Here is a 57,671-nt window from a genome sequence, read left to right on the forward strand (position 1 = left end):
GCGGCCAGTGCGGCGCTTTCCGCGCGCCGTGCCGCATATTCGGCCTTTTCCGCGGGTGAAAGGCTGATGCCAAAGCTCGACAAGGAGAGGTCCCTGCCGCTTGTCGCGCCGCGGTCCTCGGCGAACACCTTTGCGACGACGGTTTCGAAGTGTTTGTGGGCGCAGAGAATCGGCTTGATGCGCAGGTCGGGGCAGTGTGCCTGGACCACTTCGAGGGCCTTTGTGTTCAGCGGGTTCACCATGGCGATGGTGAGGTTCTTGCCGAGCTTGTCGATGGGGATCAGGCGATACTCGAGACAGACTTCCTTGGGCACCAGGGCGGCCACCTCGGCATCGATGAGGTAGTCCAGCAGGCTCAGGTGAGGAATTTTGCAGAACTTCGCGAGGAAGGAGAGGAGGGATTTCTCATCCAGAATACCTTCCTCCACCAGAATCTCGCCGAGGAAAGCGCCGGTTTCCTTCTGGATGGCCAGGGCGCGTTCGAGTTGCTCGCGGGACGCTTTGCCCTGTTCCAGCAGGATGGCGGGCAGGGACTTGGCACTCACTTGCGCCTGGGCATGACTCGAGGTCTCCGCGGGGCGCGGGGCGGGGGTCTGGGTCGGGCGGGGCGCCGGAGCGGCGGTGGGCAGGGGTGCGACCGCCGCGGGGGTATCGGGCTTCTTTGATTTCATCCAGCCAAGCATAAGGCACAACCCTTCGAAACCGGTTGGTGGCACTTGAACAACGTGCGCAATGGCGATGGAGCGCGTATCGACGCCCGACGTAACACAGGAATCTCACATCAAGCCGCCCGTCCACCACGCCACCAACCTACTCCAGTCCGGGGCTGTTGTGCAAGTTTGAGGCGTGATCGGGTGTCACAAAGCGGTCCGCCGCCTCGTCATGGCTATGGAAAACAACCTCAGGAGACCTTCCATGCGAATTGAACCCATCGAAACACCCCGCAGCCTGAAGATGAAACTGGCCTATGCCTTTTGTAAACGTCGCTTTGGCAAAGTGGTCACGCCCTTCAAGGTCGTAAGCGCCCGTGTGCCCGCGATTATCCCCGTGTATCAGGCGATCACGAAGTACATGACCCGGGAATCCCGGCTTGCGCCGAGCCTTCTCCTGCTGATCCAGTCGTACACGGCCAATCGGAATGCGTGCGGATTCTGTGTGGACATAACGGCCTCCTTTGCCGCCGGCGATCCTGCCCTGCTGGAGAAGGTGTGGCGCGTAACGGATTTCGCCAACGATCCCATCTTTACCGATGGTGAGCGGGCGGCGTTGGCCTATGTGGCGGAGGTGACGGAGCGCCACGAAGCCACCGACGCCACGTTTGCGGAATTGAAGAAGCATTACACCGACGAGCAGATTGTGGAGATTACGCTGGCGAATGCCGTCGAGCACTTCTATAATCTGGTGAACAAGCCGCTGGGCATTGAGTCCGACGGGCTATGCGCGGTGCGGCCGCGTGCCGTGCGGACCGCAACGCCGGCGTGACGGACCCAACCACGAGAAAACAAACCTTGGATCCACTCACTACCTTCAACAGCCGCCGGAAACTGCTCTTCGGCATTGCCTATCGCATGCTGGGCAGCGTCCACGATGCGGAAGACATCGTACAGGAGGCCTACATCCGCTGGGAGCGCGTGGATCACGCGACGGTGGACAACCCCCAGGCCTTTTTATGCACCATGGTCACGCGCATGAGCATCGACCTGCTGCGCTCCGCGCGAAAGCAGCGGGAGACCTATGTGGGCGAGTGGCTGCCGGAGCCCCTGGCTACGGAGGAGGTATCCGCGCCGGAGAATATTGCCCTGGCGGAGTCGCTCTCCACGGCCTTTCTTCTGATGCTGGAGCGGCTCAATCCCGTGGAGCGGGCGGCCTTCCTGTTGCGGGAAGTCTTCGACTATGACTACCCCGAGGTGGCCGATGTCATCGGCAAGAGCGAGGACAACTGTCGGCAGATCGTGCGCCGCGCGAAGGAGCGGGTGCAGGCCCCGGCGCTGCGCTTCGAGGCGCGGGAAGACGCGCGGGATAAGTTGCTGAATACCTTCATGTCGGCCGTGCGCGATGGCGAGGTGAAGGTGCTGGTGAACCTGCTGGCGGACGATGCGGCGCTCTACAGCGACCATGGCGGAAAGGCCAGCGCGGCGCGGCGCACGATTCGGGGCGCGGACAAGATCGCGCGTTTTTTCATCGGCGTGGACACGCGCTTTCGGCCGGCGGAGTTTTCGTATCGCGCGATCTGGCTCAACGGCGCGCCGGGCATCATCGTGTATTCGGGGTTGCGTCCCGAGACCGCTTTTTCGGTGGAAATTGAGGACGGAAAGATCCGGGCCTTCTACGTCACGCGCAATCCGGATAAGCTGGAACGCTTGCCGGGGCCGGTGGGGACAGCGTCGCCCGGGGACTGAGGCGTGTGGGAGAATCTGAGTGTCCATTAGTCCAATTATCCGAGTGAAAGTCACTACACCCGGCGGGGCTGTCCTGTTGCCAGCGAGAGTAACCTATACTTTCAACGCCATGCCCGTGGTGCAAGTGTAACGGACACAGAGGTTGTGCCGCGACGGCGAGGTTCACGGTGATGTCGGCGGGCACGGCGTCAGACAACAGGACAGCCTCGCCAGTTACGGATGTCTTCCCTCGTCTTGGACGGTCCATCGCACACGGAGGAGCTTCCGCCCGTCCTAATCGCAGGGCGACGCTGTCCCTGCGAGGCTGAATCCCGCTTCGCTCACCTCCACGGTGATGTCGGCGGGCACGGGTATGCCCACGAGTTGCGCGGGGCGTGTTGAGGCCATGGTCCAGGCTTCTTCGAAGTTGGCGTCGGTGTGGAGCGCGGTGTTGATGACGCCGAGATCCATGGTCAATGCCGAGCCGGCGAGTCCCGCGTGGCCCACTTTGGTGCAGCGCAAGGTCTCGGATACTTCCACCTCGAAATCCCCAAGCTGGTAGCGGCCCGGCCCGCAGTCCGCCGCCATGATCGCGTCGGATACGAGCACGGTTTTTTCGAAGCGTTTGGCGCGGATGAAATTCTTCAGCGTGAAAAAGGGCACGTGGTGGCCGTCGGCGATAAAGCTGGCGAAGAGGCCGTCTTCCGCGAGCTGGGCTTGGATATAGTTGTCCATGCGCGGCAGCATCTGGTGGGAGCCGTTGCCCAGGTGGGTGGACATGACCAGGCCCGCCTCCGCGCCCGCACGGATTTCGGCCGACGTGGCGTTGGTGTGGCCTGCGGCGGATACGATGCCGTTGTCGCGGCACCATGCGATGAGATCGAGCGCGCCGGGCAATTCCGGTGCGAGGGTGATGATGCCCAGGCGTCCGCCCGAGGCCTCCTGCAGGCGCGCCATGAGGTCCGGCGCGTCGGCGGGGTTGATGGCGTGCTCCAGCGGGTGCGCACCGCGCGGGCCTTCCACGGAGGAGATGAAGGGGCCCTCGATGTGGAGCTTTGGGAAGGCGGCCGCGAGTTCGGCATCGGCTTCCACCAGTTTCGCGTAGGCGCGGCAGTTGGATTCGAGGCGCGCGGGGGACGCGGTGATGTAGGTCGGCAGGGAAACAAGCACGCCGCGCGAATTCATCTTCTCGCGGATCATGTGAAAGGTCTCAGGGGTGAAGACGTCGTCGGCACCATTGAAGTCGATGCCGGCGTAGCCGTTCACCTGCAGATCGACGAGGCCGGGGCCGGTGTGGCGGGTGGGGAGGGGGGAAGTGATCATGGGTGTGCGTTAATCCTTTGAAGAATATGATTGACCACGGAAAGGCACGGAATTTCACGGAAAAGAGAGTACTGACCGTGCTGGAATGCCTGTGCCTCAGGCGATATTGAAATAAAGAAAGGTTCTCCCACAGATCTACACAGATCCGCACAGATAAGCGTATGAATTCCTGAACTACCCGTTTAAGTAGGCGCAAGTCGGCAAGGGGTAGCCTATTCCGTAAATCCCGTGGTCAATCAAATAACCATGGATCAGGGCGTGCACTGAGAAAACAGAATGCGGGAGAGAGATTTGAGAAGTCACCTCGAAGGTAAAAGGGTGTCGTAACTCAGCACCGGTACTTCTGAAACTCTTGTTTCTCCGTGCCTCCGTGTCTCCGTGTCTAAAACTACTGATTGCGGCCGACGGCTGGTATCCGCCTTCGGTGGTCACTTTCTCTGGGCTCACGCCGGCGTCACCACTTCCTTTTCCTTGTCCCAGGCCATCATCTTCTTGTTGAACCAGGAGAGATTGCCCATGCGCACCGCGACGACGCCGTAGAGGCCGAGCTCCGCCGGGCAGTTCAAGGCTGCGCCGTCGCGGATGGCGGCGTGGTGGTTGCGGTGGTGGGGATCGACGTCTTCGCCGCCGGTCTTCTTGTGGGTCGCGATGATCGCGTCCTTGTCGGCGGTCACGTCGCTCTTGATCTCCCAGCCGTCTTTGGTGAAGGTCAGGGTGGCGTCCGTGCCGCGGATGCAGTGGGGGTTGCCATCGTCGTTGGCCATGGTGCCGAGGACGTGGACCGTCATGCCGTTGGTGATGCCTTCCATCGCGGGGTATTCGGCCAGCAGCTCCAGGCTGTCGGGGAGGTCGCGGCCGTCGTTCCAGGTGTAGATGCCGCCCATGCCCACGACGCGCTCGGGGAACTGGAGGCCGCAGGCCTTGATCAGGCGGGTAAGGCGGTGGACAAACAAATCCGTCGCCACGCCGCCGGAATAGTCGGAATAGCAGCGCCACTCGTAGTAGCGGTGGGGATCCCATTCATGGACCGGCGCGGGCTTTTGCCAGGCGTCCCAATCGAGATCGGCGGGTTTGGCCGCATCGCTGTCGCCGCCCTCACGCCGCCAGGGGCCGGGGCCTTCATAGTTGCGCACGTAGTCGATCTGGGCCTGGACCAGCATGCCGAGTTTGCCCGCCTTGATAGCTTCAAAGGCGCTGGAATAGCTGTCGTCGGCCATGCCCTGGACGCCCACCTGGAGCTTGAGGCCCGTCTCGTTCACTTTGCGCACGACTTCCTGGGATTCCTTGATGTCGTGGGTCATGGGCTTCTCGACGTAAACGTGCTTGCCCGCGTCGAGGGCGTCGAGGGTGATGTAGGAATGGGAGTGCTCCGGGGTGGCGATGAGGACGTAGTCGATGTCCTTGCGCTCCAGAATTTTCCGGTAGTCGTTGTAGACCTTGGCTTTGCCCCCGGCTTCCTGGATTTTGCCCTGAAAGTCCAGTGCGCGCTTGTTGTATACATCGCACACCGCGACCAGCTCCAGGTTTTCCTCTTCCCGGATGGGGATAAGCTTTTCCAGGTGGTGGGTGGCGATGGTGCCGCAGCCGATGAAGGCCATACGCAGGCGGTTGTTTGCGCCCGGCGTTTTCGCGTAGCTATTCGCCGTCATGGCGAGGGCGCTCGCCGCGGCTCCGGAGCGGAAGAAATCGCGTCGGGTCAGTTGGAGGAGGGGGGACATGGGGTTGTGGTCCTTTCCAAATCAATGGGTCGGCATTCTGGATAGAAGGGAAGGATAGGGGGAAGGGCGGGCCGGTTACAAGTTCGAGGTGATTTTCCGGCTCGTGATCGGGGCTATGTCGCGGCGAGCACTTGACTTGAAAGTTTTGGAACTCCATACTATGCGCCCAAGCCGTTGCGAACAGGGGTATGGCGCACGTACTCCAGGCCCCGAGTGAGACGGTCGGCCACCGCTCACTTACGCCGCCTCGCGCGGGGCAGCACCGATTCGAATGTACCCAACCTCAGGTAACCATCCATGCCAAGACCCTCGGCGCCGGAACTGGCCGGAACTGCTTCTCCAAGCGCCGGTTGCATTCCGCACAGCGCAATTCGGTCCGTGAACTTGCTTCAGGGGCTGTCGACGAGGAAGCTGGGCGTCGTTGCGGTGGTTCTGGGGCTTCTCTTGACCCTGCCGGCGGTGTGGATCGGCTTTGCGCAGGACGATCATTTTTTCCTCATGGTGTTCAAGGGCAGTCCGGGTTTCGATACCCAGGAACTTGGCCCGCTTGAGACCTTTTCCTTCTCCAAAGGGGATCCGGCGGATCGTCATGAACTCATGGAGCGGGGTCTCCTGCCCTGGTGGACGGTGGAAGGCTGGAAGCTCAATTTCTGGCGTCCCATTTCCTCATTGAGCAGTTGGGTGGACTACCGCCTCTTCGGCGCAAACGCATGGGCCATGCATCTCCACAGCCTTGCGCTCTACGGGATATTGATTGCCATCGCCACGGTGCTCTACCGGCGGCTGATCGAACCGCGCTGGGCGGCGGGCCTGGCCGCGATCGCCTTCGCCGTCGACTCGGGCCACGCCATACCCGTTACCTGGCTCGCCATGCGCAACGCGATCCTGACGCTGCTCTTTGGCCTGCTGCTGCTGGCCGCCCATGACCGCTGGCGCAAGGCGCGGGCGGGGGGGCGCCCCGGCTGGTTTTTCGGCGCGCTTTCGACGCTGTGGCTGGCGCTTGCCTTGCTCAGCGGCGAGTCGGGGGTGTCCGTGGGGGGCTATCTGCTGGCCTATGCGCTTTTTCTCGATCCAACGCATCAGGGGCCCGAGCGCGGCCCGGCAGGCTATGTCCGCGCCATCGCCGCCCTGCTGCCCTACCTGGCCGTGGTGATACTGTGGCGTATCGCCTATTCCAGCCTGGGCTACGGCACGGAAGGATCGGGGCTGTACATCGATCCGGTGGCGGATCCGGCTGAATTTCTCTGGCGTCTGCCCGTACGGCTGGCGGTTCTCCTTCTGGGGCTTCTGGCCATGCCCGACGCCATGCTCTGGAGCCTGACCCCCGCGCCGTGGAGTCATGTCCAGCTCGCGCTGTCCATCGGATTTCTGTTTGTGTTCGGCTGGGCGGTGCTGCCGTTGTTGCGGCGGAGTCCCGAGGCGCGCTTCATGTTTGTGGGATCGGTGCTGGCGGCGGTGCCCGGCTGCGCGACGCTGCCGATGGACCGGCTCATGATGTTTTCTTCCTTTGGGGCGCTGGGGCTTTCGGCGATGCTGCTGGCCGACCTGTCCGCGTGCCGGGCGGGGGGATTCCGCGGGCGGATTCGTTCACCGCTGGCAATCTTTCTTATCGTTTCGCACTTTGTGGTGGCTCCGCTGGGCCTGATTGCGGGCACGCAGCATATCCGCATCATGAACCGGGTGCTGAACGGCTCCAACCCCTCGATCCCGGTCGATCTACCGGCATCGACGCGGGTGGTGGCCATCAACACGCCCAACGATCTTCTGGGGGCGAGTCTGCCGATTCACCGATCCTCGCGGGGCGAGCCCCTGGTACAGCACTGGTGGTGGCTATACTCCGGCATGGAAGATCTGACCGTCGAACGGGAAGACGCCCGCACGATCATCCTGCGACCGGAGGGTGGCTATTTCACGACGCCCTGGGCCGACATTTTCCGGCTGCCGGCCACCGATCCCATTGAGGCGGGCGACCGCTTTTCCCTGGACGGACTCGAGATCGAAGTGATCGCCGCCACCCGCGAAGGCGTGCCATCGGAGGTGCGCTTTCGATTCGACACGCCCCTTGAAGACCCGTCGCTGCGTTTTGTTTCCTGGCGGGACGGCGCCTATGTGCCTTTTTTCCCGCCCGCCCCGGGCGCGTCGGTTGCGGTGCCCGGCGGCCGGCTCCGCCAGTTAATCGACCTTGCGCTGGGCTGGAAATAGGTCGGGATTTCCGACTCGGGTTTGAAGCGCTCGCGCCCCCCGTGGCATAATTCCGCCTTACTTCGCCGCTGCTGGCCCGAATTACAAGTATAGGATTCTGCCCCCGGCGGTACTTGTAATCTCCCGGTGGCGCCGGCTGAGTTCCTTTCTCGCCCACGGTCGGCGGACGGAGCCGATGGATAGCTTTCCGTTCCGCGATGGCGACGCCGCCGCAAATGTGCGCGGTACCCGTGCAATTGTCTACCACTTTCTGGAACTGGCCGCGGCTTTCTTATTGGAGCGCACAAGGGATGGGATTCTCAGGGAAGGCCCCCAAGGCCGCTCCGTCGCGGGACTATGGCGGGATGATGGAGGGCGGCGTGGTCGGTTTTCTCGCCGGGCGTCTTGTCATTGCGCTCCTCGTTTTCGCCCGCTGGATGCCCATTGGCGTGGTCTACGGGTTTGGCGCCAGTGCCGTCATGGGGGCCATGCTCTTCGCGCCCCAAATCCGGCGCCATGTCCGCCGGAATCTCACGATGCTGGTGGGCGACGGCGTTCCGCCCGGAGCGTTGAGGCGGCTGGTGAATGAGAACATCCGGAATACCTTCTCCCGTAAGTGGGTGGACATTTTCACGCTGCCCCGTCTGTCGCGGGCATTCTTCGAGAGCAATGTGGAGGTCGTCGGTCTGGAGCATTACCAGCGCGCCATCGCCGAGGGCCGGGGCGTCCTGCTGATCACGCACCACGTGGGTTCCTATGGGATACTGGCAGGGCTCGCTCTTCCCTGTCTGGGCAATCCCTCGATTGGGGGGGCCCGGCGCATCTTCGACGAGACGACCGAGGCGGCGCTCCAGAAGGCGTATCACGCCCAGGGAGGAGAGTCGGCGAATCCGGGCGATTCGCTGCGCCGATTTCTGGCCCTCCTGAAGTCGGGTGGCACCGTGATTGTGGCGGGAGATCACCTCACCTCGCCGAAGGGAATTCGGGTGAAATATTTCGGCCGGGAAACGTTAGTTCCAGGTGGACCGGCAACGCTGGCGTGCCGCTACAACCCCGTTGCCCTGCCGGGCATTTGCGTCTGGACGGGGCCCCGACGATTTCGGATGGAGTTTGGCGCGCCCTTTTCGGCGCCCGAGGCCGGGACGATGCCTGAAGACGAGCGGCTCCAGGCCTTTGCCCAGCAGTACATGAGTTACTTTGAAGAAGTTGTCCGGCGTTATCCCGAGCAGTGGGAGTGCTTTTTCCGGATCTGGCCGGATTCCTTTGAGAAGGGGGACATCGAGGCCTTCTGCAAGGACTACGGCGTCAACCTTTGAGATGGCGCCTTGCCCGACCTTTCCCCAACTTGAATTCTGGAATTGATCGCATGCTTGAAGATACACGCGAAGAGACACGGATGACGCTCCGTGATATTGCCCTGCTGGTGGGGCTTGCGATCCTGGCGTTCGGCCCGTCTCTGGCCTCCAATGTACTCACGGACGATCTGATCCTGATCCGAAACGCGCGGCACATCTCGTGGTCCTTTCCGGAGCTTGCCACGTCCTTCCGCCTGGAACACCCCGACTACACCGCGGGCTGGCTTCCGGGTCCCTTCAATCATTTCAGTCTCCAGTATTTTCGACCGGTGATTATGGCGTCGCTCAAACTCGACAGCGCTCTCTGGAACGACTGGCCCCCCGGATTTCACGTCACCAATATCCTTGTCTTTATCGCCATGGTGCTGCTTGTCGTGCGGTGGGCGCGGGACTTCGGCCTGAATCGAAGCGACCGCATGCTGCTCGGGATGCTCTTCATTCTTTACACGCCGAACCAGATGGCGGTGAACGTGATCGCGAGCCGCACGGAGTTGATCGCGGATGTTTTCCTTCTCGCGTCTGTGATTTGGCTGGGGTGCTTTTACGCCAACCGGAAGCTATTGTTTTTTGTGGGCGCGTTTATCGCCGGGCTGCTCGCGCTCGGTTCCAAAGAGAACGCCGTCATGCTGCCCCTGCTCCACGGGGTTGCGGCCCTGTTTCTGTACCGTCCCTCGGGGGACGAATCTGGCGGCCTCAAGGTCCGCCTGCTTGCCCTGTTACCCTTCGTGCTCATGGTCCCGGCCTATTTCGCATTGCGATCGGCCATGCTCGGGGGGTTTCCACCGCCGCTCAAGGGCTTCTACTTTCACCACCCGCTGGATCCCGGTTTCACACAGTTTCTCATCAGCAAGCTGATCCACGCGGCCCTCACCCTCGTGTATCAGTTCCCCATACTACTGCCGCCGGTGCTGATCCAGTATTCCGTGCCCACGGCGATTGCCACGGGATTAATCGCAATCGTCACGCTGGTCGCGGTGTACCGCGAGACGCGCCCGCCTTTTCGCTTCTTCATGCTCTTCTGGATCGGGGTGTGCATCGCGCCTACCCTGCCCATGGGACTGAACCCGATCTATTATTTCCTGTGCTCGCCGGTCATGGCGGTGTTTTACGTCTTCATGTATCGCAAGTACCGCGCGGCCACCGTCTCGTGGCAGCCGAAGCTGGCGAAGGTGCTGCTCGTGTCCGCCCTGAGCTTCGGGCTCTTGAATGCCATCGGCGGGGCGGTGAATGCCCACGTGATCGGGGAGCCTTCGCGCGTAACCGCACGGGAGACCGCCGAGATTCTCGCGTCGAAGCCCGAGGTGAGGTCCGTGTTTTTTGTGGACCTTCCCCCGGCGGGCTTCGACCTCGTTCCCGCAATACGCTTCAAGTACGAGGAGCACGCCGACAAGGACTTCTACCTGCTGTCGATTCGGGAGAATCTCTTCGACCCGGCGGCCTGCGACATCACGCAGGTGGACGCGTATGCCTTCGAGCTCCGGCCCAAGGGCGGCGCGCTGCTGAAGATCGGCGTGGAGGAGGGATTCATCGGTTATCCCCTTGAACGCTTCGCGCCGGGCATGAAGGCCATTCACCCGGATTACGAAATGGAAGTGATCGAGGCCGAAGCGGAAGCCGATGGCGCGCCCGATTTCCTCACGCGAATCAAACATCACTACCGAATCCCCCCGGCGAGTCAGAACGGCATCGCGGTGCTGCGTTACCGATTCAAGACGCCGCTGGCCGCGAATGACCGATTGTTTCTCCAGCTCACCCGGGACGGGGTGAAGGAAATACCCTTTCTGAATGAGGCCGATTTTTCAACGCAGGGCGGAAGCCCGATTCAAGTGAGTAACCCATCATGAGTTGGATTCGCACCCGTTTTTCCGGCGAAGGCACGGCCAGGGGCGATCTGCTGCTTCTGGCGTCGGTCATTCTGGTTTCCTATTCACCCACCCTGTTCAGCGGACTGGTCAGCGATGATCTGATGCTGCTTCGGCGCGCACGGGAAACGCCCTGGTCTCTCGCGGAACTGGCGAACTCCTTTCGCTTTGGCGCGGCGGACATGACCGACGGCTACACGCCCTACAACTTTCCCCAGTTTGAGCTTCATTTCTTCCGTCCCCTCTATATGGCCATCATGAAGCTGGAATATCTGGTTTTCGGCGCCTGGGGCGGGGGCTATCACGTCACCAATCTCATCCTGCATTTCGCGGTGACGACCCTGCTCTATTTCTGGACGGCGGACTTCGGGTTTGATCGTCGGAAACGTTTGCTGGCCGCCTTGCTGTTTGCCGTGTTCGTGCCGAACTCTTTCACCGTGGCCTGGGTTTCCGGTCGGACGGAACTGCTTGCGGCGACGCTGGTGATCCTGTCGATCATGTTCATGGGCAGGTTTTACGCCCAGGGCAAACCCTGGCAATACGGCGTTTCGTTTGGCGCATATCTGCTTGCCCTCTGCTCCAAGGAATCGGCGGTTATCCTGCCCTTCTGGCACGCCCTGGCGCTGCTTTTCCTCTATCCGCCGCAGCAGAAGAGCCTGGCGGCCTTTGCGCGGCGGTTTGCCGTGATCTCGCCCCTCTTTCTCATGCTGGCGCCCTACTTTGTCATCCGAAACTACGCGCTCGGCGGTTTCCCGCTGCCGCCGGAGGGGATGTTCTACTATCACCAGCCCTCCGATCCGGATTTCCTGCCTTTCCTGATTTCGCGAATCTACCACGCGCCCCTGGCGCTGTTTCTTCAGTGGCCCACCTTCATCGTCCCAAGTCTGTTCGAGCGGTGCGCGCCACTGCTGTGGATCATGCCGGTGATTGCCGTTGTGTTTGCCGTCGCCATACTGCGCTGGCTTCCATCGCCCTTTCGCTATTTCTTCGCGTGCTGGATAGCCTTCGCGCTGGCGCCCACGCTCAATATCGGTTTCAATCCCGTTTATTTCTATATGTGTTCGCTCGTTGTTCCCATCGCCTATCTGTACCTGCGGGATTCGCTTGACGCGTCGCCTCGCCCCTGGGCCCGCAAGGTGTCGAATCATGGCGTCAAGGTGCTTGTGGGCTACGGCGTGCTCTACGGCTTCGTTTCCTCGCTTCTTTTTGGACTTGGCTCCCTCGAAGCGCGGACGGCGGCCACGGATCTCGCCCGAATCCTCCGGGAGAAGCCGGCGGCCACCAACGTCTACATTTTTGACGTGCCCTGGTCACAGAATACCAACATCGTGCCGGGGGCCCGGTTGCTGGACGAGTCCTTCGCGCGTCGCAGAATCATGCTGATGAATCCGAGTATCGACGCGCAGGGCGGCACACCCTCCGAGGTGGTGCGGGTCGACGACAAGACCCTGGAGTGCCGCGCGCAGGGGGGAACCTATTTCACCACGGGTATCGAGCAGGCGGCTTTTGCGGAAGACATTATTCCGATTGTGCCGGGCTTGAGGGGCGAGCACGAGGTCTATTCGGTGGAGATTGCGGAAGTCGCGCCGAGCGATGCCCTGCGGCGGGAGTCCGAAGTGGCCAAAGCGATTCGGGATTTCCTCCAAATGCCCGCGCGGGAGCAGGTGGGTGCGACGGTACTGCGATATACCCTTACGAAGCCCCTGGATTCGTCGGACAATCTATTTCTCCAGATGCGGGACGGCCGGATCCACGAGATCGAAGATATGGCGGTCCGCTGAGGGTATTCTCGAGCCCCGCTCCGGAAACACGCGGTCACCGTCGGCGTGTAATACGAAGCGTCACGTCGCCTTCGTTCGGTGCGACGCGCACGAGGGGGTAGGCATGTGCGAGGGGATCCTCCAGCGGGAGTTTGCCCATGCCTACCACGATCGCGGGCACGTATCCCGTCGGGTCCAGGCTTTCCAGCGCGCCCGTGAAGATTTCCAGCTCCACGCCGCTTTCCCACGCCATGGTGTTTCCCTCCACTTGGGGAAGCTGGTGGGCGTGAAACTCGACGGGGGCCAGAAGACCGCTCCACGTAAGGGTCGCCTGGTCGGGCCGCTCGATGGACAGTGTGGTGGTGATACCGTTCAGATCGCGCGTGAGCGTGGCGACATTGCCCTCTTCGTTGAGGGTTACGGTTCCCGTCTTCGTATCCTCGGCGGCGCCGGCGGCTTTGGTGGCCAGCACGACCGCGCCACCCGCGTGGATGATGGTCTCGCCGGACTTCCCGAGGCCCGCCACGATGCCGCCGACCTCCCATCCACTTCGGGCATAGGCTTCGCCGACGGAGGGAAAGTGGTACGAGAGCGCCGCACCGCCCGAGTCCGCGTCCACCGAGGGGTCGTGCCACAGGGCCGCGTAACCGCCCATCTCGAAGAGGAGCTGCTCGCCCTTTCGTGTGATGTAGCGGGTCTGTTGAAGGGTGCCGAGGGTCAGGTCCCACAGGGCAAGCTGTTGCGCGAGGGGAGCGCGGTACTCCTTCGCGAGTGCGAGTAAGACGGGGGCGTAGTAGTCGAGTTGCCCGTAGGACGGCGACAGGATAACCGTTTCGTCGTTTTCGCTCCAGCCCGGTTCCTTCGGTGCGGCGATCTGCGCGTAGGCGAGATCGGCCTTCATGTATTGCTTGAATGCCGGGTACAGGTCTCTGCCCGTGATGCGTCGCAAGGCGTCCATGTAGAAGAGGCGATACTGCATGGTGGAAGCCCAGAAGGTGGCTCCCTCAATCTGCGCACCATCCTCCGCCAGGCCCATGGGCAGGAGGTGCTCTTCGAATTTCTTCGTGGTAAATTCCATCCATTGCCGCGCCTCGGGCACCTCGTCCAGCAGGGCCAGCGCGACCACGCCCAGGGAACCGAACTCCACCGTGGCGTGGTGCGTGTGAAAATCGGCGCTTTCCTTTTCGGGTGTGCGGAAATAGTTCCGGTAGTAGTTGTCCGTCGTGGTGCGCAACATGGTCACGATCTCGTTGCGATCTTCCGGTGTGAAGCGATCCCAGGCCAGGTCATAGGCCACCGCCACCCCCTTGAGGAGCCGCAGCACGGCATAGGCCTTGCCGCCATCGGGCGCCGCGTCGGCGTCGGGTTTCCAGGCGCGGCAGCTCGCCAGCGTCCAGGCCCGCGCGGCCTCGCCGTACTTCGCATCGCCGCCCAGCCCATACGTGAAGGCCAGATGCTCCATGATGGCCATGTCCATCATCATGGCGTAGAAGCGATCATAGAGATTCTCATAGATGGGATCGTCCGCGACCGGCGCGATGTAGTCTTGGCGCGGTGTTTTCGTGAGGCACCACTCCGCCGAAGCGATGAGGTTGTCCCAGATCAGTTTCGAGGCGCCCTCGCTCCGTCGTGCCTGAAACTGGGCCAGCTCCTGCGGAGTGAAATAGAGCCTCGGGTGCGATGCGACGGCCTTCGCGGATGCCGCACCGAATATACGAACCCGCCCGTCACTCGATGCGCAGGCCAGCTCCACTTTGCCATCGCCATCCAGGTCGGCCAGTATGGGCGTGCCCATGGCTGCGTTGGTCTCTGTGCGCCATACCACGCGCGCCGCCGCGCCGCCATCGCCGACGGCCATGATCTGTCCGTGGCTCGTTCCGAAGACAAATTCATAGCGGCCATCGCCGTCCACGTCGCCGCTGATGACATCGGAGACAGTAGCTTCGATGGGCAGTTCCCAGCGCACCGCGCCGCTTCGTGCGTCCACGCAGGCGAAGTTGCCGTTCTGACGTCCGAAACCCATAACCCAGGAACCGTCTTCGAGCGTTAAAAAGGCTTCATGGCCCGTGCGATTGGTGCCGGGCGACATGATCTGGTGCCAGTACGGATCCGCATTGATGGACATGCCGCCCTGGAAATAATGGCCTCCGACCAGGCAGACCTCGGGCGTTTCGTCGTTACGCATGAGAATGGCGGGATAGGTGTAGAGCCCCTGGCTGGCCTGTTTGAAGATGTCCGGTGGAAAATTGGGGCCGTGGAGCGGTTCGCCCGTGGGGCCGTCGGCCACACAATAGAAGTCCGGGTTCGTGAAGACGAGATCTTCTTTGCCGTCGTTATTGAAGTCCTGGGCCGCCGCGAAATTCACGCTGGGGCCCCAGTATCGCTCCTTCGGCCCTTCGCCTTTGTCCCACAGCAGCGCGCCGGTGAGTCCGTCGAGCCCCGTGCTCCGCACCACGGGCGTGCCCGCCCAGAAGTAGAGGTCCGGCGTCGCCTTTCCCGTCAGATGAATGGCGCGGGCATAGGCTTTGCGCGGCTGGGGCAGGCCCGTGCGACCGGGCTCGGGCAAAGTGCTTTCCCACAGCACCGTGTCTTCCTGTGCGGGCGTGATTACGCGGACCGAAGGCAAGGCCGTGGGCGATACGGTGGTTAAGGCCAGATCGAGGTGGCCGTCCCCGTTGAAATCCGCCATGACGGGCGCGGAGGAGGATTCGTAGCCGCCGACGTTGACCAGTGCGCCTTGTTCCAGGCGCAGCACGGTGACCGATGGCTCGTTGTAGAGCAGCAATTCGTTTTCCGGGCCCCCGGCGAGATTCGCCGCGAGCAACAGGGGCATCGACGGTCCCTGCATGGGGGGGATTTTGGAAAAATCCGGACCGGGTGTTTGGGGCGCGGCGGGGGGAACGGCGACCAGACTGATTGTGCCCGAGGGATCAAGGGCGGGATTGAATCTTTGTCCATCCCGAGTGATTACGGGCACACCGTTGTCGGGGAGCACTTGTGCCGCGGCGTCTTCCCAGCGCAGTGTAAGCGCACCCTCAGCCACCGAAAGGACCGTGGCCCCATCGAGTTGATTGCGGGTTGGGTCGGTGGAGGCATTGCCCAGGATTTCAGACCGCCCGTCGCCGTCGAGGTCCTGGGTGCGCACCGCGACCACGCCGGGAAAACGATACTTCAGCGTGCCATCGAGCGCATCGTAGACGCGCGTGAGCCAGGCGTTTTCGCCCTCGCTGTTGTACATGGACACGACGATCTCCAGACCGCCGTCGCCATCCAAATCGGCCTGGGGCGGCTCGGCCCAGGTCGTTGCCACCTTCCCGGTGGTCACGCTTTCCTGCCAGCCGTGGTGCCACGCCATTTCCATGGCGCCGTTCTTGTTGAGCAGTACCTCGTGGTGCTGGGCGAAGTTGGCGATGCAGAGAAAGTCGTCGCGACCATCGCCATTAAGATCCAGGAAGCGCGTGAGACCGTAGCTGCGCATGTTGGCGGGGGTCACGTCCCACTTGGCGAAGTGCTTTAACGCGCCGGTCGTCGCATCGAGATACCACATGCGGCTGTGGGTTTCCAGGACGAGCTCCAGAACGCCGTCCCCGTCGATATCGGACTGGAGGAAGACGGGGAAGCACGTGTATTCGGAGAAGTCATAGCGCCACATTTGCTCGGGCGACGCGCCTGGCGCATCGAATGCAAAGAGGGCGCAGTAGCCGTTCAAGGGATCGGGCGGATAGCCCATCATGACCACGAAGATTTGCGTGTCGCTCCGGCCCGGCAGGTAATTGCCGGCGTAGAGGTACCATTGGTAGGACATGGGCTCCACGTCGTAGCGCCACTTCAGGTCCCCGGTTTCAAAGTCCAACAGCACGGCGGCGGCATAGGGCGTAGCCGGTCGCCCGGCCTGGAGGAGTACTTCCCGGTTTCCGTCCCCATCGAGATCGGCCACGCGCACCAGCGTCTCAAAGTTGAGTCCGGCGGGATGGGAAGACCACCGCAGGTTGCCCGCGGTATCGTGGCAGTAGAGGGCGCCGGCGACGATGGATAGCCCCAGATGGCCCGCCTCGATGGCGACCGGCGTAATGACTCCGTGGCCACGTCCCAGGTCATGTTCCGCCAACACTACGGGGGCTTGCGTCATCGCGCCGGGTGTGGGTTGCAGTGCGGTGAGGTGGGCGTTGTGTCGCGGCTCGGGCCAGTCACCTTCGGCGGGGGCGGGGAGGCATGTGAGTAGCAGGGCCGAATAGAGCGCGAAGAAAGCGGGGTACTTCATGAAGGGAGTTCCAGCCAGAGGTTGAAGAAGATATCCATGGGGGTAGTGTACCGGATTGGGGTGTGCAGTCTGGAGCCCGAGCCGTGCCGGTCGCTATTCGGCGGGCAGCCAGATGCGCACGGTGGTTCCCCGGCCCAGGGCGCTTTCGAAGTGGAGGCGCCCGCCGTGGGCGTCCACGATGTCCTTAATGATGGGAACCCCCAGGCCGACGCCGAAACCCTTGGTGCTGAAGAGGGGCTCGAAGATTTTATCCATGTGTTCCGGCGCAATGCCCGCACCCTGATCGGCAATAGCGATCTCGATTTCGGTGTCGGTCCGCGCGGTTTCGATTCGCAGGGTCTTTCCGCCGCCCCCGCCGTTTTCCATGGCCTGGGCGGCGTTGTTGACCAGATTCACGATGGCGCGGCGGAAATGCTCCCGGTCGATGCGGACCATGGCGTTGGCGGCGAACCGCAAATCGCAGACCATATCACCGGCGAGGGGGATGTCTTCCAGCACATCCTTGAGCCAGGGGTCGAGGGGCGTGGACTGTCGCTCCAGTTTGCGTGTCCGGGTGAAGTCGAGCAGCTCTTCGATGATGCGGTCGCAGCGGACGATGTTTCGCTCGGCCCGGGCCAGCACCGGACCTATCCGTGTGAAATCCTGCTTCTTGAGCATCTGATCGATGCTGAACACGGAGCCTCGAATGGTGCCGAGGGGATTCCGTATTTCGTGGCTTACCGTGCCGATCAACTGGCCGAGGGTGGCCAGCCGTTCCTTCCGCAGGAGGTCGGCCTGGGCCTTTTCCAGCGCGGCCGTGCGCTCGCGAACCAATTCTTCCAGATGTTCCTGGTGGCGCGCCAGCGCGTCCATGGAGTCGCGGATCAGTCGCTCGGATTCGATACGGTCCGTGATATCCCGGTCGACGCCGCGGAAGCCGCGGAGCTTGCCTTCGCTGTCGCGCACCGGCGCGGCGTTGCTCTCCAGGTGGCGCCAGCTCCCGTTTCGGTGGCGCCAGCGCAGTACCCAGCTCTCCCAGCCCTCGGCACGCTCCATGTGCACGGGCAGGGCCTCGGCAATCCGTATCGCGTCGTCCGGGTGCACCAGACTGAAGACGTCCATGCACAGGAACTCCTCCACCGGGTACCCGAGAATGGCTTCGATGGCGGGATTGCAGTAAACGTGTCTCCCCTGCAAGTCGATTTCCCAGATCCATTCCTTCGTTGTTTCCACGATGGTACGAAATTTCTCTTCGCTCTGCAGCAGGGCCTCTTCCGCCCGCACGCGATCCGTCACGTCCTGAATGATGCCCAGATGTTGGGCGAGCCCGTGATGGCGGAAGGCCACCCCGGTCACTTCGATCTCCAGGATGCTTCCATCCTTGCGCAGATCGCGGGCCTTGACGAAGAAGCCTCCGCCGGCCAGGGCTTCCCGGCGGCACCGCTCGAAGTCGTGGAGGCTGGAGGCGTGGATGAACTCTTCGGGTCGTAGCGCGAGAAATTCCTCGCGGGTGAAGCCGTGCATGCGGTGCGCGGCCGGGTTAATTTCGGCGGTCGAGCCATCGGCATTGCTGATGATCAAGCCCAGGGGGATAGACTCGAAAATGGTACGGTACTGCTCTTCCCGCCGCATGAGGGCCTGCTGGGTGTCGCGTATCGTGGTGATGTCTTCCGCGAAGGCCCAGATGAAGGTTTCATCCGACCGTTCGACGAGGATGGCGTTGAGTCTCACCGGGAGGCGGTGTCCGTCCGCGTGAATATATTCCTTTTCAAAGGGCCCGGCGTGGCCCGTCGCAATCAAGGACTCCAGGATGTCCCGCTCCTGTTCGCGAAATTCTTCCGGGGTGATTTCCCAGTAGGACAGGCCCAGAGTCTGCTCCACCGATCGCCCAATCATGTTCGCGTAGGCCTCGTTTACGAACACCAGCTCGCCGTCCATGCGGGACAGGGCGAGTCCCACGGGCAGCCGCTCCAGGAGGGTGCGGTAGTATTCCTCGCCGGCGCGGAAGGCGGCTTCCGCGTTGCCCCGCCGCCGGGCCTCTTCTTCGAGATCCCGGTTGAGCGCCTCCAGCGCCGATGTGCGTTCATGCACCGCCTTGACCAGTCGGCGATTGAAATGGATCAGAAAGGCGATCCAGCTCGCCACGATGATGGCGAGGGGCACGAGGAGCCATAGCATCCGCATGAAGGTGGCGGAATCGAATCCCTGGGTCTCGCGGAACTGGAAATCGGCCAGGTCGCGGCTTCCTTCCGTCATCCCCCGCTCGCGATATACGGCCGCGATGCGCTCCCAGCGTTCGGGGTTCATCTGCCCCATGGGGACAAGCTGGGGCAGAATCAGGGCCTGCATCTGCTCCGCTTCATTGCGCAGTTGCGAATCGGTGCGAAGTCCGGGGTGATTCTGCTGGATCCAGGCGATGACTTCGCCTGGATTGTCCATGGCGAAGCGCCAGCCCTTCAGGCTGGCCTCCCGAAAGGCCTCCACGCGTTCCCGGTCGCCGTCCAGTCGTTCGCGGGTGGTAAACAGGGTGTCGCCATAAAAATCCACGCCGAAGGCAACCGGCCGCAGCAGGGTGGTTTCGGCGCCGGGTATTCCTTCGAAGAAGGGCTGATCGGTAAGGTAGACCGACATGGCGTCGATCTTTCCCTCCAGCAGATCTTCGTGGCGGAAGGTGTGCCCCACGAGTTCGAAGCCGTCTATCCCGACGCCGGCCTGGTTGAGCATGGCGAAGATTTCCGTGCTGGGGACGCCGTCCCGGAGCATGATGCGGCGCCCGGCCAGGTCCGCGGGGTCCCGGATGCCGGAAGACCGCATGGAGAGCAGCGCGTAGGAAGAGTGCTGGAAGATGGCGGCCAGGGCGACCAGCGGCTCCCCCTCCAGATACCCCAGCACCAACTCGCTTCCGGCGACGCCAAACTCGGCTTCGCCCGCGAGCACGACCTCCCGGGGAGAGCGGTTGCTCCGGCCTTCCAACAGGGTCACGTCGAAGCCGGCATCGGCGTAAAAGCCCCGGGCGACGGCGGCGTAGTAGCCGGCGAACTGGAATTGATGGCTCCACTTGAGTTGGAGGCGGACCGGCTCCAGTTTCCGGGGGGGCTGGCCGGTGGCGGCGCAGGGCGGGAGGAGGGCGATTGTCAGGCAGAGTAATTGCCATGCCCATCGGGCCATCGGACTATGGAACTGACGCACTCCCACGAATTTCGACTATCCTCGCGCCCCCGTACCCGGATCCGCGCCCAATCCCACGAATCCCGGTCAACGACAAGGGCAACCTTCGGCGGCTACCCGCACCATCATTGCGCTTTTCCGTTAGTCTGTCAACTGTCATGAAAAAGGCCGCCGGATCCGAGGCTCGAGTCCGGCGGCCCTGGGACGGGTTTGGTGTTACACGGCGGGGGCGAGGACGGCCACCGAGTAGGCCGGCATGTAGACGACGAGGGAACCGTTTCCGGCTTCTACGGGCAGGTCTTCACCGTGGACGCGATAGTTGCCGCTCAGGCCGGCCACGGTGACCGCCAGCGGGCTTTCAAACTCGTTGACGATGATGTGCCAGTCGCCGCCGGGCACCGCCTTGGAGAGGGTGGCCACGGTGCGGTCGAGGGAGCGGTTCGTGGGTGCGATGCCGATCATGGGCTTCGTGGGGCTGTCCGGGGCCGTCAGCACATGCTGGAGGCCGTCCAACTCTTTCACCACGGCGAGCAGATCCAGCCAGAAGGCGGAGTCCTTCTCCACAAACTGAGTGCCCCAATAGAGTATGCCCCGGGCGCCATGGACGATGGCGTCGTAGGCCATGAAGCGCGTCTCATCCTTGCGGGGGCGGCGCATTTGCTTCTTTTCTTCTTCGGTGAATTTTTCCTGGAAGTCGCCCCATCCCGTGCCCTGAAGCACCATCCACGTGGGTTTTCCCGGGGCCGCTTCCTGCATGCGGCGGGTGTAGGCGCCCACCGAGGCGAGGGTGCGGTTGGCCAGATCCGAATGGCGGATCTGGGGGGCCTCCGGCACGGGATAGATATCGCAGCCGACGATGTCCGCGGCGCGGTCGAAGAAGGCCAGATCTTCGATGGTGTTGCGGGGCGCGTGGTTCATCCACACGGGATGCTTCGGATCGATCTCGCGGAGGGCCTGGTAACCCAGCAGCATGCCCTCGCCGAGCTTTGCGGCGCGCTCGGGCGCGTTGGAAAGTCCAAAGCCCGGCTGGGGGATATCCTTGCCCATGGCGGTCCACATGGAATCGGCCAGGGCCTCGCCCGCCGCCCACAGGCCGTGTTTTTGAAGACGCTTCAGCTCTTCCAGATCGGTGACGATTTTTGCCGCGAGGGCCTTGTCCTCCAGGGCCTCCGCCGCCGCCTTCAACTGGCGTGGTTCGTCCACGATGCGCCAGACTTCCGCCATATACCAGGCATTCCACAGCGCCTCATCGGGCACTTCCCAGACGATGAGGGCGGGGTGCGACCCCAGCGTGTTCACGGCTTCGGCCAGCTTGCCCTTTTTTGCCTCGGCATCGGCGCTGAAGTCGATGTCATAGCCCGTGTTCAGCCAGGCTCCCGCGCCCGCACTCTGGATCCGGTCGAGGGATTCCTTCGTTGCGGAAGCGTGGACTAGATTGATTCCCGCTTCCGCGGCGGCCTTGAGTACCGCATCATCTTCCGGGTTCTCATAGAGCCCGAGAATAAAGGTGGGTTGTCCGTCGATGACAGCGACCCGGTCCGCGTTAATGGTAACTTCCGCACTCCAGACGGGAGCGGTTGCAACGATGGCCGACGCCGCCAGCAGCAGTGGCTTGATAGATTTCATGGCTTCATTCCTTCACACCGACAAAGCGGTCTTCTTCTTCCTTGAACAGCACGTTAAAGGTCGTCAGGCTGCCGTAGCACCGCGTGATGTACAACTGGAGATCGGCCTTTTCCGTTTCTTCGAGGGTCTTGTGATTGTTGATTTTCTGCTCCAGCACCCGGAGCTTCTCCCGCACCGATGTGATCTTCTTGAAGAAGGCGTCGATGGGGACTTCCTTCGCCTGGAGCGACGTGTCCGCCGGTTGCAGCACAAGGGTGCCCCCGTCGAACTTGGGCGCCATGACAAAGCGGCCCGCCGCCATTTCCTCCTGGAGCACTTCCTTCAGCACGGCCTTGAGCGCCTGCCTGTCCAGATCCATGGTAATTTGCTCTCCCTGATTTGCCGGGTGCGAGGCACCCCGCCGGATGTGATAGTGACAAGGGGCTCATCTTATACCATCGGAACGCGGGGAGCGTAGCCTGAGACGCGTTCAATGCGGGCATGGCGTGCTCGGGAGCAGCCATTGGTCGACAACCCCGTCATTTTTGCACCGCGCGGCTTGCGGGTCTACAATAGGAAGTCCATCGCATGCCAACCGGCTGGATTCTTCCCGGCCATCGGAGTTTCCCCATGAAGTACCTTGCCCTCTCCGCCCTGCCGATGCTCTTTCTCGGATCCGCCGCCGCGCAGTCGTCTTTCCCGGAGATCGACGTGCTGAAACGGCACGAACCGCTCCTGGACTATGGCTCGCCCGCCACGCTCTGGGACGAAGCCCTGCCGCTGGGCAACGGCACCCTCGGCGCCCTGGTCTGGGGCGATGGAAAACCGCTGCGCATCTCGCTCGATCGGACCGACCTGTGGGACCTCCGGCCCGTGCCGGAATACTATACGAAGGAATATGACTACACCACCATGCGCCAGTGGGAGAAGGAGGGGAAAGTCAAGGAACTGGAAGCCCTCTACGACAACCCCTACCACAACCCCGCGCCCAGCAAGATTCCCGCGGGCCGCATCGAGATCATCCTGCCAGAAGAGGCCGCTTTTTCCCGCGCGACCCTCAGCGCGGAGAGTCCTGCGGCCACAGTGACCTTCAAAGGCGGCAGCGCCCGCGTCTGGATTCACGCCACCGAGCCCGTGGGACAAATCGAACTCACGGGGCTCGACCCGGCGTCGGTTCAGCTTCAGGCGCCGGCCTTTGGCGGGAAGGAGCCCGGCGCACCCGAGGCCGCCATCGTGGCCGGGGAATTGAGCGAACTCGGCTATGTGCCGCCTGTAACGTCTTCCGGGGAGAACTGGCAGGCCTGGGTGCAGGAAGGGTGGGGCGGCTTTACCTTCGCGGCCTTCCTCGCGTGGGAGCAGCGGGACGGCGTGTGGCACGGCACCTGGAGCATCGCTACGAATCGCCGTGGCGGCGACCCGCTCGCCGAAGCAAAGCGTCAGGCCGAGCGAGCGCTGTCCACGGAGCGGGAAGCCCTGGCAAAGAGTCATTCCGCGTGGTGGAAGGCCTATTGGGAGAAATCGCTTGTGTCGATTCCGGACGCGACCATCGAGCGGCAGTGGTATCTCGATACCTATAAATTCGGTGCCGCAAGCCGGCTGGGTGCGCCGCCGATCACGCTTCAGGGCCCGTGGACGGCGGACGACGGCACCCTTCCGCCGTGGAAAGGCGACTATCACCACGATCTCAATACGGAGCTGAGTTACTGGCCCGCCTACAGCGGGAATCGGCTGGAGGAGGCGCAGAATTTTGTGGACTGGCTCTGGGATACACGGGGCAACTGCGAGGAATGGACCCAGCGCTTCTTCAAGATGCCCGGCATGAACGTGCCCATGACGGCGGATCTGAACAACAACCAGATCGGCGGCTGGCGCCAGTACACCCACTCCTCCACGACGGCCTGCTGGCTGGCCCACCACTTCTATCTCCACTATCAATACAGTCAGGACGAAACCTTCTTGCGCGAGCGGGCCTATCCCTATCTGCGTCAGTGCGCCGTGTTTATTGAGGCCGTCACGAGCGAGCGGGGGCCCGACGGCAAGCGCACCCTGCCTTTAAGTTCATCGCCCGAGGTAAACGACAACAAACCCGAGGCCTGGTTCAAAGGAATTACAAATTACGATCTTGCGCTGATGCGCTGGCTCCTTAGCGCGACTGCCGAGTTTGCCGAGAAGACCGGCCACGCCGACGATGCGACCCATTGGCGTTCGGTGCTCGATGAATTTCCCACGTGGAGTGTGAGCGCCTCGGGCACCTTGCTGGTGGCGCCGGATTATCCGCTGCCCGGCTCCCACCGGCATTTTTCCCATCTCATGGCCATCCATCCCCTCGGGCTGATCGATGGCGCAAATGGACCGGAAGATGAACGTATTATTCAGGCCTCCCTCGCCGAGTTGGAAACCCTGGGTTCCAGCTTGTGGACGGGCTACAGCTTTTCGTGGCTCGCGAGCATGGCCGCACGTGGTCACGATGGAGACAAGGCGGCCAAGGCATTGGAAATTTTTGCGACGCGATTTGTGCTGCGGAATAGCTTTCACGCGAATGGCGACCAGACCAAATCGGGCATCAGCAATTTCACCTACCGCCCCTTCACGCTGGAAGGCAACTTCGCTTATGCCGCCGGGCTGCAGGAAATGCTGTTGCAAAGCCACGCGGGCGTGATTGAGGTGTTCCCCGCCGTGCCGGCGTCGTGGAAGGCCCTGTCGTTTTCCACGCTCCGGGCGCAGGGCGGCTGGCTGGTGTCGGCACAGCGCGATGCGGCGGGTGCACAGACCGTGCGCATTGCGGCCACGAAGGACGGGGTCGCGAAAGTGAAGTCCTGGGTGGACGGCTCCGTGATCGAGTTGCCGATGAAGGCGGGCGAGGTGGCGACGCTGAAGGCGGATGGCGGGGACACCATCCGCGTGGCACTTGCCCAAGCGAAATGACTACGCGTATTCGTTGGCCCCCCCGGGGGTGCCACCCGTACACGCAGGAGCGCGAGCGACTAAGTTTGCGGGTGTAACATCGCGAAAGGGGACTTGCGTGAATCCCTATGAGTGCAACGCGAAATGCGTGATATGCATCGAAGGTATCTCTGCTTGCACATGGCCCCATCACCCGCAAGCTACCGGCCGCCCGAGGCGGCCCGCGTGCGGGTGGCACCCGAGGTTAACGTTTAAGACACTGGGGTCAAGTCCTTAAGTGAGTGCCATTCGAGGCTGTCTCCGGGCTATTCGCGCAGCAGCACATCGCAGGCGAGACGCGCGGTGCGCAGGGCCTTGCGCAGGAGGGGGCGGCGTTGCGCCTGACCGCGCAGGGTGACGATCATCTTGCGCTGCAGATGATAGCGGCTGAAGCCTGACGATTTTTTTGCCGGTGCGGCGCCCGCCCCTTCGAGTGGGGCCCAGAGGGTGTCTATCGGGTAGCCCAGCGTAGCCAGATCGGCGGGATCGAGGGACGCCACGATTCCTTCAACAAAGGATCGTTTGTCCCGATCCGCCGCGAGCTCCGCAGCCCAGGAATGAACGGAATCGAGACTCGGGCGGGAATGCTTTTGCACGCCCAGGGGGTCGCCCAGGCCTTGGGCGGGCGCGGGCGCGGCTTCCCCGTAGTTGATGGCGGCGGGAACGTAGGGCACGCCGATGTATTCGCAAATTCCCTCGAAGGCCGATTCCGGCGCGGCGACGAGATCCTCGTAGCGGACGTGGAAGAAGGGCACCTGATCCTGCCGGAGAAAGGCCGCCATCGCGGGCACGTAGCGGTTCAAGATCGGGTTGTAGGCCTGGGCCGCCGCGAAGTCGCCGTTGAAGAAGGAATTGGCAAACGAAGAAAAAATTGCTGCGGGGTGCCGGGTCAGCACCACGTAGCGGGCGTCTGGAAAGACCTTCATCATAAAGGGTAGAATAAGGGCGTAGGCGGGCGTCTTGTCCAGACATACGGACTTGCCGCTTCCCGACAGGCTCTGGCTGTAGAGCACATCGCAGTAGGCCCGGCACGCCGTCCAATAATCCTGCTCGCCGCGGGGCAGCTTCGAAACAAACAACTGTTGCGATTCCGCAGCCAGCACGTGGTCATAGGGCGCTTTGTCCACGTTGCCCCAAATCCCCAGATGCGCCAGCGGCGTAAGCAGATGGGGTTCCGGCCCGCCGAGGATCTCCGGGTGAGCCCCCAGCATTCGCGCCAGCATGGTCGTACCCGATCTTGGGGCGCCGATAAGGAACAAAATCTGGACCGTCATACAGGAGTTCTCCTCCGCACGGAATAGGCTGCCGCAACGGTTCACGTGACAAGGTTTTGCGAGGCTGAGAAATCTGTAAAACAGTATACCAAGCCCCGCGCATCGGGCACAATGCTACGGTTCAACCCTTTGACAGTTTTACAGATCCCGTGCTAGACTTCGGCCCCTGTCCCTCTGAAGTAACGGCCGGCCTCGCCCGCCACAGAAAGGTCCAAGATGTTCATCGGTAGTAAAAGCGACAGTACCGTCTTTGATGTGTTCAAGATCGGTCTCGAGAACATGATCCACCAGATGGGCATGCCCACGGCGGTGAATTTCAAGACCATGAACGCCAGCATGATCGCAAAAGCTCCCGATTTGACGAAGCGCGTGGACCTGCTCAGAGTCACCTTCTCCATGCGTGAGGACGCCACCGCCGAGGCCATCACCGCCGCCCTCACGGCCACCAATATCGTGTGCCGTGTGGAAGTGAAAGACGGCAAGTGCACGATCACCGTGCCGCCCTTTGAGCTGCGCCAGGTAAAGCACCTTGCCCCCATCGACGGCGTGATCGAGCAGTTTATCATCGAGTCGCTTCGCTCCATGACCTGGACCCTGAAGGCGGATGCCTTCGTGAAGTCCGACTTCAATATTAACTTGCTCATTGAGACCATGGAAAAGCTGCGGGCATCGGATCTTCACCTCCGCGCCGGCAACCGGCCCTACATACGCGTCGACGGCGACCTTATCCCGATGGATTTCCAGATTGTGTCCGCGGACGACATGCGGCAGATCGTCGTGGAGCTGGGCGGCGAAGCCGAACTGCACCTGTTGGAGACGGAGAAAGAGTCCAGCTTCCAATATCATGCGGCGGGCGTGGGTTACCTGCGTTGCTCGGGGTATATCAAGAGCGGCGCCATGGCGCTGGCCATCCGGCTTATTCCGGAGGCGCCCATCCCGCTTGCCAAACTGGATCTGCCCGCCGTCGTGGAGAAGATCTGCTGGAAGCACCGCGGCCTTTTTCTGGTGTGCGGCATCACCGGCAGCGGCAAGTCCACCACCCTGGCGGCCATGGTGGACTACATCAACGAGAACCGTCAGGCCCATATCATCACCACCGAAGACCCCATCGAATTCGTATACAAGGACAAGAAGAGCATCATCTCCCAGCGCATGGTGGGCCGGGATACCTTCTCCTTCGCCAACGCCCTGCGCGGCGCGCTGCGCGAAGATCCGGACGTAATTCTGGTGGGCGAAATGCGCGACGTGGACACCATCCGCGCGGGCCTGAGCGCGGCGGAAACGGGCCACATGGTGTTCAGCACGCTCCACACCACCACCGCCATCGACACCATCAACCGCATGATCAGTTACTTCCCCCAGAGCGAGCGCGATCTGGTGCGCCAGGAATTGGCCTACACCCTCGCCGCCGTGGTGTGTCAGCGCCTTCTCAAGCGTAAGTCGGGCGGACGTATTCCCTGCGTGGAGATTCTCATCGGCGGGAAGCCCATCGTGCGCGACGCGATTGTGGAAGGCGACCTGGCCAAGCTCCACGGCATCATGGAGCAGGACAGCGAGATGCGCAGCTTTGACCAGTACGCCGTGGACCTCTTCAAGAACGGGGTGGTGGAGCGTGCGGAAGCCATCTCGGCCTGCGCCGACGTGGAAGCCTTCGAGCGCGTCATGTCGGGCATTCAGTCGTCGAGCGGCAAGTTGCTGAAGTAAGGGAAATTCAGAGGACGGATAGGACGTATAGGACCGATTTTATCGTCGGTCGAATCGGTCCTATCCGTCCTTTCTTTCAATTTCCGATATACCCGATGGCTTCCAGGCTCTCCAGCGTGCCCGCATCGATCTTGACCTGCGAGGGGTCGACGGCGTTTTCTTCGCAGATTGTCAGGTAGGCGTCTATCGTGCCGTTGAGCAGCGCCTCCACCTCGGCCAGTTCTCCGCTTCCCGCGAGATTCGTTTGTTCCGTGGTGTCCGCGGCCATGTCATAGAGCGCGATTGCGGGCAGTCCCCGCTTGTTGCCTTCGTTCGCCCGGATGACCTTGTGTGCGGTGGTGCGCACCGCCTGCAGCACGATGCCTTCGAAATTGTTTTCCGCATAGCTGTAGCCGATGGCGGCGTTGGTGAATTCGCCCGCCGCATCGAAGAGGGATTGTCCCTGCATCATCGCGCCCTTCTCCAGGCCCGCGAAATGAAGGAAGGTGGGCGCAAGATCCAGATTGCGGGCCAGGTGCGTGTTGACCTCGCCGGCCCTGGCCTTTCCAGGCAGCTTGACGATGAAGGGCACATGGGTCTGCTCGTCATAGAGCGTTTGCCCGTGCCACCAGCCGCCGTGCTCGTGAAATTCCTCGCCGTGATCCGCCGTAAGCACGATCAGCGCGTCGTCATAGAGGCCCCGCTCCTTGAGGCCGGCGAAGAAATCACCGAGGGCGGCGTCCAGATATTCGATCTCTCCGATGTAGGCGCGCCGCATCTTCTCAAGGTAGGTTTCCGGGTCCGGATTGCCCAGCCGCTTGCGCCCGTAGCCCCCTTTGCGCGTGTCCGGGTCCATGAAGGGGTCGTGGGGGTCCATAAAATGGGTGAAAAGAAAGAAGGGCGTGTCCGCGGGCCGGTTCCCGCTTTCCAGGAAGCTCAGGGCCGCGTCCTTCACCACCGGTGCGGGCTGGTAGTAGTCCGTAACCACGATGGGGCGCTTCAACAAGCGGTCGTTCAGGGTTTCGCGAACTTTGATCAGCACGTCATACAGCGCCAGGTTCGACGCGGATGGTCCGGCGGCAAAGTGCAGGGATTTCTTCAGGTCCACGTAATTCACGAAGCCCTGGTCGTAGCCGAAGAGGGCGGCGATGTTGGGGTTGTTCGCGAAGCCCTGGGTATAGTAGCCGCCCGCCTGGAGCAACTCCGCCACCGTTTCCACATCGGGGGGGAGGCTTGCCGTCTTGGTCACCGCCGTGTGGCATTCGGGGTACATGCCGGAAAAAATCGAGCCAAAAGACGCCTTGGTCCAGGAGGCCTGGGAGAAGGCGTTCTGAAAGCGGACCGAGTCCGCGATAAAGCCATCCAGATTCGGCGTTTCCGTTTCGATGGCGGGGTTCCAGGCCTTGAGGTAGTCCGCACGGAGGGTATCCACCGCGATGAGGATGATATTGGGTCCCTGGGCGTTCCGGGCCGGTGCGAAAGCGGCCTGATTCTGGTTGGGGCGCATGACGGTGAAGAGCAGGAGCCCCGCGAGAAAGAGAATGGCGTAGGCGGCCAGGCCCGCGCCGATGACGGGTTTCGGCTGCGCGGGGAAGCGCCGGAGCACAAAGCCCGAAGCGAAGAGCAGCTTGAGCGCGCCCACGAGGGCCAGGCCGCCCAACAGGAGACCAAAGAGGGCAAGGGACTTGCCGTCGGGCATAAAGCCGTCGAAGACATCGCGGCGCAATCGGAACAGGCCGATGACCAGACCGCCGCCGAGAAAGGTCCCCGCGAAGGCGAGCGCGTAGCTCCAGCGGTGGGGGGGGAAGCGGTCAATGAGGAGATACACAAACACGAGCCCCAGGGCCACCCCCAGGCCGGCGATGGCAAAGAGCAGGCCATAGACCAGGGCGGACCAGAGGAACAGCCCGGAATCACCGAGACCGCCCAGGGTGTGCCAGAGCCAGGCGGACTCGAAGAGGCCGATGGACGCGCCCGCGAGTAAACCGGCCAGCGGGCCCGCCACGAGGGCGCCGAGCACATTGTGGCGATAGCGCGCCAGCACTTCAGGGCTCAGTCGGAGGTCGGCCTCGTCGCCGGTGCCGACGCGCGCGCGGACTTCGGCGATTTCTTCGAGCAATTCCTCGCGATTTGGTCTTCCCGTCAGCAGGAGGAGGGGCATGCTTACGGTGAAGGGAATGATCTCGCCAAACCAGAGGCCCAGGTGGCCGAAGAGGAGGGCCTTGGCTTGACCGGCGCCGGGTCCGAGGAGCGTGGTCATGACGACTTCCGAAACGCCGATCCCGCTGACGGTGGGGGCGAAGACCGCGCCCACAATGAGAAGGGGGCTCGCGAAAAAAATTTCGAGGATGCCGGTATTCTCCGCGCGAATGGCGGAGGCGGTTCCGAAATACATGAGACAGGTGCCCAGATGCACCCCCAGGCCGAAGAGCAGTGCGAGCATCAGGGAGCCCCGGTGCGCACTGTAGGCGGTTGCCGCGACGGCAAATTTATTCACTTTGATTCGGATTTTTTCCGGCATGGGGATGGATGCGGCGAGCACCTGGATCACCCGCGGCTGAAGCAGCAGGAGGAGGATCACCGAGATGAAACAGGCCAGCCCCAGGAGTACAACGCCGAGCAGGGCGAGATTAATGTCGAAAAGCCTCAGCCCCAGGGGCAGGGTCAGGAAGACGAGGGAAAAGAGCGTGATGAAGCCGGTAAGTTTTTCCACGGCGATGACGGTGGTGCACTTCACGATCTCGCCGGTATAGCGCGATGACTCCACAAGGCGGAAACCGTCGAGGCCCAGCGTGCCCGGCATGAACAGGCCGATGGCCCGCCCCCAGAACCAGCACTTGGTGAGGTACCAGAAGGGAATGTGTACCCCCTGCGCACGCAGGAGGATGCGCCAGCGGGTAATGCCGCAGAAAATCCCGACAAGCTTGATGGAGGTTGCAAAGGTGAACCAGATGGCGGCCGTCGCTGGGTCGATGCTTTTCAGCGATTCCCAGAGCTCGGTGGGGGAGATGGCCTGAAAGCGGGAATCTTCGGGAATGCCCAGGGCGGTCGGGTTGAAGAGCAGAAGACAGACCAGCGTTATAAAGCAAAGCTTGACGCCGACCGCCAGGACCTTCTTCCAGTGTTTTTGAAGGAAAGAGCGAAGATTTTTCATGGGGCCATTTCTTGTTGTGTTGTTTTCAAAGCGCGCCACAGAGACTTCAACATCACGGGGCGTGGGCCATCAGTCGATATATCCGAGCGAGCGGAGACTTTCTTCCGTGGCCGCATCCATAACGACGTTTTCTTTTTCAACCGCGCCCGTGGCGCTGCCCGCGCCGTGGGCTTGAATAAGAAGCTGCCGCGCGCTTTCCGCGGCGGCGGCGTGCTCCGTGATGTTCAGCGGGTGTTGCTCCATCGGATCCACCGTATGGTTATATAGCTTCTCTCCGCCGAAATCCACCGACTGAATGTATTTGAACTCCGGTGTGGTCACGGCTTCAAGCTCGTCGAAGTACAGCGTGCCGAAACTCTTCACGGAGCCGGGCGTCGGTTGGGGCGATTCCGGACGCAGGTAGGCCGTGAACGACGCGGACGTCATGGAGGCCGCATCGTAGGGCAGTTCGGCGAGTTCCAGGAGTGTGGGCGCCAGGGCTTCGGTGCCTACGGGCGCTGCGACGCGCGCCGGCGAGGTTACCGTGGGTCCCTTGATGAGCAGGGGCACCCGCAACAGTTCGCGGTGCATCGTGTGGCCGTGTTCGAAGCCGCCATGGTCCCAGAACTCCTCTCCGTGGTCGCTTGACAGTATAAAGATCGCACCGTCATAGAGCCCTTGCGCCTTGATGGCCTCCATGAGCCGTCCGAACTCGTCGTCGACGAAGCGCACCTCGCCGTCGTAGAGACTCCGAATCCAGTCCCGCTCTTCCTGCCGCCCGCCGAAACGTCCCATACGAACCCGTTCAAAGGCGTTGAACTCCATCCCCATGGGGTTGGCGCGCTCCGCTTCGCTCAGGTAGGCGGCGGGTGGCGCATAGGGCAGGTGGGGATCAAAGTAGTGGATCCAGAAAAAGGCCGGGCCTTCGTTCGCGACCGGTAGCCGTGCGATGGTCGCGTCGGTGATTTGTTCGGTGAAGGACACGGCTTCGCGGGGCCGGAGGGCGTCGAGCATTGAACGGCCGAGGGATACCGCCGGGTGCCAGGACTCGGAAGAGATCCAGTGGTACTCGTCAAAGCCCTGACTCACGTTTCGCGCCTGATCCAGTACGGGGTTTTGCCCGATGGCCACCGTGCGGTAGCCCGCCTCCTTGAAATACTCGGCCAGGGTCTTGAACTGATCGGGGAGACGCGCCTGCCAGGCGGTGGCGCCATGGCGCAGGGGAGATACGCCGGTCATAAAGGACGCCACGGACGGCAAGGTCCAGGACGATGCGGAGATGGCGTTTTCAAAGAGGACGCTCTCCCGGGCCAGATGGTCGATGTTCGGTGTTTGCACACGATCCGAGCCATAGCAGGAGAGCGCGTCGGCGCGCAGCGAGTCTATCGTGATGAGAAAGACCGGCTTTTGCGCGTCCAGCCGCGTACCGCCGCCGCCCGGGCGCGCATCAAGTTGACGAGCCGCGATGGGCGCGACGAAGGGCGATAGAAGCACGGCGACGACGGGGAACGTCGCCACCGCACGACCGACACGGCTATGACCGGCGAGGTAGAAGAATATCAGGGCCAGCAGCATGAAGCCGCCCGTCAGGCCAATCAGCAAGAGCCCCTCTTTAGAGGCCAGCGCCGCATCCATGCGAAATCGGCTGAACCAGACCAGCGCGAGCGGGGCGGCCGTCAGCGCGGGAAGCGACATCGTGAGCAGAAGCGGGGAGCGCCGCAGCGTCAGGCCCCGTTCCACGTCCCTGCCGAGGAGGTAGCCCCCGCGAAGCGTGGCGAGTGCAACGATGCCCACCACGGCCATTTTAAGGAGGGCCGTTGCCGAATCCCGCACCATCTCTGTTGGCAGAAACACCCCGGTGATCAGGGCGAGGGTCATAAAGGAGTAGAGCCCGAGTGTGGTTGCGACCAGCAGCGAGGTCACTGGGATGGGCAGACCGGCGCGGTGCATGAGCAGCAGCAGCGCCCAGAGCGCCAGCAGCACGACAAGCGCGACCGCCGTGGTTGCGGCGAGCGGCGGGAAGATGGCGACGGCGGAATCGTAATCGTCCGGCCGGGGGAAGCGGATCATGCTGATGGTCAAGTCGATGAAAGCGGCCACAGGCGCCAGGCTTGCGATCCACAGTATTGCGACGGCGGAGGCCCCACTCGATTTCGGCGAGCGACCGCCTTCAGTGCCCTGCGTGTTCACCATAAAATCAATGCTCCGTAGCGTATGATTTTGCTGCCAGTGTCCGCCCTCAGCCGGGCGGCCGGAAAAATGGCGACGCGCAACGTCTGCCGGGATGCGCCGCATGCGAATCTATGATACCCGATCCCCGCCGCCAATTGTCGCGCGGCGATTACTGCGCTTCCAGGCCGTGTTTTTGCAGGCGATAGCGCAGGGAGCGGGGGGTCAGCCCGAGGAGGCGGGCCGCCTTTTTCTGGGAGTAGCGACTTTTTTCCAGGGCCTGTTTCAGCAAGTCGATTTCGAGATCGGCGATGAGGCGCTCCATATCCATGCCCTCATCGGGGACGTGGGCGGCGGCCGGGGAGACGCCGGTTTCGGGGGTATAGTTGCGCAGGTTCTCGGGGAGGTCGTCCAGGCCGATCATGTCCGTGCCGCAGAGGGCCACGGCTCTTTCCATCACGTTGCCGAGTTCGCGAACATTGCCCGGCCAGTGGTAGCCATTGAGGGCGTTCTGGGCCTCGGCGCTGATTTCCAGGCTCTCCCGTCCCATATTCTTTGCGTGCTGTTTCACAAAGTGGCGGCACAGCAGGGGGATGTCGTCGCGGCGCTCGCGAAGCGGCGGCACATGGAGGGGGATCACGTTCAGGCGGTAGTAGAGGTCGCTCCGAAAGCTGCCTTCCTCCGCCATCTTTTCCAGGTCGCGGTTCGTCGCCGAAATCAGTCGCACATCCACCTTGATGTCGGTGGTGCTGCCCACGGGCGTCACCGTGTTGTTGTCGAGCACGCGCAGGAGCTTTACCTGGAGCATGAGGGGCATTTCGCCGATTTCATCCAGGAAGATCGTGCCGCCATTGGCAACAACGAACAGGCCCTCCTTGTCTTCCACCGCGCCGGTGAAAGCGCCCTTCTTGTGGCCAAAGAGCTCGCTCTCCAGCAGATTCTCGGGGATGCCGCCGCAGTTGATGGCCACGAAGGGCTTGCTGGCGCGGTTGCTCAGGTTGTGAAGGGCCCGGGCCACCAGTTCCTTACCCGCGCCGCTTTCGCCATGGACCGCCACCGTGCTCGGCAGCGCGGCGACGCGCCGGATCATCTGCTGCACTTTTTCAATGGCGGCGCTCTTGCCGATCATGTTGCCGATGTCGCCCTGCTGGGCCTGCTGCTTGCGCAGGGCCACGTTTTCCCGAAGGAGATTGCGCTGGGCGATGGCGCGCTCGATGAGAATTCGAATCTCGTCGTTTTTGAAGGGCTTCATCATGTAATCGGCAGCGCCGCGTTTCATCGCCTCGATGGCGGTTTCCACGGAGCCGTGGGCCGTCATCATGATGGCGGGGGTGCCGGGCGAGTGCTCCTGGAGCCAGGTCAGCAGCTTCATGCCCGCGTTGCGGTCCTGGCCCATGAAGAGGTCCGTGAGCACCACATCGTAGTGGGCCTGGCCGAGCTGTTCGATGGCGCCCCCGGCATCACTCGCGGTGTCCACGTCGTAGCCGTCATTCTGCAGCACGATAACCATGAGCTCGCGCATGCTGAGCTCGTCGTCCACGACCAGTACCCGATGCTTTAGAGACACGAGTTTTCACTCCTGAGTTCCCGCGCCGACTCGTGACCTGATTCATGGGCGCGAGGCAGCCGGACAATGATAGAGGTGCCGCCGCCGGAACGCGACGCGGCCTGGATCGTACCATCATGGGCGGTGATAATGCGCATGCACACGGCCAGGCCCATGCCCACGCCGCGGGCTTTTTCGGTGTAGAAGGGCTCAAAGATGCGCGCGACCTTGTCCGGGGCGATGCCGGGGCCTTCGTCATCGAAGCGAATCTCCACCGGGCCCCGGTTTTCATTCTGGGAGACGATGATGCGAAGGCATCCCTTGCCGTCCATGGCTTCGACGGCATTCTGGCCCAGGTTCATGAAGACCTGCCAGATCTGGGTCTTGTCGCCCATGATCATGCAGGGCTCGGGCGTTTCGTAGAGCTCCACCGTACAGCCGGCTTCCCCGCCATACTTGCCGCCGAGCAACTCTTCCACCTCCCGCGCCACCTCCTGTACGTCCAGCAGGGCGTATCGCCGACCTGGGTCGCGGGCGAAGTCCAGGAAGCCCGTCACGATCTCGTTCAGGTGGTCGGACTCCCGCACGGCAATGGCCGCGAGCCGCTCCACCAGCGAGGGCGAGTTGATGTTGCGCTGGAGCTCGTCCATGCTGCCTCGGATCGAGGCCACGGGATTGCGGATTTCGTGGGCCAGCCCGGCGGAGAGTTCACCGATCACCGCCATGCGGTCCTGCTTCTGGAGCTCCTTGCGCATGCGCGCCATCTCGGTGAGGTCGGTGAAGGAGGCGATGAGGCCGGTGACGTGGTCGTGGGCGTCGCGGATGCGGTTGGTTGTGAGGCCGAGCAGCTTCGATTCGTTTTCGCCGACCTGGGCGTTGAATTCGTAGCTGGTAAAGTCCTTCTTGAGGCGGAGCGCGGTGGTCACGGGGCATTCCGCGCCCGACTCCTGGATCATGATGCCGTCCACGTGGAGGCCGGCCACATTCTCTTCCACGAGATTGAGGATGCCGCAGGCCGCCTTGTTCATGGCGATGACCACGCCCCTTGCGTCGGTGATGAGGAATCCGCTGCTGAGATTGTCCAGGATCTCGCGTTGAAATTGCTTCATCCGACTGACGCGCTGGTTCCAGTAGCCGCTGATGAAGGCCGTAAAGAAAAAGGCCAGCCCCTGAATCAGGTAGTGATACCAGAGGGCCAGTTGATCGGGCGCGTCCGCGGCCTTGATGAAGGTCTGAAACAGCATGAAAACGGAGGCCATGGTGGCGAAGACGAAGCCCTGGAGCAGGCCCATGAGCACGCCGGCCTCCAGGATAACGATCACCAGCAGGAAGGTGAAGAAACTCTGGTGGCCGCCGGTAAAGCTGATCGTGGCGGCGACGACGCCGAAGTCCACCAGCATCTGGGTCCAGGTGAGTATGGCGGGGATGGAATGCTCCCGGCGAAGGACCACCAGATACCAGAGGCTGCTGGCCAGCGCCGCGGCGTAGATGCCCGTCACGAAGGTGAGGTAGGCGCCCCCCTCCCGCGCGATGAGGTGTGCGCCGGACGCGACCACCACCAGCATCCCGATACGCGCCGCGCCCACGAACCAGAGCCAGCTCGCCGGGCCGTCGTAGGTGGGGCTTAAGTACTCCAGAAATTTTTTCATGAAAGCAACCAGTGGCGGATCACATTCCCTTTTCCATCAGGTGCTGGAGCCCTTCAGGATCGGCGCTGCGCTTGAAAGCCATCTCCGTGGTGATGATGCCGCGTTTCGCCAGGCGATACAGGGACTGGTTCATGGTCAACATGCCTTCGCCCTTGCCGATTTCGATCATGGAGGGGATCTGTTCCAGCTTTTCCGCGCGGATAAGGGAGCGAATGGCGGGATTTGCGAGCATGATTTCCATGGCGAGCACGCGTCCCATGCCGTCGGCCCTGGGTACGAGCTGCTGCACCACCACCGCCTCCAGCACGAAGGAAAGCTGGGTGCGCACCTGCGCCTGCTGCGCGGCGGGAAACACGTCGATGATACGGTTCATGGTCTGGAGGGCGTCGTTCGTGTGCAGGGTGGCGAAGGCCAGGTGGCCGGTTTCGGCCACGGTCAGCGCCGCCTGGATCGTTTCCGTATCGCGCATTTCGCCGATGAGAATCACGTCCGGGTCCTGGCGCAGCACGCGCTTGAGCGCCGCGCTGAACGAATTGGTGTCCGCGTTGATTTCGCGCTGGTTGACCACGCTGCGGTTGTGGCGGTGCAAGTATTCGATGGGGTCCTCAATAGTGATGATATGGGTATTGCGCTCGCGGTTGATCTTGTCCACGATCGACGCCAGCGTCGTGGACTTGCCGCTGCCGGTGGGACCGCACACGAGGACCAGGCCGAAAGGCTTGTACGCGAAATCGGCGATGACCCGGGGCAGGCCCAACTGCTCGAAGGAAAGAATTTCAAAGGGGATGGAGCGGAAGGCCGCCACCACCGAGCCGCGATCGCGATAGACGTTCAGACGGAAGCGGCTCAGGCCCTCGATGCCGAAAGAAAGATCGCACTCGCGGGTCGCTTCGAACTCGGCGATCTGGTCTTCGTTCATTACCGTGTAGATGACTTCCTGGGTCTGATCGGCCGTCAGGCGGGGATAGCCGGGCAGCGCTTCCAGGCCCCCGTGAAGTCGGATCATGGGGGGCGCGCCGACGACGATGTGCATGTCGCTGGCGCCCGCCTTGATGGCCTTCGTCAGCAATTCCTTGATACTCGGTGTGGACATACTTCCTCCTCTTCCGCTCGGCATCCCCGTCGGCCCTGCGCGGCGCGCCCGGCCGGGATGTTTCCCTTAACCCGTGTCTACTGGCGGCGCACCTCCCCTCGGGCGCCCTTCCAGGTTTTCTCAGTCTGACGAAGTATGTTCCAGAACCTGCTCGATCGTGGAGAGGCCCTTTGCCGCTTTGGCGAGGCCGTTCTGCCGCAGGGTCTGCATGCCGCAGGCGATGGCCTGGGCCTTGATCGTGTAGCCCGTTGCCCGCTCCAGCACGAGCGGTTGCAATTCGGGCCAGTTCAACAATACTTCGATCACCGCCACGCGACCGCGATAGCCGGATTCCTTGCAGCGACTGCAACCGCGTCCCCGGACGAACTGGATCTTTTCCAGGTAGTCGAAGCCGCGCCACTGGATGCGGTCCAGGACCTCTTCGGGCACGTTGATCGGCTCCTTGCAATCGGTGCAGACGCGCTTGAGGAGGCGCTGTGCGGCGGCCAGGGCCACGGAAGACTGGACGAGGAAGGGCTCTATGCCCATATCGGTCAGTCGGGGGAATACGCCCGCCGCGTCATTGGTGTGGAGGGTGCTCAGCACCAGGTGGCCGGTCAAGGCCGCCTTCACGGCCACGTCCGCCGTTTCACCGTCTCGAATTTCGCCGACCATCACGATATCCGGGTCCTGGCGCAGAATCTGGCGCAGGGCCGCGGCGAAGGTGAAGCCGATGGTGGACTGCACCTGCACCTGATTCACGCCGAAAAGGTCGTATTCGATGGGGTCTTCCACCGTTACCACGTTGGTGTCGGGCGAGTTCAATTTGTGCAGCGCGCTGTACAGGGTGGTGGTTTTACCGCTACCGGTGGGTCCGGTGAGCAGGATCATGCCGTGGGGCAGGTTCAGCGCTTCCTTGAAGGCCGCGATGGGCTGGGGCTCGAAGCCCATGCCTTCCAGGTCGAGGGTCAGGTTGGACTGGTCCAGCACGCGGAGCACGATCTTTTCGCCGAATTTACACGGCAGGAAACCCACGCGGAAGTCGATCTCGCGGGAGTTATAGCGGATGCGGAAGCGACCGTCCTGCGGCAGCCGGTGCTCGTCGATTCGGCAACCGCAAAGAATCTTGAAACGGGCGATGATGTTGGCCTGAAGGTGCTTCGGCGGGGCCTTGGCTTCTTCCAGCGTGCCATCCACGCGGTATCGGATGCGGATGAGCTTTTCGAAGGGCTCGATGTGAATATCGCTTGCGCCCCGTTCCAGGGCGTTGAAAAGGATCAGCCGCGCCAGCTTCTTGACCGGCTCGTCCTCCGCGCCCACTTCCAGTTTGGACACGTCCTCGATATCATCGGTGGTCTTGAGCTCTTCGACCGAGCCTTCGCGGTCTTCTTTGACCATGAGAGCGTCGTAAAGGTCTTCGGCCTTGCCGCCGCCATAGTGCTTGTCAATCGCCGCCGCCAGTTCCGACGCGACCGCCACCACCGGCTCGATCTCGTAGCTCGTAAGCATTCGCAGATCGTCCAGCGCCATGATATTGAGCGGGTCGGCCATCGCCAGCGTCAGCACGTCGCCCGTCACGCTGACCGGTAGCATCTGGTACTGGCGGGCGAGGGTCTCGGGTACTTCGGACAGCACTTCCTTCGGGATGGAGTAGTGGGCCACCCGGATATGGGGGATCCCGAGCTGTTCGCTCAGCGTGATGACGAGATCCTCTTCCGAGAGGTACTCGTTCTGCACCAGCAGGCTGGGCAGGCTCTGCCCCGTCTGGCGGTGCTGGTTGATGCATTCCTGAAGCTGCTCCTGCGTGACCAGATTCTGCTCCAGGAGCATATCGGGCAGTCGCTTCTTCGTTGCGCGTGTGGCCATCCGTGCCCTCCTTTTACGCTATCCGCGCGTTACGCGCATTCTGTGGGCTGTTCATAAGAATAGTACATTCGGGGTTGCGTTTACACACCATCGTCACGCCGCCTCCTCGCCACCCAGATGGCTGAGTATCTCCGTGGCCAACTCCACCGTCAGCGGTTCGCGCGACATGGCGGCGAAGGCCGCAATTTTACGCAACGAACCCACCATCTTGCGGATGTCGTTGGACACCCGCATGGCGATGAGCGACAGGATTTCGTCGGGGATCTGGACGTTGGCGGTGCCCGCGTGGCGGCGCAGGATCTGCATCCGCGTGTCCCACTCGGGCGCTTTCAAATCGGCCACGATCCCGCTGGAAAACCGGGAAATAAGGCGCTGCTCCAACAGGCCCAGGCGGTCCGGGGCCTTATCACTGGCAATAATAATCTGCCGCCCCTGCTGATGCAACACATTGAAGATATGGAAAAATTCCTCCTGCGCCTCCACGCGCCCCCCCATGAACTGAATATCGTCCAGAATCAGCACGTCCCAGTGGCAGTAGTTCTCCCGAAAAGCCTCCTGGGCGTCCGCAGCCAGGGCCTCTTTGAGCCGCCTCGAAAAATGGCTTGCCGAAACATAGCCCACCCGATGCTTCGGGTGGTTCTGGCGAATGGCATTGCCCGCCGCGCTGATCAGGTGCGTCTTGCCCAGGCCCACATTGCCATAGAGAAACAGCGGGTTGTACTCGCCGCCGGGCTTCGCCGCCACCGACTGGGCAATGGAAAGGGTAAAGGCATTGGCCTTGCCCGCGAAAAAGCTTTCAAACGTGAGGGTCTCCAGGGGTACTTCGGCCTCCAGCGCATCCCGCACACGATCATCGCCGGCCATATCGGCGGCTTCGCCCTCGACCGGGACCCCGAAGGAAGAAACCGAAGCATGGCGGCTTCGCTGGCCCTGGCGCAGGTTGTGCATCCGCTCGTTCTGCACCAGAGACGCCTCCACCAGTTGCGAAGTCTGCTGGGTTGACTGGACCGCCGCCTCGATCAACTGGGAGGTCTGCTGGGAAGATTGCACCGCCGCCTCCGCCAGTTCCGCCAGGCGCGCGCTCTGGGCCGCCTGCGCGTCACGGCTGGCCTCGATTACCTCTTTCATCGTCGCAACCATACCCTGCTGCGAGTCGCGCAGCGCCAATACGATGGCCTCCTGCGCCGCCGCACCATGATCGTTCTGCGCGGAGTTCGTCCGCATCTGCACGATCAACGTGGCCAGGGCTTCCTGCATCACCCCGCCAATCGTGTCCCGGATCATTTCAGCGAACTGCTCGAAAGGGGGGGGCGCCTGATCTGGTTTTGCCGAGGCGCGCAGTTGCACCACCACAGAAGCCAACGCTTCCTGCATCGCGCCGCCGATGCTCTCGCGGATGGTCTCGCCCATGGCGTCGGCCGCGGGGGTTTGCCCCTTGATCGCGCTGATGAGTTCCTGGAGCACCGCCTCCATGCCGGGGCCCGCCGGCTCAACCGGGGGCGGAGGCACAAGCGCCGCAGTTTCCTTCGGGCGAACGATTTCCTTCAATTCGTCGAGCGTCGCACGGAAGGCCTGCTCAAAGCCCGACCAGTCTGGCGCCGCCGCCGTTGCGGGCAGTATGGCTGGCGCGATATTCGTCGATGGTCGGTCCAGGGTTCGGAGGGCTTCAGCCATCGCATCGCGCACCGAATCCCGCATGACATTGCCGAGCACCTCGGGTGAGAAGGCGGGGGCCGGCGGTGCAACCGGAGCCGCGGGGGGCTGCGGGACGACTTCGGCCGCGGGCCGTTCAAAATTCTTCAGGGCCTCGGCCATGGCATCGCGGATCGAATCGCGCATCACCCCGCCCAGTACTTCGGGCGACAGGGCGGGGGCCGCGGAAACCGGCTCGGACTGCGTTGGCGCCATGCGCGCCGAAAGCTCCTGGACCACATCGCGCAGTCCCGCCTGGATTGCGCCGACCAGGGCGCCCGTGTCTATGGCGGCGACGGGCGCGGATGGTACCTGCGTTGAGGCGGCCGCCAGGGGCGGGGCGGAAGCGGGCGCCGGTTTTGGGGTGGGCTTTGGCGCCAGCTTGGTCAGCCCGAAGCTGGCCATGCTCTCCTGACTTTCCTTTTTCTGGCTGTCCGCGAAATATTTTTGCGCCGCCTGTTCAAAGTGGGTCCAGTTGCACAGAATCGGCTTGATGCGGAGATCGGGGCAGAGCGTGCGAATGGCTTCCAGCGCTTCATTATCCAGCGGATCCACCATCGCCACCGTCAAGATACGGCCCAGCTTGTCGATCGGGAGCAAGCCGTATTTGAGGCATACCTCCTTGGAGATCAGCTTGAGCACTTCCGAGCCCACATCGTAATCGAGAAGACTGATATGGGGAATCTTGCACTGCTTCACGAAGCACGTGTTGATATCGTCCTGCGTGGTGTACTTGCGCTGGACGAGGATCTTGCAGAGAAATTCCCCCGTCTTGCTCCGCTCCTCTTCCGCATCGTCCAACTGTGCGCGCGTCACCAACTGGGCCCCCAGCAACAGATCGACCAAACGCTGCGGCATGACCACCGAGGTGCCGGTTGCATCGGTTACGCTGTGGGTCGGGGCAAGCATCGGTTACGCATAACTCCAGATATGAGGGGCCAAAATACTCCAGCGCAAGACGGGCCATTGCCTGTCCCCGCAGATCCTCCAGGACCTGAAGCCGGTCAACAACGGGCCGCAAGCACCCAAAGGGCTGTACACTCGATTGTATCATCGGTCCACGAAACGGTCAAACCAAAAATTGCTACAACCTATTGCATGACAACGTTTTGGATCGGCTGGAAGGCCGCGGAAAATCGGGCGCATGGGGTTTCCCGCCCATGGATGCGCCGCCGACGCCCTCTTTCGTGCAACTTCGCTCCAGGATACGCGTGTAAGCGCGCCCGCGCTTCCGCCGGTTCAATCATCCGGGATTTCCTGAAAATCATAGACCAGCAGGGCCACGACCCGATCCAGGCCAAAATCGTGACAGGCCAGGCAGGATTGGTCGGCCCGGACCGGTCCCGCCACGCGAAATCCCGGCCCCTCGTCGAAGCGTTGCAAGGCCGGGCTGGCCTGCGCCTTCGCCCAGCCCAGCTCCGCCAGCGCGTCCGCCGCAATGGGGGTTGCAGTGTCTTCGCCCGCCACGGGGTGGGCCGCGCCTGCCCACTGGTACGCATAACCATCGGGTTTAACATAGATCAGCCGGGTCGTCTCCGAGGCCATGCCCCAGGAGTCCCCGTCGATCAGGACCGCGTCGGCATAGGGCCAGATTGCATTTGGGTCGCCGCCCGGCGCCGCCCCCAGGGCGAAGCGTTCGAGCCAGACGGCGTGGAGTTCCTCCAGGCTCTCCGCATAGGTCCACTCCGCCAGCGGATGGGCCCGCATACCGTCAAACTCCGGCGCAATCTCCGGCGCCGCCGGAGAAGATGTGGTCGGTGCGGCCTCGACCACGACCGGCGATGGCGCGGGCGCCTCGATTCCTTCCGGCCCACAAGCGGAAGCGAAAAGGGCAAGGGCCACCGCCGCCCGGGTCATGCGTCCCGGGCCGGATCGCGTCGTGAAAGGCTGAATAACTTGTGCCAATTTATCCATTTTCGCTATTATATGCGGGATCTGCCGCACGCGCCCCTGGACCCCATCGGGTGCCCGAAGGGGCCAACGGGAAGCGCGTCCGCCCTCGGGGCACAGTCTAACCCGGAAGCCCCCGGTCAGGCTACCCGCTCGGAATCCCGATCTTTACCGCCACATCGGCCCCACGAAAGGAATACCACCGTGTTTGAACGCTTGGAGATGGCTCCGCCCGACGCAATCCTGGGACTTACCGAGGCCTTTAAGAAGGATCCCGCCCCCCACAAGATCAACCTCGGTGTCGGCGTTTACAAAGATGAAAACAACCAGACGCCCGTGCTCCAGTCCGTGAAAAAGGCCGAGGAGAAACTGCTGAAGGAAGAATCCACCAAGAACTACCTCAGCATCCCCGGCAGCCCGGCCTACGGCGCCTGCGTCCGCGAGTTGCTCTTCGGTGCGGATCACGAAATCGTCGTGTCCGGCCGCGCCCAGACCGCCCAGACCCCCGGCGGCACCGGTGCCCTGCGCGTCGCCGCCGACTTCATCAAGCAACAGTTCCCCGGCGCGTCCATCTGGATCAGCGATCCCACCTGGGCCAACCACAACGCCATCTTCGCCGCCGCCGGCATCGCAGTCAAGACCTATCCCTATTACGACGCCGAGAGCAAAGGCCTCAACTTTGAAGCCATGAAGGCCGCCCTGGCCGCCGCCCCCGCGGGCGACGCCGTGCTGCTCCACGCCTGCTGCCACAACCCCAGCGGCATTGACCCCGACAGCGCCCAGTGGACCGAACTCGCCGCCCTCACGGCGGAAAAGGGCCTGCTGCCCTTCTTCGACTTCGCCTACCAGGGTTTCGGCCGCGGCCTCGAAGAAGACGCCGAAGGCCTCCGCGCCTTCTGCACCCCCGGCCGCGAACTGCTCATCTGCAGCTCCTTCTCCAAGAACTTTGGCCTCTACAACGAGCGCGTCGGCGCGCTGACCCTCGTCGCCGCCGATGCGGACACCGCCGCGTCGGCCTTCAGCCACGTGGAAAAATCCATCCGCGCCAACTACTCCAACCCGCCCTTCCACGGCGGCGCGATCGTCACCACCATACTCCAGGACGCCGAACTCCGCGCCCTCTGGATCGAAGAGCTCGCCGCCATGCGCGACCGCATCCAGTCCATGCGCGACAGCTTCGTCGAGACCCTCAAGGCCAAGGGCGTAGACCGCGACTTCTCCTTTATCGCTCGCCAGATCGGCATGTTCTCCTTCTCCGGCCTCACCAAGGCCCAGGTGGACGCCCTCCGCGATAAGCACGCCCTCTACATCGTCGGATCGGGCCGCATCAGCGTCGCCGGCATGACCCCGACCAACATGGGACCCCTCTGCGACGCAATTAAGAGCGTCCTGTAATATAAAGGCCATCGGCTATCACGTCTGGCGCGAACACCACGCGCCGGGCGTGTTTTTTTTGATCGCGCAGCGGGATCGAGAGACCACTCCAGCGCCGCCCATTCCGCATCGGGGAAGCTTCACCGTCAGGCCGTCGAATCCGAGGGCAAGCCACCGCAACGCGCGGGCCTGTCCCTAACCCACAGGCCGCTCTTCGTAAGATGTGCCGTCCCGCCTGTCCGCCGCCACGCGTCCGTCCCGGATGCTATTGTTAATGTCGCTCTGGTGAGTGTGCTAGTCCGTCGAAGGTGGCTTAACCTTCCAGGTTGAGACAAGGGGAAATGGGGACAGCCACCTATAAAAGAGGACTTCCTGACCGCCGCTACGGGTACGCTCTGGAAACCAGTTCTAACGTCGGCCTTTTGAACCTGGATGCAGTCCACTTTCGGTTGCGGTTCCCTCGTTGGGAACTTGCGCTTCGCTCAGATTGCGGGACGTGGCTTAGGAATCCCAACTCGCCGTTCCCCGGTCCTCCCTTACACGCTTTGTGCGCCGGGAATGATGAAGTAGAAGACGGCGAAGAAGTGGCAGGCGCTTCCCGCAAGGACGAAGAGGTGCCAGATGGCGTGGTTGTAGGGGAGGCGGTTCCAGAGGTAGAACACCGTTCCGCCGGTATAGGCCAGGCCGCCGAAAACCATGAGCCAGAGGGCGGCCTGGGGAACCAGCTCCATGGTGGGCTTGATCGCGATCACGATGGTCCAGCCCATGGCGACGTAGAGCGCGGTGGAAACTTTGTCCCACCAACCCAGATGGGCACCGCGATCGATGAAAAACATTTTGAACAGGCAGCCTGCAATTGCGATGGTCCATTGGACGGCAAAGAGGCTCCAGCCCCAGGGGCCGCGCAGGTTGACGAGCAGGAAGGGGGTGTAGGTGCCTGCGATTAGCAGATAAATGGAGCAGTGGTCGATCTTGCGGAAAATACGCTTGAGTTTGGGCTGGGGGAAAGCGTGGTAGAGGGTGGACGCGAGGTACATGAGCACCAGCGTGGTGCCGAAGACACTGACGCTGACGGTACACCAGGGGTCGGCCGCCATGGTGGCATAGACCACGAGCATGGTCAGCGCGGCCACGCTCAGGAGTGCGCCGATACCGTGGGTGACGCTGTTGGCGATTTCTTCGCCGAGGGAATATTCAGATTCAGAGGACATGGCATTCTCATGGGTTTGGGCCATCACGCGGCTTTCCATTATGGTACGTGAGATGGGGGCCGATAGCAAGTTTGCCGGCGGCGTGTATTCGCTTTTTCCGGTGATTCAGACGATACCGTCGAGGGGCTGATTGGTGACAGGCGGCGTTGGTTACTGGAATTTGGGTCCGTTGATTTCGTGGCGTGCAAATTCCTGCGCAGCGAACACATTCGCCATGCGCATTTGTGTTCAATAAGTGGCCTGGGGGAAGAGTCCCTGGATATTTTTCCCGGTTCGCGCATTACGTTAAGTGGTTTATTTTCAGTGGGTTGACAAATTCAATCGCTTTTACGCCACCGTTGGCATAACTTATGCCTATATAGGTCAGGCGAGCACAAAGCCCGCCGATGGAAGGGCCCAAAAGGCCCAACGAAAGACTGGATCATGTTCGCCAACCACAGACACCACCAAGACGCCGGGCCTTTCAGACCGACCCAACGTCCTGATGTAGCGTGGTCCAGCGCCAACACACCGGCTGTTTGCACGATGGCCCAGCCCCTGCTTCCCGACGACGAGGCAAACTGGTTAACACTTCCGTGTACCCGTGTTACAGCCGGATTCCATCGCTCCCCGCAATCGCACGGTTCACGTGCGATTAGACTCACTGCCTGGGGGTCTGCCCGTTCACTGCTGCCCAACCTACCAGATAGGCAGACCCCACCTTCTTCCGCGCTGACGTCCAGCCAGACCTCAGCATAGACACACCGGAAGAAGCTGAAACCGGCCGAGTGGTTGCAACGACCGTTCGGCCGGTTTGTCCTTTTGGGGGGAGACGATTCGCGCCTGCTTCAGTCGCCCACGGGTGACTTTTGTCCAATCCACCGGTTCAGCCGATGAGCTTCCCACGCAAGCAACTGAATTTGATCCGCAGGAGCGGCAGTCAATAGTTGGCGGTTCGCCATCCGTTTGAATCCGCGAAGCGGATGGCAACGCAATACGACGTGATTCTGCCATCCGCTTCGCGGATTCAATACTACGTTTCCAGGGGGCCTGGGGCTTACGCCCCAGGCTATTGACTGTCATCCGCTTCGCGGATTAGGAAAGTCGGGGTCTTGAGAAGCGGTCCGGAAATCTCGACCCGCGCTTCACCCGTATGGACGCCCAAGGCTTCAGCAGACTGGACCTGTACCTGGACCGACCGGCCCCTTTCAGGGGCCTTCCTCATACCGCCGGCTCTATCGGTGGTTGCGGATTTTTGCCCACGCGGGTCAGGGCTTGGCTTCGGCTGCCGCAGCATCGGCGGCATTGGAGAGGGAGATATTCTGGATCTTGGCCGACCGGGCAAAGTCCATGATGTCGGTCATGCGCTCCAGGGGCGCGAGGGGGTCGACATTCAACACGATGCCGTCGGGGTGGCTGGCGGCCTCGGCGAGAATGCGCTGCCGGATCAGATCATTGTCCAGCACGTCGCTGCCAATGCTGTAGGCACCCGCCGCGTCGATATTTACCGTGATGGTCTTCGGCTCTTCCTGGGACTCGCTCGGCGCATCGTCGCCACTGGAGACCGACGTGGAGACGCCTGTGGTCTGGAGGAGGGGATTGACCACAATCATGATGATGAGGAGCACGAGGAACACGTCCGTCAGGGGCGTGATATTTATTTCGCCGATGACTTTCTGTTTGCCGGTTTTCATGGGAGGATTGCCTCGAAAATAGCGGGGTCAGGGGCCGGCGGGTGCTGGCGCTGGTACTGCGGTCGGGGCCGGTGCGGCAGCGGGTGCTACCGGGGTGGCCGGTGCAGCGGGTGCCGTCGCCGCTCCGCCGGGCAGGCCCGCAGGCTCGCGCTTCAACTCGCCTGAAATGTACACGTTCTGAAAGCCCACATTCTGCGCGGCTTCCATTATGAGCATGACCTTGCCGCTCTGGGCCGCCTTGTCCCCGCGAATCACGAGGTTTTTCGGATCGGTGGCGGGCAGCCGGGTGGTCAGGTAGGCCTCCAGGCCATTTTCCAGAATCGACTGGCCATCCGAGAAAAATTCGCCGCTGCTCTTGATCTCGATGAGGGGCCATTTCTCATCCATCATGACCGACTGGGTCATGGTGGGGGCCTTGATTTCACGCTGCTGGTTCGTCACCGGCGCCGCGATGATGATGACCACCAGGAGCACCAGAAACACGTCCGTCAGGGGCGTGATGTTGATGTCCGAAAAGGTGGCGTTCTTGCCGGAGGCCGCCATGTCAGATTTCCCAGGCCTGATCCAGGCGGTGCTTGGTGCCGTGGGTGGCCGGGCCGTGGGGGTGGCCGCCGGGCTTCACGCTCATGCAGATCAGCTTCACCACTTCAAAATCGGCCACGATATTGTCCGCCACGGCGTGGAGGTAGTTATTCATGGCCACCGCCAGAATGGCGACCAGCAGGCCGAAGGCCGTGGCGATCAGGGCCGAGCCGATGCCGAACATGATCTCGGCGGAATTGCTGCCCCCGGTGGACTGGGCCATGGTGCCGAAGGTCAGCAGGATGCGGGCCACGGTGCCGAAGAGGCCGAGGTAGGGGCAGATGGTGGCGATGGTGCCCAGCCAGGCGAGGCCGCGATGCAGATCACGGGAAGCCAGGGAGGCGCGCACTTCATAGAGCGGTTCAAAGCTGTCCGGGTGCTCCGCCATGATGCCCGCCCCTTCGGCGGCAAGATGGGGGATAAGGCCCGGCTTCCGTTCGGCCAGCTTCCGCGCATCGGGGAGGCTGCGGAGGATGGCGGCCTGGAAGGCGTCAATAAACTCGCCCACACCGGCGCGATTCCGCTTGTAGAAGCGCATCCGTTCGAGACTGACCGCCAGCGCAATAATGGAGCACAGGAGGATGGGCGCAAGCACGGGCCAGTCGTGGATGATGGCGAACTTATATAAATCCATGGAGTCGAATCCTTTAGCGTACCTGGGAGCGAGATATTCTGGCCATACCCCAGTTCATCCCGCGGCAGGCGCCGCGGGTTTCACGGCGGCGGGGGATCGAGACGGGGCGGGCTCGGTTCAAGCGCAGTTGTTTCGACCACAGGCGTTCCTGGAGCCCTCGTTCGCTATATTTTACGGTATTGGGAGGATCGACTACAAATTGGGGTATGCCGGGCCGGGGATCGCCACGGGATGTGGTATTGGTCAGACAGCAGGATCGGAAAGACTCCACAACACCGGCGATCATGGTGCCCGGGCGCCACGACTTCCCGGCAACAATCAAAACTCGACTAATTCCTTGAGCACGCCCGGCCGCACCCGCGATAATGGCAGGACGACTTGACCAAAGGAGGCATCCCTGTCATGAATCATCCTCGCACGCTCTTCCGCTTCGCCCTCGGGCTCACTGCCGTCACCGCGCTGCTGGTAACTTCCGCCGCCCGTGCGGAGCTTAACCTCTATGTGTCGCCCTCGGGCAATGACGCCTGGTCTGGAACGGTGGCCGATCCCAATCCTGCGGGCACGGACGGGCCCCTGAAAAGCGTGCAGCGCGCGCGCAACGTGATACGCGAGCGCAAGGCCACCTCCGGGCTTACCAACCCGGTGAATGTCCACCTGCGCGGCGGCGTCTTCCCCATCGCCGAAGCGATCACCTTCACGCCGGAAGATTCGGGCTCGGTCAAAGCCCCCATCACCTATCGCGCGTACGCAGGCGAGACGCCGATCATTTCAGGTGGCGTCGCTGTTACCGGCTGGACGCAGGAGGGCGCACTCTGGGTGGCTGATGTACCCGCGGATGCTGCAGTGAAAGACTTTCATGAACTGTGGGTGGGCAATGCACGGCGCACACCCGCGCGCACGCCGAACCAGACCCATGAGGCGGGCGATGAACCGCTGGACAGCGAATTTTTCTATACCACTGGCCCGGTGATGGAAACGGGCGCGGACGGCAAGGAAGTGGCCAGCTCCACGAAGTTCAAGTTCAATCCCGAGCAGCTCCAGCGCTGGGAATCGGTGAATGACGCAATCTTTGTCGTGTTTCACTCCTGGGCCACCTCGCTTCTGCGGGTGAAAAACATCGACTGGGAGAAGAACGAGATCGAATTCACCGGGCCGGGCCGCTGGCCTTTTACCCAGTGGCAGAAAGAACAGCGCTACTACGTGGAGCACCTCTTCGAAGCGCTGGACGCGCCCGGTGAGTGGTATCTGAATCGCAAGACGAACAAGATCTACTACATGCCCATGGCGGGCGAAGTGCTGGAAGGCTTTTCCGCCACGATCCCGCAGGCCCGGCAGTTGATCGTGCTTCAAGGCGATCCGGCGACGAATCAATTTGTGGATCATCTTCAGTTCGTTGGACTCGATTTGCGGCACTGCGAGTATCCCATCGCGCCGGAAGGCCACAGCGATTCCCAGGCGGCTTACCGCGTGAGCGGCGCCTTTGAAAGCACCGGCGCGCGCCATGGGCTGATTGAGAACTGCCGCATCGCAAACGTGGGCAACTACGGCATATGGCTTCATGCCGGCTCACAGCACTGGACCGTGCGTGGCAACGAACTCACCGATCTCGGTGCCGGTGGCGTGCGCATTGGCGAGGGCGGATCGCCGGCGACCCCGGCCTTTGCGGCGGATCGCAATGTGGTGGACAACAACTTCCTTCACGACGGCGGGCGCGTGTGGCGCGAGGCCGTGGGCGTGTGGATCGGCCGCGCATCGTACAATGAAGTGACCCACAACGAGATCGCCGATTTCCGCTACACCGGCGTTTCCGTTGGTTGGTCCTGGGGCTATGATCCCAGCTCGGCCCACCACAACAAGATCAATTTCAACCACATCCACAACATCGGTCGGAGCCAGCTCAATGACATGGGCGGGGTTTATCTGCTCGGGATCGCGCCCGGTACCGAGGTGAAGAACAACCTCATCCACGATGTGATTTCCCATCCCGCGCTCTACGGCGGCTGGGGCCTTTACACCGACGAAGGCAGCTCGGAGGTCGTGCTGGAAAACAACGTGGTCTACAACACCCGCACGGGCGGCTTCCACCAGCACTACGGCAAAGACAACCGCGTGGTGAACAACATCTTCGCCTATTCCCACACGCCCAACATCATTCGGACACGGGACGAAGAGCACAATTCCTTCTTCTTCGAGCGCAACATCGTGATCTTCAACAACGGCCAGTTGCTCGGCAGCAGTTGGAAGAACGATCGCTTCACCATGGACTACAACACCTATTGGGACACCAGTGGACAGCCGGTTAATTTCAAAGAGCGTTCCTTTGCCGAGTGGCAGGCGGCGGGGCACGATCGGCACAGCATCATCGCCGATCCCCTGTTTGTCGATGCGGAATCGGGCGATTTCACGCTGCTTCCCGAGTCCCCCGCGCGGGCCCTGGGCTTCAAGCCCATCGATCTCAGCAAGGTGGGACTCTACGGCGAACCGGCCTGGGTGGACAAGCCCAAACAGATCCAGCGCCCCGCCTTCATGCCGCCCTTGTCCAAGCAGCCGAAGATTGAGTCGGTAACGAAGATTTGGGATGCGGGCGAGCACAACGCCTTCACGGATATTCTGCGTCACGGCGACTACTTCTACGAGACTCACCGCGAGGCCACGGGCCACGTGGGGGGCAACGGCAAGATTCGCATCATCCGTTCGACGGATGGCGCTACCTGGGAATCCTGCGGACTGATCGAGGAAGAAGGAATCGACCTGCGCGATCCCAAGCTCTGCATCACCCCCGACAAGCGGCTTATGGTCAATATGGGCGGTTCAGTGTATGACGGGACGACCTTGAAGGGGCGTCGCCCGCGCGTGGCCTTTTCCGCCGATGGCACCACCTGGAGCGCGCCGGAGAAAATCTGCGCCGAGGGCGACTGGCTCTGGCGCGTCACGTGGTACAAAGGTGTGGCTTACGGCGTCTCGTACAACAACACGGAAGGGATTGATACGCGTAATCGCTTCCGACTCTTTGTCAGCCCCGACGGGGTGAACTACAAGATACGCACGGTCTTCGACATCACGGGTCGGCCCAACGAGACCACGCTCCGCTTCATGCCGGACGGCACCATGGTGGCCCTCGTGCGTCGGGAAGAAGAAGACCAGGGCGGCTGGATCGGCACCAGCGCCGCGCCCTATACCGACTGGTCCTGGAGCAACACCGGCATGCGCCTCGGCGGGCCGAATTTCATCCGCCTGCCCGACGGCTCCCTGTGGGCCGGTACGCGGCAATATGGGAACGGCTCCAAGACCGTGCTCGCACAGATGACGAAGAAAAACCTGAAGCCCGTGCTCGAATTCCCCAGCGGCGGCGACACCAGCTACCCCGGCTTGCTGTGGCACGAGAATATGCTGTGGATGAGCTACTACGCCTCGCACGAGGGGAAGACGAGTATTTATCTGGCGAAGATCAAGTTTGAATGAGGGGAAGGGGACAGCCTCCGCCGGGCACGCGACTTAAACTTAACGTCGAGCCGTCAGGCCAGGTGGGGGCTGTAACCCCTGAAGAAACGTTCGGAGTGAGATCTCGATACCGCCCATTGCGATTCCTGATGGATTGCAGCCATGTTCCGGCGGCGCATCTTCGACCCTCGCTGCGCGTCCCGATTCCACGCTTGCGCGGCAGCGAACGCTTGGACTCGGGTGTCAGTCTCTGGGGACAACCTACGGCTGGCTCATCGCACGCGCCTACCCACCAGCCGGTTGCAGCCCCCGCCGTCATGCTCGGGTTCTGGTTGGAGATTTATTCCGCCGCGCATGATACCCACGCCCATGATCCACGCTTTGCAACAGCCCCCGCAATCCGCTAATCCTTGGATTCAAGCTCTAAGTGCAACATGCTGTATTTTTCGCTGGGAATAGAAGACTTCGTTTGGTGTTCGGTAACCTAACTTTTTTCTTGGTCTGTTGTTGAGGTAGTCCTCGATGACGTTTAATTGTTTCTGGGTGATGTTGTCGAAGCGGGTGTTCTTCGGTAGGAATCTTCGTATTAGCCCATTAGTATTTTCGTTTGTCCCCCGCTGGTAGGAGCTGTAGGGGGCGGCGAAGTAGATGTCGGCTCCGGTTTCCCGGGCTATGGTTTCGTGGGCCGCAAACTCGGTCCCGTTGTCAAAAGTAATCGTCCTTATCCATGATTTTGGCATATCCATAAAGGCATCGATGGCGGCTTCCGCAGTATGTTCGGCGTTCTTCGTATCGAGCTTTCGAATCATGGTGTTCAGGGTCGTTCGTTCGACGAGCGTGAGCAGGTAGCCTGACTGAGCGGCGCCTACAATGAGGTCGCCTTCCCAGTCGCCGTGGCGCTTGCGTTCGTCGACTTCGGGTGGGCGGTGTTCGATGCCTACGCGGTTTGGAAGGGCGGTTGCACGTCCGGTCTTTCCCTGCCCTCGCTTTCTGCGCCTGGGCCGGGCCTGGGGTAGGTCCTTGATGAGGCAGTGCATGCGTTCGTCCCCATAAATGGCCTGGTAAATCGCTTCGTGGCTGATTCGCATCCTGGGGGCCTCTGGAAAATCCAGCGGCAGGCGTCCGGCGATGGTTTCGGGGGTCCACCCGTCCGTGATGCGGTCGAAGACGTAAGACCGCAGTGGCGCGTAGTCGAGTTTCCGCGCGGGCCTGCACTCCTTGCGCCGCTCGTCGTAGCGCGCCTGAGCCCGCTGCGGGTCGTAGACTCCGTTGACGGAATTCCGTTTGATTTCCCGGCCAAGGCTGGACCGGTCGCGGCCAAGCTGGCGGGCGATGCGCGCTTTGGAATAGCCCGCTGCCAAATAGGCGCTTATTTCGCCGCGTTGAATTGATGTAAAATGAACGTAGGACATCGTGGTGCTCGCTTTCGGGTTTGGATTTCTAGCAGATGAAGAATACCGAAAGTCCAACACGATGTCCTCTTTTTTTTGCCTGCGCCCCCCCCCCCGAGACGGAGCGACGGCTTTTATGGGGCGCTCCACTACGCCCTTGCCCTTCGGGCAGTTCGCCTACGGCGAACACGGGCTACGTTCCGCGCCCCATAAAAGCCCCCAGGAGTACCTTGTTGCTCCCGGAGGGGCCATGTCCTAATTTCAGAAAGCCACGACCACACTGACCAACAGGGAAACGAGACTCTGTTGCACTTAGTTTATGAATCCAAGATCTCAAGCCCGAGGGTCTCTTGGTGGAATCTGGGTCTGGTCCTGGAGTAAGGGAAGGGATGGCGTGGCGACAATTCGAGATGAGACGGCTGAACGGCTGTGGGGTGTAGATCCCGCACAAATACTACAGTGGACTTTGGCACCTTGGAATTCCACGGAACTGGCTGAGGTCTCGGAGTTCATCCTCGTTTCGAATGAAGTTGCCATTACTGGCGAGGAATCTAAACTTCATGAGAAGGGTTGCGCCCCTTTCGGCTCCAAGGGTTCGGATAGCCGCACGTACCAAACTCCGCTCGGCGGCATTGTGTCGATAATCTGCATCGAACGTGATTACAAAATCGCATTGGGAGAACAGCAAGCGGCAGGGCCTCGACCTATGGACGTCTGGTACTTCCGACTGAAGTACACTGTCAACTTGCGACGTCTGTTGACCCGGGAAGCCAACGCGGCGCTCGCGTGTGCAAGGCTGCACAAGGCGCATTTCGACAGCGCATTCTCGCAGGACGAGCTATGGTTTAGAAAACACAAACTCCGGAGCGCCGTAGAGCTGCGATGTCTGAAGCGAATCTTGTTCTCTCGCGCCGCCCCCGCCATCTTTCTGGTCGTAGCTGCGGGCACTATCCGAAAAGAACGCTTCCCGCTAAGTTATTCGGGCATGGAAGATCTGGACTCCCGACTTCGTGCGATGGCGGCCATCAGGGAGGAACTGAAGGCCACCGACAACGAATTCGCGCCGCTGCGAATCGAAGGATCGGGTACGCCAACAATTCTGGATGAATCGGGAGAGCTCATCTGCGGCGTTGACCCGGCCGCAGTGATACGATGGGCAATTACCACGTATCCAGACGAAAGTTTGACATCCCTGCGTAAGATAATCGTGGTGGCTGGCGAACACATGATGGACAGTGTGGAATTCGATCTAATGACCTGCGGAGCACGCCTGGCACAACACAAGTCACCGAAGTCGTGTACCTACGCCCTTCCAACTGACGGTGCCGTCTTGGTGATCAACATCGGGCGGCTTCGCTGGCGGGTTGAAGAGCGGCTGGAGAAGAAAGTAGGCGGCTTTCTCGCTGTGCCTCTTGCCAGGCTCTACTATCGCTCACGACTCAGGCACGACGTCATCGACCAAATCCAGGATGGCCTGTCCTACGCTCATCTTGCAGCAATTCAGAGAACTCAAACGTTGACTCAAGAAGAAATAGACGAACGGTTTCAGTTCTTTCGCTCGGAATTCTTTGGGCCTGTGATGAAGCGACAGTTACGTTCAACCCTTATACCAATGTCGCTCTTGCTATTCTTCGTCGAACTTGTACTTGAGACTTGTCGCCGAAACAGAAATGCGGGCGAGAAGTGACAACTGACAGGCGGATACGGTTCCCGCAGGGACTAGCTCGCGTGCGCGTGCACCTCGCTGACGACAGGACAGCCCCGCCGATTGCCGTTGTTCTTGCCTGGTCGCAATGAAGAGTTTGACTCGCAGTACTTCTCGCGCCTTCTCGACACGGGGCGACGCTGTCCCTGCGGCGCGACACTTGCTAAAGAAAGTGCTGGAACTCTTCTTGCGTAAAACCCGCTTGCTTCACGATGGCAACCAAGGTACCACGCTTCAATTCGCGGGCGTGCATCGCCACGACTACCTCGCGACCGTCTGGGTGGGCAAGAACAGAGTGAGATCCGCGGCCCCGGTCTGGAATCAGGGAGAACCCCACGCGTTTGAGCGCTGCGACAAGTTCGGACGGCGTCAGGAATGGCAGTCGGGTCATAATGCCGCGGGGGCTTTTACTCGAACCTGTGCATCCAGCGGCACGTCTGGCGGGGCATCGGGGGGCACGTCCTTGCCTTGGCTGATGCAGTAGTCGATATACGTCTGGATTGCATCTTCGGCCATGGCAATCGCCTCGGCATAGTTGTCGCCCTGCGTGATCACCGCGGGAAGGGCTGGCACGGTTACGACATACCCGCCCTCTTCGGCGGGCTCGAGATGGATGGTGTAGGTGAGGTCTCTGTCCATGGTAGAGATAGTCTATCATGGACCTTTCAATCCGGCAATAATTCGTTTTACCGGAGAGTGACTCGACTCGTGCCACGCGATTCGGCAACGCCGATTCGTGTGCGTTGTGCGGCGAATTCTTGTTGCATTTACGTATGCCCGAGCGAGCGTTGAGAACCGACCCGCCGCTTGCCGTGGTTTCTTATGGGTAGATCGCGTGACCCCTGCGACGGGCACACGAATCGGCGTTGCCGAATCGCGTGGCACGACCGAGGGGCCTTGTGCAGTCCCCTAGTCCTCGCCCAGATACGCCTTCGTGACTTTCGGGTCCACCATGAGTGCGCGGGCGTCGCCCTGGAGCACGATGGCGCCGGTTTCCATGACGTAGGCGCGCTTGGCGATGCCGAGGGCGAGGTGGGCGTTCTGCTCCACGAGGAGGATGGTCATGCCGTCTTCGTTGAGCTGGCGGATGGTGTCGAAGATCTTCGCCGTCAGCAGGGGCGCGATGCCCATGGAGGGCTCATCCATGAGGAGAAGTTTGGGTCTTGTCATCAAGGCGCGTCCGATGGCGAGCATCTGCTGTTCGCCGCCGGAAAGGGTGCCACCAAGCTGGGTCTTACGCTCTTTGAGGATGGGGAACATTTCCATGACGCGGTCGAGATCGCGCTGGATGTCCTTGTCGTTGCGGATGTAGGCACCGAGTTGGAGATTCTCCAGCACGGACAGCTTCGCGAAGATGCGGCGGCCCTCGGGCACCTGGATCAGGCCCGTGGTCACGATCTTGTGGGCGGGCATGCCATCGACGCGCACGCCGCTGAAGTTGATGGCGCCGCTACGGATCTTGAGCGTGCCGGAGATCGAGTGGAGCGTGGACGTCTTGCCGGCGCCGTTGGACCCGATGAGGGTGACGATCTCGCCGGGGAACACTTCCAGCGACACGTCGCGGATGGCCTCAATGGGGCCGTAGCCGGCGGAGATGGATTCAATCTTGAGAAGCGGTTCGGCCATCAGTCGGGATTTCCCAGGTAGGCGGCACGCACTTTGGGGTTGGCGCGGATTTCTTCGGGGACGCCCTCGGCGATTTTGTTGCCGAACTCCAACACGACCACGTAATCGGAGATGCCCATGACGAGGCGCATGTGGTGCTCGATGAGGAGCACGGATACGCCCTTGTCGCGGATGTCGCGGATGAGCTGCATGATCTCCACGATTTCGCTGGGGTTCATGCCGGCGCCGGGCTCGTCGAGGAGGAGCAGGCAGGGTTCGGAGGCCAGGGCTCGGGCGATTTCCAGCTTGCGCTGGTGTCCGTAGCAGAGGGAGGCCGCCTCGTCGCTCGCGAGGTGATCGAGTTTCACGAAGCGGAGAATCTCCATGGCCCTGGCCACGGCTTCCTTGTTGTCCCTGTGGTGGAGGGGCAGGCGGAAGGCGGCGTGCCAGAAGCGCGTGCTGAGGCGGCGGTCCATGCCGACAAGGACGTTTTCCAGGACGCTCATTTCATAGAAGAGCCGAGGGTTCTGGAAGGTGCGCGCGAGGCCCGCGGCGGCGGCGACATGAGGGGCGAAGCGCCCGCGCCACCAGACGGTGTAGAAGCTCGCCGCGCCCATGATGGCGCCGAGGATTCCGGCGCCGAGGACGTAACGCGATTCGGTCTCGCGCAGGTAGGTCACGGTGCTCTTGATGGCCGCGCCCCAGGGAAAGGCTTCCTGGTAGACATAGTTGGCGGCTATCGCGGCCTCCCAGAGGGCTTCCAGATTTACCAGGGTGACGAAAAAGACCATGGTGAACAACGCGGCCGCCACCAGGCCCGCAATGGTGCGTCGGGTAAAGGGGCGCGAAGCGGTCTTTCCATTGAGGAGGATGGTGCCGGTATCGGGGCTGTAGACACCGCTGATCGCATTGAAGAGGGATGTCTTGCCCGCGCCGTTGGGTCCGATGACGGCCATGATCTGGCCGGGCTTCATGGTGAAGCTGACCTTGTTCACGGCGGTGAGGCCGCCAAAGCGCAGGGTGAGGTTATCGACCTGGAGGAGGCTCATGGGTCAGCAGTCTCCCTTGGCGGGTGCGGCGTCGCCGTGGTGCAATTCGGCTTTCACCTGGCGCGACGGGAGCAGGCCCTCGGGTCGGTACCGCATCATGATGATCAGGGCCAGGCCGAAGATCATGTACTTCCAGTTGACCGGGGCGCTGAAGACGCTTTCGCCGATCATGCCTTTCTGCGTGAGGAAATCGGAGAGCTTGCTGAGGAAGATGGAGTTGAAACCCATCATGACGAATGCGCCCAACAGTACACCACTGATGCTACCCATACCGCCCACGATGACAATGCAGAGGGCGAGGATGGAAACCTGGAAGTCGTAGTTGCCCGGCTCGCCGCTGGAGCCGAGGTAGGCGCCCCAGAGTGCGCCGGCGCTGCTGCACATGGCGGCGCCTACGGCGAAGGCGAGGAGCTTGGCTTTCATGGGGTCAATGCCCATGCAGGAGGCGGCCAGTTCGTCTTCGCGAATGGAAATCAGCGTGCGGCCCACGCGGGAGGTT

Annotated in this window: 37 protein-coding genes (2 of these 37 cut by a window edge); 11 read left to right on the plus strand and 26 right to left on the minus strand. The window is 62.0% G+C overall.

Features of this window, described 5'->3' with window-relative positions; translation table 11 throughout:
- Positions 1-671, minus strand: partial view of a cyclic nucleotide-binding domain-containing protein gene (locus tag JNK74_09095; protein ID MBL7646328.1) — the 5' portion only. Its footprint begins 667 nt before the window's first position; only the first 671 of its 1,338 coding nucleotides appear in the window; it begins with the start codon at positions 669-671; its stop codon lies off the left edge, out of view.
- Between the two features lie 244 nt (positions 672-915).
- Between JNK74_09095 and JNK74_09100 the strand changes: the two genes are divergently transcribed.
- On the plus strand, positions 916-1,482 hold the full coding sequence (locus JNK74_09100) for a carboxymuconolactone decarboxylase family protein (GenBank protein MBL7646329.1): 567 nt from the start codon (positions 916-918) through the stop codon (positions 1,480-1,482).
- The gene (locus JNK74_09105) at positions 1,437-2,399 is read left to right on the plus strand and encodes an RNA polymerase sigma-70 factor (protein ID MBL7646330.1); all 963 of its coding nucleotides are present in this window, start codon (positions 1,437-1,439) and stop codon (positions 2,397-2,399) included. The genes JNK74_09100 and JNK74_09105 overlap by 46 nt, the downstream gene beginning before the upstream one ends.
- Before the next feature lie 273 nt (positions 2,400-2,672).
- Here the strand turns inward: JNK74_09105 and JNK74_09110 are convergent, their stop codons facing one another.
- Together JNK74_09110 and JNK74_09115 are read right to left on the minus strand one after the other, a co-directional pair.
- On the minus strand, positions 2,673-3,701 hold the full coding sequence (locus tag JNK74_09110; GenBank protein MBL7646331.1) for an N-acetylglucosamine-6-phosphate deacetylase: 1,029 nt from the start codon (positions 3,699-3,701) through the stop codon (positions 2,673-2,675).
- Positions 3,702-4,144: 443 nt separating this feature from the next.
- The gene (locus tag JNK74_09115) at positions 4,145-5,419 is read right to left on the minus strand and encodes a Gfo/Idh/MocA family oxidoreductase (GenBank protein MBL7646332.1); all 1,275 of its coding nucleotides are present in this window, start codon (positions 5,417-5,419) and stop codon (positions 4,145-4,147) included.
- 378 nt (positions 5,420-5,797) lie between these two features.
- Here JNK74_09115 and JNK74_09120 point away from each other — a divergent pair, with 378 nt between their 5' ends.
- The 4 genes from JNK74_09120 (at position 5,798) to JNK74_09135 (ending at position 12,598) form a co-directional block, all read left to right on the plus strand.
- Positions 5,798-7,621: a hypothetical protein gene (locus JNK74_09120; protein MBL7646333.1), complete on the plus strand. Its 1,824-nt coding sequence runs from the start codon at positions 5,798-5,800 to the stop codon at positions 7,619-7,621.
- 290 nt (positions 7,622-7,911) lie between these two features.
- On the plus strand, positions 7,912-8,916 hold the full coding sequence (locus JNK74_09125; protein MBL7646334.1) for a lysophospholipid acyltransferase family protein: 1,005 nt from the start codon (positions 7,912-7,914) through the stop codon (positions 8,914-8,916).
- 50 nt (positions 8,917-8,966) lie between these two features.
- Positions 8,967-10,799 carry a hypothetical protein gene (locus JNK74_09130; protein ID MBL7646335.1) on the plus strand — a complete coding sequence of 611 codons (1,833 nt, stop codon included), beginning with the start codon at positions 8,967-8,969 and terminating at the stop codon, positions 10,797-10,799.
- A complete protein-coding gene (locus JNK74_09135) occupies positions 10,796-12,598 on the plus strand; it encodes a hypothetical protein (protein ID MBL7646336.1) in 1,803 nt (600 codons plus the stop codon). The genes JNK74_09130 and JNK74_09135 overlap by 4 nt, the downstream gene beginning before the upstream one ends.
- A 34-nt stretch (positions 12,599-12,632) precedes the next feature.
- On the opposite strand, the gene JNK74_09140 is transcribed toward JNK74_09135, so the two are convergent.
- The 4 genes from JNK74_09140 to JNK74_09155 form a co-directional block, all read right to left on the minus strand.
- The gene (locus JNK74_09140) at positions 12,633-16,838 is read right to left on the minus strand and encodes a VCBS repeat-containing protein (GenBank protein ID MBL7646337.1); all 4,206 of its coding nucleotides are present in this window, start codon (positions 16,836-16,838) and stop codon (positions 12,633-12,635) included.
- Positions 16,839-16,931: 93 nt separating this feature from the next.
- A complete protein-coding gene (locus tag JNK74_09145) occupies positions 16,932-20,012 on the minus strand; it encodes a PAS domain S-box protein (protein MBL7646338.1) in 3,081 nt (1,026 codons plus the stop codon).
- A 189-nt stretch (positions 20,013-20,201) separates the two neighbouring features.
- Positions 20,202-21,611: a hypothetical protein gene (locus JNK74_09150; protein ID MBL7646339.1), complete on the minus strand. Its 1,410-nt coding sequence runs from the start codon at positions 21,609-21,611 to the stop codon at positions 20,202-20,204.
- A gap of 4 nt (positions 21,612-21,615) precedes the next feature.
- Positions 21,616-21,969: a hypothetical protein gene (locus JNK74_09155; protein MBL7646340.1), complete on the minus strand. Its 354-nt coding sequence runs from the start codon at positions 21,967-21,969 to the stop codon at positions 21,616-21,618.
- Between the two features lie 251 nt (positions 21,970-22,220).
- Between JNK74_09155 and JNK74_09160 the strand changes: the two genes are divergently transcribed.
- Entirely contained in the window at positions 22,221-24,515 is a 2,295-nt protein-coding gene (locus JNK74_09160) for a glycoside hydrolase N-terminal domain-containing protein (GenBank protein ID MBL7646341.1), read from the plus strand.
- A gap of 284 nt (positions 24,516-24,799) precedes the next feature.
- On the opposite strand, the gene JNK74_09165 is transcribed toward JNK74_09160, so the two are convergent.
- On the minus strand, positions 24,800-25,807 hold the full coding sequence (locus JNK74_09165) for a sulfotransferase (GenBank protein ID MBL7646342.1): 1,008 nt from the start codon (positions 25,805-25,807) through the stop codon (positions 24,800-24,802).
- Positions 25,808-26,023: 216 nt separating this feature from the next.
- Here JNK74_09165 and JNK74_09170 point away from each other — a divergent pair, with 216 nt between their 5' ends.
- Positions 26,024-27,511 (plus strand): PilT/PilU family type 4a pilus ATPase, encoded by a 1,488-nt coding sequence (locus JNK74_09170; protein ID MBL7646343.1) that lies wholly within the window; start codon positions 26,024-26,026, stop codon positions 27,509-27,511.
- Positions 27,512-27,587: 76 nt separating this feature from the next.
- Here JNK74_09170 and JNK74_09175 read toward each other — a convergent pair whose 3' ends face one another.
- The 8 genes from JNK74_09175 to JNK74_09210 all read right to left on the minus strand — a co-directional run bounded on the left by JNK74_09175 (position 27,588) and on the right by JNK74_09210 (position 42,522).
- Complete coding sequence (locus JNK74_09175; GenBank protein ID MBL7646344.1) at positions 27,588-30,644, minus strand: sulfatase-like hydrolase/transferase; 3,057 nt, start codon at positions 30,642-30,644, stop codon at positions 27,588-27,590.
- A gap of 69 nt (positions 30,645-30,713) precedes the next feature.
- The gene (locus JNK74_09180; protein ID MBL7646345.1) at positions 30,714-32,816 is read right to left on the minus strand and encodes a sulfatase; all 2,103 of its coding nucleotides are present in this window, start codon (positions 32,814-32,816) and stop codon (positions 30,714-30,716) included.
- A gap of 148 nt (positions 32,817-32,964) precedes the next feature.
- Entirely contained in the window at positions 32,965-34,314 is a 1,350-nt protein-coding gene (locus JNK74_09185) for a sigma-54-dependent Fis family transcriptional regulator (protein ID MBL7646346.1), read from the minus strand.
- Between the two features lie 35 nt (positions 34,315-34,349).
- Complete coding sequence (locus tag JNK74_09190; protein MBL7646347.1) at positions 34,350-35,987, minus strand: PAS domain-containing protein; 1,638 nt, start codon at positions 35,985-35,987, stop codon at positions 34,350-34,352.
- 19 nt (positions 35,988-36,006) lie between these two features.
- Entirely contained in the window at positions 36,007-37,080 is a 1,074-nt protein-coding gene (locus JNK74_09195) for a type IV pilus twitching motility protein PilT (protein MBL7646348.1), read from the minus strand.
- A 120-nt stretch (positions 37,081-37,200) separates the two neighbouring features.
- Positions 37,201-38,925 (minus strand): Flp pilus assembly complex ATPase component TadA, encoded by a 1,725-nt coding sequence (gene tadA / locus JNK74_09200; GenBank protein MBL7646349.1) that lies wholly within the window; start codon positions 38,923-38,925, stop codon positions 37,201-37,203.
- Positions 38,926-39,018: 93 nt separating this feature from the next.
- The gene (locus JNK74_09205; protein ID MBL7646350.1) at positions 39,019-41,526 is read right to left on the minus strand and encodes an ATP-binding protein; all 2,508 of its coding nucleotides are present in this window, start codon (positions 41,524-41,526) and stop codon (positions 39,019-39,021) included.
- 330 nt (positions 41,527-41,856) lie between these two features.
- A complete protein-coding gene (locus JNK74_09210; protein ID MBL7646351.1) occupies positions 41,857-42,522 on the minus strand; it encodes a hypothetical protein in 666 nt (221 codons plus the stop codon).
- A 189-nt stretch (positions 42,523-42,711) separates the two neighbouring features.
- On the opposite strand from JNK74_09210, the gene JNK74_09215 reads away from it, so the two are divergent.
- Positions 42,712-43,902, plus strand: a complete 1,191-nt coding sequence (locus tag JNK74_09215) for an aspartate/tyrosine/aromatic aminotransferase (protein MBL7646352.1) — start codon at positions 42,712-42,714, stop codon at positions 43,900-43,902.
- A gap of 515 nt (positions 43,903-44,417) precedes the next feature.
- Here JNK74_09215 and JNK74_09220 read toward each other — a convergent pair.
- The 4 genes from JNK74_09220 to JNK74_09235 form a co-directional block, all read right to left on the minus strand.
- Complete coding sequence (locus JNK74_09220; protein MBL7646353.1) at positions 44,418-45,092, minus strand: hemolysin III family protein; 675 nt, start codon at positions 45,090-45,092, stop codon at positions 44,418-44,420.
- Positions 45,093-46,339: 1,247 nt separating this feature from the next.
- Complete coding sequence (locus tag JNK74_09225; GenBank protein ID MBL7646354.1) at positions 46,340-46,765, minus strand: biopolymer transporter ExbD; 426 nt, start codon at positions 46,763-46,765, stop codon at positions 46,340-46,342.
- Positions 46,766-46,792: 27 nt separating this feature from the next.
- Positions 46,793-47,308 (minus strand): biopolymer transporter ExbD, encoded by a 516-nt coding sequence (locus JNK74_09230; GenBank protein ID MBL7646355.1) that lies wholly within the window; start codon positions 47,306-47,308, stop codon positions 46,793-46,795.
- Between the two features lies 1 nt (position 47,309).
- The gene (locus tag JNK74_09235; GenBank protein MBL7646356.1) at positions 47,310-47,981 is read right to left on the minus strand and encodes a MotA/TolQ/ExbB proton channel family protein; all 672 of its coding nucleotides are present in this window, start codon (positions 47,979-47,981) and stop codon (positions 47,310-47,312) included.
- A gap of 402 nt (positions 47,982-48,383) precedes the next feature.
- Between JNK74_09235 and JNK74_09240 the strand changes: the two genes are divergently transcribed.
- Entirely contained in the window at positions 48,384-51,443 is a 3,060-nt protein-coding gene (locus tag JNK74_09240) for a right-handed parallel beta-helix repeat-containing protein (protein MBL7646357.1), read from the plus strand.
- 395 nt (positions 51,444-51,838) lie between these two features.
- On the opposite strand, the gene JNK74_09245 is transcribed toward JNK74_09240, so the two are convergent.
- Complete coding sequence (locus tag JNK74_09245) at positions 51,839-52,894, minus strand: IS30 family transposase (GenBank protein MBL7646358.1); 1,056 nt, start codon at positions 52,892-52,894, stop codon at positions 51,839-51,841.
- Between the two features lie 313 nt (positions 52,895-53,207).
- Between JNK74_09245 and JNK74_09250 the strand changes: the two genes are divergently transcribed.
- Positions 53,208-54,500, plus strand: coding sequence for a hypothetical protein (locus JNK74_09250; GenBank protein MBL7646359.1), 1,293 nt, complete (start codon positions 53,208-53,210; stop codon positions 54,498-54,500).
- A 181-nt stretch (positions 54,501-54,681) separates the two neighbouring features.
- Here the strand turns inward: JNK74_09250 and JNK74_09255 are convergent, their stop codons facing one another.
- The 5 genes from JNK74_09255 to JNK74_09275 all read right to left on the minus strand — a co-directional run.
- Entirely contained in the window at positions 54,682-54,912 is a 231-nt protein-coding gene (locus JNK74_09255) for a type II toxin-antitoxin system HicA family toxin (protein MBL7646360.1), read from the minus strand.
- The gene (locus JNK74_09260; protein ID MBL7646361.1) at positions 54,906-55,157 is read right to left on the minus strand and encodes a type II toxin-antitoxin system HicB family antitoxin; all 252 of its coding nucleotides are present in this window, start codon (positions 55,155-55,157) and stop codon (positions 54,906-54,908) included. Before JNK74_09260 ends, JNK74_09255 begins: the two co-directional genes overlap by 7 nt.
- A gap of 270 nt (positions 55,158-55,427) precedes the next feature.
- Positions 55,428-56,144 (minus strand): ABC transporter ATP-binding protein, encoded by a 717-nt coding sequence (locus JNK74_09265; protein MBL7646362.1) that lies wholly within the window; start codon positions 56,142-56,144, stop codon positions 55,428-55,430.
- Positions 56,144-57,172, minus strand: coding sequence for an ABC transporter ATP-binding protein (locus JNK74_09270; GenBank protein MBL7646363.1), 1,029 nt, complete (start codon positions 57,170-57,172; stop codon positions 56,144-56,146). Before JNK74_09270 ends, JNK74_09265 begins: the two co-directional genes overlap by 1 nt.
- A gap of 3 nt (positions 57,173-57,175) precedes the next feature.
- Positions 57,176-57,671, minus strand: the 3' portion of a protein-coding gene (locus JNK74_09275; protein ID MBL7646364.1) for a branched-chain amino acid ABC transporter permease. The gene runs 578 nt beyond the window's last position; 496 of the gene's 1,074 nt are visible here — the last part of the coding sequence; the start codon falls outside the window, past its right edge; the stop codon is at positions 57,176-57,178.

It is taken from the genome of Candidatus Hydrogenedentota bacterium (genome assembly GCA_016791475.1).
In the GTDB taxonomy this organism is placed as follows: domain Bacteria; phylum Hydrogenedentota; class Hydrogenedentia; order Hydrogenedentales; family JAEUWI01; genus JAEUWI01.

Excerpts from the sequence above, each read along its gene's own strand:
- JNK74_09100 (MBL7646329.1), top strand. The coding sequence starts at position 916 with ATGCGAATTGAACCCATCGAAACACCCCGCAGCCTGAAGATGAAACTG.
- JNK74_09105 (MBL7646330.1), top strand. The coding sequence starts at position 1,437 with ATGCGCGGTGCGGCCGCGTGCCGTGCGGACCGCAACGCCGGCGTGACG.
- JNK74_09110 (MBL7646331.1), bottom strand. The coding sequence starts at position 3,701 with ATGATCACTTCCCCCCTCCCCACCCGCCACACCGGCCCCGGCCTCGTC.
- JNK74_09115 (MBL7646332.1), bottom strand. The coding sequence starts at position 5,419 with ATGTCCCCCCTCCTCCAACTGACCCGACGCGATTTCTTCCGCTCCGGA.
- JNK74_09125 (MBL7646334.1), top strand. The coding sequence starts at position 7,912 with ATGGGATTCTCAGGGAAGGCCCCCAAGGCCGCTCCGTCGCGGGACTAT.
- JNK74_09130 (MBL7646335.1), top strand. The coding sequence starts at position 8,967 with ATGCTTGAAGATACACGCGAAGAGACACGGATGACGCTCCGTGATATT.
- JNK74_09135 (MBL7646336.1), top strand. The coding sequence starts at position 10,796 with ATGAGTTGGATTCGCACCCGTTTTTCCGGCGAAGGCACGGCCAGGGGC.
- JNK74_09140 (MBL7646337.1), bottom strand. The coding sequence starts at position 16,838 with ATGAAGTACCCCGCTTTCTTCGCGCTCTATTCGGCCCTGCTACTCACA.
- JNK74_09150 (MBL7646339.1), bottom strand. The coding sequence starts at position 21,611 with ATGAAATCTATCAAGCCACTGCTGCTGGCGGCGTCGGCCATCGTTGCA.
- JNK74_09155 (MBL7646340.1), bottom strand. The coding sequence starts at position 21,969 with ATGGATCTGGACAGGCAGGCGCTCAAGGCCGTGCTGAAGGAAGTGCTC.
- JNK74_09160 (MBL7646341.1), top strand. The coding sequence starts at position 22,221 with ATGAAGTACCTTGCCCTCTCCGCCCTGCCGATGCTCTTTCTCGGATCC.
- JNK74_09165 (MBL7646342.1), bottom strand. The coding sequence starts at position 25,807 with ATGACGGTCCAGATTTTGTTCCTTATCGGCGCCCCAAGATCGGGTACG.
- JNK74_09170 (MBL7646343.1), top strand. The coding sequence starts at position 26,024 with ATGTTCATCGGTAGTAAAAGCGACAGTACCGTCTTTGATGTGTTCAAG.
- JNK74_09175 (MBL7646344.1), bottom strand. The coding sequence starts at position 30,644 with ATGAAAAATCTTCGCTCTTTCCTTCAAAAACACTGGAAGAAGGTCCTG.
- JNK74_09180 (MBL7646345.1), bottom strand. The coding sequence starts at position 32,816 with ATGGTGAACACGCAGGGCACTGAAGGCGGTCGCTCGCCGAAATCGAGT.
- JNK74_09185 (MBL7646346.1), bottom strand. The coding sequence starts at position 34,314 with ATGCGCGAGCTCATGGTTATCGTGCTGCAGAATGACGGCTACGACGTG.
- JNK74_09190 (MBL7646347.1), bottom strand. The coding sequence starts at position 35,987 with ATGAAAAAATTTCTGGAGTACTTAAGCCCCACCTACGACGGCCCGGCG.
- JNK74_09195 (MBL7646348.1), bottom strand. The coding sequence starts at position 37,080 with ATGTCCACACCGAGTATCAAGGAATTGCTGACGAAGGCCATCAAGGCG.
- tadA (MBL7646349.1), bottom strand. The coding sequence starts at position 38,925 with ATGGCCACACGCGCAACGAAGAAGCGACTGCCCGATATGCTCCTGGAG.
- JNK74_09205 (MBL7646350.1), bottom strand. The coding sequence starts at position 41,526 with ATGCTTGCCCCGACCCACAGCGTAACCGATGCAACCGGCACCTCGGTG.
- JNK74_09220 (MBL7646353.1), bottom strand. The coding sequence starts at position 45,092 with ATGTCCTCTGAATCTGAATATTCCCTCGGCGAAGAAATCGCCAACAGC.
- JNK74_09225 (MBL7646354.1), bottom strand. The coding sequence starts at position 46,765 with ATGAAAACCGGCAAACAGAAAGTCATCGGCGAAATAAATATCACGCCC.
- JNK74_09230 (MBL7646355.1), bottom strand. The coding sequence starts at position 47,308 with ATGGCGGCCTCCGGCAAGAACGCCACCTTTTCGGACATCAACATCACG.
- JNK74_09235 (MBL7646356.1), bottom strand. The coding sequence starts at position 47,981 with ATGGATTTATATAAGTTCGCCATCATCCACGACTGGCCCGTGCTTGCG.
- JNK74_09240 (MBL7646357.1), top strand. The coding sequence starts at position 48,384 with ATGAATCATCCTCGCACGCTCTTCCGCTTCGCCCTCGGGCTCACTGCC.
- JNK74_09260 (MBL7646361.1), bottom strand. The coding sequence starts at position 55,157 with ATGGACAGAGACCTCACCTACACCATCCATCTCGAGCCCGCCGAAGAG.
- JNK74_09265 (MBL7646362.1), bottom strand. The coding sequence starts at position 56,144 with ATGGCCGAACCGCTTCTCAAGATTGAATCCATCTCCGCCGGCTACGGC.
- JNK74_09270 (MBL7646363.1), bottom strand. The coding sequence starts at position 57,172 with ATGAGCCTCCTCCAGGTCGATAACCTCACCCTGCGCTTTGGCGGCCTC.